Below are 56,189 nucleotides of genomic sequence, written 5' to 3' on the forward strand. Positions count from 1 at the left end.
CCGGCCGAACCCGCGTCCGTACGGGCCGCGCCGGCCGAACCCGCGTCCGTACGGGCCGCGCCGGCCGAACCCGCGTCCGTACGGGCCGATCCGGGCGAGCCGGTCGAGGACGGGCGGGCCACCGGGCTGGTCGACCCTCGGGTACGGTCGCGCGTCCAGGGGCGGATGAGCGGCGGCGCCGGAGTGCTGCGGAGCGAGCGCAGCCTGTCGGAGGTCGCCCGCGGCCTCCTGGACGCCCGCTGGACCCCGGTGGCCGTCGAGCCCTGCACGGAGTCCTGGGAGGCCACGAACCTGCTCACCGTGGCCACCGCGCTCGTCACGGCGGCGCGGGCGCGGGAGGAGACACGCGGATCGCACTGGCGTGAGGACTTCCCCGAGCGAAATGATGCCTGGTGGCTGGGGCACCTCGATGTGACCCTGACCGAGGAGGGACTGTCCATGACCTACCGGCAGCACGACGAGGACCGCACGACCATGCTCCCGCACCAGGTCGAGACCGAGCTCGTCGGAGCGGGCCTCGATCCGGCGGCCGTCATGGCCTTGGTCGGCACCGCGATCGCCGAGGACCTGGCCCAGGAAGGCGACGTGACCACCATCGCCACGATCCCCGAAGCCCAGGTGGCCGCGGGCGACGTCGTGGCGCGTGCCGACGGCGTCGTCTCCGGGCTCGCGGTCGCTGAAGCGGTGTTCTCCTTCTCCTCCCGGGGACGCCTGACCGCCGAGCGCCACGTGAAGGACGGTGAGCGGGTCGCGCGCGGTGATGTGCTGATGACGGTCTCCGGGCCGGCTCGCGACCTCCTCACCGCCGAGCGCACCGCGCTCAACCTGCTCACCCACCTGTCCGGCATCGCCACCCTGACCCACCGCTGGGTCCAGGCGGTGGCGGGGACGAACGCGCGCGTCCGTGACAGCCGCAAGACCCTGCCCGGCCTGCGAGCCCTGGAGAAGTACGCCGTGCGGTGCGGGGGCGGGGTCAATCACCGTATGTCGCTTTCCGACGCGGCCTTGATCAAGGACAATCACGTGGTGGCGGCCGGTGGGGTCGCCGAGGCGTTCCGCGCTGTGCGACAGGCCTATCCCGGGCTGCCGATCGAGGTGGAGGTCGATCGGGTCGACCAGCTCGAACCGGTGCTCGCCGAGGGGGCGGAGGAGATCCTGCTGGACAACTTCACCGTTGAGGAGCTGACGCGCGCCGTCCGGCTGGTGAACGGCAGGGCACGCCTTGAGTCCAGCGGAGGACTCACCCTGGAATCGGCCCGTCAAGTGGCCGAAACCGGTGTTGACTACCTTGCTGTCGGCGCGCTGACCCACTCGGCGCCCGCACTCGACATCGCTCTGGACCTTCGGGGGGCTTGATGCTGCTAACGATCGACGTCGGCAACACCCACACCGTGCTCGGCCTGTTCGAGGGCGAGGAGGTCATCGAGCACTGGCGCCTCGCCACCGACGCGCGGCGCACCGCCGACGAGATCGCGGTCGTCCTCCAGGGGCTGCTCGGCCAGAGCCCCCTGCTCAAGGGCGCGGACATCAGCGGCATAGCCATCTGCTCGACGGTCCCCTCCGTGCTGAACGAGATGCGCGAGATGTGCAGGCGCTACTACGGCGACGTCACCGCCGTCATCGTGGAGCCCGGCGTCCGCACCGGGGTGCCGGTGCGCATGGACAACCCCAAGGAGGTCGGCAGCGACCGCATCGTGAACGCGCTCGCCGCCATCACGCTGTACGGCGGGCCGTGCGTGATCGTCGACTTCGGCACGGCCACGTCGTTCGACGCGGTCTCCGCCAAGGGCGAGTACGTCGGCGCGGTGACCGCCCCGGGCATCGAGATCTCGGTCGACGCCCTGGCGGCGGCGGGAGCGCAACTCCACAAGGTCGAGCTCGTACGGCCGCGCTCGGTGATCGCCAAGAACACCGTCGAGGCACTCCAGGCGGGCATCATCTACGGCTTCGCCGGCCAGGTCGACGGCATCGTCGAGCGCATGGCGCCCGAGCTCGCCGCCGACCCCGACGACGTGACCGTCGTGGCCACGGGCTCCCTCGCCTCGCTGGTGGTCGACGAGGCCCGCTCCATCGACGTGCACGAGCCGTGGCTCACGCTCATCGGCCTGCGCCTCATCTACAACCGCAACACCAGCTGAGCCCCGCGGGCGGCCTCAGGGGCCAGCACCAGCCGTCCACGGGCCCACGACGCCGCGTGGCCTCGAACGCGACGGCATCGTCACCCGCACGGTCACACCGTCGGGGCCCATCCGGGTCGGCCACGAGCTGACGCCACTGGGCACGTCGCTCATGCCGGTAATGATGGCGATCAAGCGGTGGGCGGAGATCCATATCTGGGACGTGGAGGCGGTCCGCGCCGATTACGACGCCCGGACGTGATCGATAGCGACAAATCAGGGCCCGGCGGCATGTCGCGCGCCGTCCAGCCGGAAAAGGTATGAAACGACCCGTATTTCAGAGGCTGAATTAGGCGCTGATCATATATCCGTGCCCGAGGTCCGGAGGCCGGGGCCGGGAACCCGCCACCCACCAGCACCGTGGTCGCGCCTCGCCGGGGCCGTGACCGGGTGCCCACGTGATCTCGGTCGGTGTACGGCAGACCTATAGGTTCGCGGACATGTCATGAGTAGTTCACATATGGACTGGTATGTCAATCACGAACGTAACGCGTATCGAGGCCGGCGCTTGACGACCTTTCAAGATGGCGTTTACCGTTCCTGACGGGCGGGCCGAAGCATTCAGCATGTTGCCGAGTTCGTCGTGGGGGAGGACACCCGATGGCGTATCCGGATCTGGTTTCCCGGGAGAATGACATTCCCCCGGGATCAGACGGTGTGGGATTGAGCGACGATGATCTTCTTTTGCTCGCCGAGTTGGCCAAGGGCGTGACAGTCGACAGGGTGGGTCGCCGGCTGGATGTGAGCGGTCGCACGGTGCGGCGCCGCCTCCGGGGCATCTGCGACCGCATCGGCGTCGCCACCGCCATCGAGGCGGTGGCCTGGGCGGCGCGTCGCCGGCTCATCTAGCCGATGGTGCGGGCCGTGCGGCGAGGAGTGCGCGGCGGGCAGGCCTGAACCACTGCCTGCCCGCGTGTCGCTCTGTGCCGTGCGTGTGGCCTGCCCTGTGCCGTGCGTGTGGCTCCTCTGCGCCGTGCGGGCGCGGGCGGTGCCTTCGGGCGGTCAGTCGGCGATGCGCACGCCGCCGGCGAACGGCCGGTTGCCGAGGGGGGCCACCCGCACGACGTCACCGGTGTGAGGCGCGTGCACCATCATGCCGCCGCCGATGTAGATGCCCACGTGGTGCAGGTCGTTGTAGAAGAAGACCAGGTCGCCTGGCCGAAGATCCTGCCGGGACACGTGGGTTCCCGCGGTCCACTGGTCGCCGGTGTAGTGGGGGAGGCTGATGCCGACCTTCTGGTAGGCCCACATGACCAGGCCGGAACAGTCGAAGGTGGTCGGGCCCGCGGCGCCCCAGACGTACGGCCTGAGCTGCTGCGTCAGCGCCCACTTGGCGGCCTCGGCGGCCTTGCCCTGACCCGGGATCGGGATGTCGATCTTCGTCGCCCTGCCGAACGACTGGCCGGCCTGGGACAGAGCCCGCTTGAACAGGCTGCTCTCGGTCTTGGAGACCAGGGCGCGGATCTTGTCGCGCTGGGACGACAGGTCGGTGACGAGCTTTTTGACCTCGACCTCGCGGGCCTTGGCGCTCGCCTTGGCGCGCTCGGCCATGTCCATGGCCTTGGTGATCTGCGAGACCTCCTCGCCCTGCTGCAGTTGGAGGGCGTAGGTGGTGGCCGCACGGTCGAGGTAGCCGGCGGGGTCGCCGGACATGGCGAGGGCCAGCGAGGAGTCGATGCCGCCGGTCATGTAGGCGTCCTGCGCGTACAGCCCGGCCTTGCGGCGCTTCTCCTCCAGATCGGTCTGGCTCTTGGCCAGCGTCTTCTTGGCGAGATCGGCGGAACGCTGCGCCTGCTTGAGGCGCTCCTTCTGGCCGTTGTACTGCTCGGTGAGTGACTCGATCTGGTTGTAGAGGTGCTCGACCTGGGTCTTCAGCTGGTTCAGGCTGGGCTTGGGATCGGCGGTCGCGGTCATCAGCGGCGACCCGAAGGTCACGGCCGTCAGGGTGACGGTGACGAGCGCGATACGGCGTGGGAGGCGCTTGGGCGCTCCCATGACCGTGCCGAGCCAGGAACGCGGGCTCCGCTCTCGGGAGCGGGCATGCCTGCCTTCGCTCTTTCCGGGCGTGCGCCTAGGCTGCACCAACAAGCTCCTCTCCTCGGCCGCCTACCGGGTTAGCTGACGGGTTCGGGCCGGAGTAGCCCTACCGAGTGCGTGACCATGGAGGATCGCGATGCCTCCCTCTCGGATTCACCCCAGGGGTGGTGGTTCGCCGGGGTGTGCCCCGTGTCTCACCATTGGGTCCCCGGCTCCCCGCCACTTTGGATGTGGCCGGGATTAGGCGGTTTCAGCCACCGCTGCGCGATGACCGACATTGACGCTGGACACTAGTGCAGTCGAGGTTCCTGCTCAACCAGAACTGCGAATTCTGTTGAGGTTTCACAACCGGCGTGTCACGAGAAGATCACGCCCGCTGCGACGACGGGCCCACGTTACCCTGGGTTTACTGGTCTTTGGGGGTCACTTGCCGCAGAAAATCGCAGGTCCGTCACCGCATCGGCTATGAAATGTCGACAAGGCCATGGATTTCGACGCACGGCACTCGCTCGGCTACCCAGCGCGACAGCAGTGGGGACGGAAGGGGTTTTGGGTCCGTCCGTTATGGCGCGCGAACCGGCACAGCCGGAAAAGCCGGGCCGTCGTAGGCCGGATACGCTGGCCGGTCATGGAGCAGGTCGTGGAGCCCGTACGCGCCGGCAGCACGCTCGTCGTCAGGCGAGCCCGCACTCCCGATGTCCGGACCATCAGGCGACTGGTCGACACCTATTCCGGCGACGGCCCCCGCTTGCTGCGCAAGTCGACCGTCACCCTCTACGAGGACGTCCAGGAGTTCTGGGTCGCCGAGAGCGACGGTGTCGTGGTGGGCTGCGGGGCGCTGCACGTGCTCTGGGAGGACCTCGCGGAGATCCGCACCGTCGCCGTCGACGTGAGCTGCCGCGGCCTCGGCATCGGCCACATGATCGTGGCGGCGCTGCTGGACACCGCGCGGGAGCTAGGTTTGCAGAGGGTCTTCTGCCTCACCTTCGAGGTCGGATTCTTCGCCAAGCACGGGTTCGAGGAGGTCCAGGGCACTCCGGTGTCTCCGGAGGTGTACGCCGAGTTGCTCGACTCCTACGATGAGGGCGTGGCCGAGTTCCTCGATCTGGAACACGTAAAGCCGAACACTCTCGGTAACACGCGCATGCTTCTCCATCTGATCCCGCGATCTTGACCTCCAGGATGACGCGATGGAAAGGTGACTGCTGATGCCACTGTCGCTACGTTGGGCAACACCACAGCATGTGTGTCTGACATGCCGCATGCGAAGCCGAAGTGAGGTGACACGGTGAGCACCGGACAGCCGCCGTACCCACGGGACGAGCCGGACGACGATCAATCGTCATCCGGATCTCCGCAATATGGGCAGCAGCACAACGCCGATCGGCCCCTCCCGGGCGCAGATCCGGAGGTGACGGTCGTTCACCGTCCCCAGCCGACATCAGAGAACAGCTACGGCCAGCAGTCCTACGGCCAGCAGTCCTACGGGCAGCAGCCGTACGGCCAGCAGGGGGCTTACGGGCAGCAGAGCGGCACCGGAGCGTACGGCCAGGGCTACCCCCAGCAGCCGTACGGTCAGCAGGGTCAGCAGGCATATGGCCAGCAGGGCCAGCAGGGTCAGCAGGACTCGCAGCCGAGTTCCGGCCAGCAGTACGGCCAGCAAGGAGCCTACGGGGCGCAGGGCGGCACCGGAGCGTACGGCCAGCAGCCGCAGTACGGCCAGCAGGGGCAGCAGGGCTATGGCCAGCAGCCCGGTTATGACCAGCAGCAGGCGTACGGCCAGCAGCAGTATGGCCAGCAGGGCGCCTACGGTCAGCAGTCGCAGTACGGCCAGCAGGGTTACGGCCAGCAGCCCGGCCAGGACCAGCAGCAGGCGTACGGCCAGCAGGCCCCGTACGGTCAGCAGCAGTACGGTCAGCAGCAGTACGGCCAGCAGGGCTACGGCGACCAGCAGTACGGTCAGCCGCAGTACGGGCAGCAGCAGGCCGCCTATGGCCAGCAGCCGCAGTACGGCCAGCAGGGGTACGCCCCGCAGGGCTACGGCCAGCCGGGTTACCCGCAGGGCGGCTACCAGCAGCCGTACGCTCCGGCGGGCGTGCAGCCCCCGGGCGCGCCGGCGCCTCTGGCTGAGTGGTGGCAGCGCCTGGTCGCCCGCATCATCGACGGGGTGATCCTCGGGATCCCGTGGTTGATCATCAACATCGCGCTGACGGCGATCCTCGTGACTTCGGCCAGCTTCGACGTCAACACGGGAGCGGTCACTCCCGGAGGCGGGGCCTTCCTCGCGTTGCTGCTGAACTCGCTGCTCGTCGGCGCCACGTGGATCGCCTACGAGTTCCTGATGCTCAAGCAGCGCGGCCAGACGGTCGGCAAGATCGTGATGGGCATCAAGGTCGTCGCGGTGGGCGGCACGCTGGACGCCGGCGGCCTGAAGACCGACACGGCGATCAAGCGGGCGGCCGTCCTCTGGGGACCGCCGCAGCTTCTCCAGTGGATTCCTCTGGTGAGCTGGGTCGGCTGGATCTTCTACCTGGTGAACGTGCTCTGGCAGTTCTGGGACAAGCCGCTCCAGCAGTGCCTTCACGACAAGGCCGCGAGCACCATCGTCGTCAAGATCAAGTAAGGCCGGCGAAAGGGCCGGGGGATGCCGTCCTCCGGCCCTTTTTCCTGCCCGCGTCCACCCGTGGGGCGTCTGCTCCCGCCGTCGCATTCTGTCCACGACGCCCCTCGCGTACCGTTCGCGAGACCCTTGGCGCGATCCGTGAGACCCTCAGGCAACCCGTCCGTGAAAATCCCGGAAAAACCGCACCTGAACTCCAGCGCAGTGCTCATGGAAGAGGCGAACGGCAGGCTCCGGGGACCCCGGTGACGAAGTCGGCGTACCGGTAACGGACATACACGTACATGCGATAGGACCTTGCACGAACCGCAGCTTCCTACGCCTGTCGCGAAAGGTGCTCTAATGACGGCAGAACCACCCCCCGGTAATCCCTACCAGCCTCCGCCGCCTCCCGGCCAGCCCTACGGCAACCCCCAGGGTGGGGACTACGGCAACCCCTACGGCGCTCCGCCGCCCTATGGCGCTCCGCAGGGCGCGCCGCTTCCCCAGGGAGTGCCCGCCCCGCTCGCCGAGTGGTGGGAGCGCCTCGTCGCCCGGATCATCGACAATGTGATCTTCGGCATCGTCTACGGGATCCTGACCGCCATCCTGTCGGCGATCTTCGTGCCCTCGGCGGCGGACATCCTCGCGAACCCGACGCTGGCGGGGTCATACGTGCTCCCCGGCCTGCTGGCGGGGATCATCGCGTTCGGCGCGTATGCCGCCTATGACTATGTGCTGCATTCCAAGGACGGTCAGACCCTCGGCAAGAAGGTGATGAAGATCCGTCTTGCCGCACTCGGCGGCGGGCCCCTGGATTCGTCCCTGGTGATGAAGCGTTCCGCTATCTTCCCGAGCGTGATGGTTCTCTACGGCATTCCCTTGCTGGGATGGCTCTCGTCCATCTTCGTCCTCGTGCTGGGCGTGCTAATCCTCACCGACAAGCCGCTGCAGCAGGGCCTGCACGACAAGCTGGCGGGCACCGTTGTCGTCAAGGCACCACGCTGAGATCAGCTTTATGGGCGGGGCGGTCGCACTGCGGCCGTCCCGTCCGTGTTTTCAGGGGATCACCTTTCCTGGGGCATCCGGTAAGACGGCTGGAGAGACGGAGAATGCTCTGGAACGGTCCTTCGGCGGGTATGGACCGCCGCCCCGCAACACGCGCTGACCTCCTGTGGGGATAGAGTCGGATCCTGACTCCCCGATCAGGCAACCGTGGTACGGGCTCAGGGAGTCTCGTGTGACAATTAACGTGGGGGACCGGTGAATGCCACCCCCCGCGTGGAGCGAGGATCAATGAACGATGTATTGTCCGCGTTGATACCACCAGCGGTAGTCGCCGCGGTGGTCATCATCGGCGTCGTGAAGCTGATGCGTTCCGAAGCGGAGGGCAGGCGGCGGGAGGCGGAAGCCTCGGCGAAGTCGTCGGAGGCTTCTTCCGACTGACCCGGCAGGTCCGGTGCCGTGTTCCCCGTGAATCCACAGGTTCCTTGAATTGTCAGCCAGGGTTACCGGGTATATGTTTAGCTGGCGAATCGAACAATGCTCTGCGAAAGGATTGCCAGATGGCCACGCAGATCCAGAAGATACTCATCGACGACCTCGATGGTGGCGAGGCCAATGAGACAGTCACCTTCGCGATTGACGGCTCCGCTTACGAGATTGACCTGAGCGGCGACAACGCCAAGAAGCTGCGCGAGGCGCTGTCCTCTTTCGTCTCCGGAGCCCGTAGGGCCGAGGGCGGCTCCACGCGCGGCCGTAAGCGCGGTGGCGGCCAGCGTCCGTCCCGGGAAAAGAGCTCGGAGATCCGCGCGTGGGCCAAGGCCCACGGGATCTCCGTGAGTGAGCGCGGCCGTATTGCCTCCTCCGTGGTGGAGCAGTACGAAGCGGCACACTGACGAGCCCTTTGTGATCACTCGGCTATGGCGGCGTTGGGTCATCAATCGCCGTCATAGCCGCATGATCGTGTTATCCGAGCGTGATCGTCCGGGGTGCGGCCGAGGGGTTCACGTAAATCGGCGAAGTTAAACGTCGTTCGCTTGCGGCGTAGCGGGAACATGTGACCCCCCAACAGTAGTTGGATGGAGCGTGAACGCCCTGCTCTCGGGGAACGTCTCCTGTAATGAGCGGTCACCGGTCGGGGCTAGCATGCGGATGCGGCGGGCCCGGATATCCCGAGCTGCCTGACCGCTCTGTGAGGGAGCGACGAGATGTTCGAAAGGTTCACTGACCGCGCACGGCGGGTTGTCGTCCTGGCCCAAGAAGAGGCCCGGATGCTCAACCACAACTACATCGGCACTGAGCACATTCTTCTTGGCTTGATCCATGAGGGCGAAGGCGTGGCGGCCAAGGCGCTTGAGAGCCTGGGCATCAGTCTTGAGGGTGTGCGCCAGCAGGTCGAGGAGATCATCGGCCAGGGGCAGTCGGCGCCGTCGGGGCACATTCCTTTCACCCCGCGCGCCAAGAAGGTCCTTGAGCTGTCGCTCCGCGAGGCCTTGCAGCTGGGTCACAACTACATCGGCACCGAGCACATCCTCCTCGGCCTCATCCGTGAGGGCGAGGGCGTGGCCGCTCAGGTGCTGGTGAAGCTTGGCGCCGACCTCAACCGCGTCCGGCAGCAGGTCATCCAGTTGCTCCACGGCTACCAGGGCAAGGAGCCCGCGGCCGCCGGTGGCCCGCAGGAGTCGGCTCCGTCGACCTCCCTTGTGCTGGACCAGTTTGGCCGCAACCTGACCCAGGCCGCCCGCGAGGGCAAGCTTGACCCGGTGATCGGGCGCGACAAGGAGATCGAGCGGGTCATGCAGGTCCTGTCCCGCAGGACCAAGAACAACCCCGTCCTGGTCGGCGAGCCCGGCGTCGGCAAGACCGCCGTGGTCGAGGGCCTGTCCCAGAAGATCGTCAAGGGCGAGGTGCCCGAGACCCTCAAGGACAAGCAGCTCTACACCCTCGACCTGGGCGCGCTGGTCGCCGGTTCCCGCTACCGCGGTGACTTCGAGGAGCGCCTCAAGAAGGTGCTCAAGGAGATCCGCACGCGCGGCGACATCATCCTGTTCATCGACGAGCTTCACACGCTGGTCGGTGCGGGTGCCGCCGAGGGCGCGATCGACGCCGCCAGCATCCTGAAGCCGATGCTGGCCCGGGGCGAGCTGCAGACCATCGGCGCGACCACGCTCGATGAGTACCGCAAGCACCTGGAGAAGGACGCCGCGCTAGAGCGCCGTTTCCAGCCGATCCAGGTGGCCGAGCCCTCGCTCAGCCACACGATCGAGATCCTCAAGGGTCTGCGCGACCGTTACGAGGCCCACCACCGCGTGACGATCACCGACGCGGCCCTGGTGGCGGCGGCCCAGCTGGCCGACCGTTACATCAGCGACCGGTTCCTGCCGGACAAGGCGATCGACCTCATCGACGAGGCCGGCTCGCGCATGCGCATCCGCCGCATGACCGCGCCGCCGGACCTCCGCGAGTTCGACGAGAAGATCGCGCAGGTGCGCCGCGACAAGGAGTCCGCGATCGACGCGCAGGACTTCGAGAAGGCGGCGGCCCTCCGTGACCAGGAGAAGCAGCTCCAGCTCAAGCGCGACAGGCGCGAGAAGGAGTGGAAGGCCGGCGACATGGATGTCGTCGCCGAGGTCACCGAGGAGCTCATCGCCGAGGTCCTCGCGACGGCCACCGGCATCCCGGTCTTCAAGCTGACCGAGGAGGAGTCGCAGCGCCTGCTCCGCATGGAGGACGAGCTGCACAAGCGCATCATCGGTCAGGACGACGCCATCAAGGGTCTGTCCCGGGCGATCCGCCGCACGCGCGCCGGTCTGAAGGACCCGCGCCGTCCGGGTGGTTCGTTCATCTTCGCCGGCCCGTCCGGTGTCGGTAAGACCGAGCTGTCCAAGGCGCTGGCCGAGTTCCTCTTCGGGGACGAGGACGCGCTGATCATGCTGGACATGTCCGAGTTCATGGAGAAGCACACCGTCTCCCGGCTGTTCGGCTCCCCTCCCGGCTACGTCGGGTACGAAGAGGGCGGCCAGCTGACCGAGAAGGTGCGGCGCAAGCCGTTCTCCGTGGTCCTGTTCGACGAGATCGAGAAGGCCCACCCGGACATCTTCAACTCGCTGCTGCAGATCCTGGAAGACGGTCGCCTGACCGACGCCCAGGGGCGGGTCGTCGACTTCAAGAACACCGTCATCATCATGACGACCAACCTCGGCACCCGTGACATCTCCAAGGGCATCGGGGTCGGGTTCGCGAAGAACAACGACGTCGAGGGCAACTACGACCGGATGAAGTCGAAGGTCCAGGAGGAGCTCAAGCAGCACTTCCGGCCCGAGTTCCTCAACCGTGTCGATGACACCGTGGTCTTCCACCAGCTCACGCCGGCCGAGATCATCAAGATCGTCGATCTGATGCTCGCGCAGGTGGACGCGCGTCTGAAGGACCGCGACATGAGCATGGAGCTCACGCCGGAGGCCAAGCAGCTTCTGGCCGAGCGTGGTTACGACCCGGTCCTCGGCGCCCGTCCGCTCCGCCGCACCATCCAGCGTGAGCTGGAGGACTCGCTGTCGGAGAAGATCCTGTACGGCGACCTGCGTCCCGGTCAGGTCGTCAAGATCGCGATCGAGGGCGAGGGCGACGAGGCCACGTTCACCTTCAACGGTGAGCAGCGGGCACAGCCGGAGATCCCGGACTCCGCGGCGGCGATCGTGGAGGACGCGAGCACCCGCGCCGGCGCCTCTGCCGGACCGGCCGACCGCACGCGCCCGTAACACGCCGCCGTAAGGCGAGGCGCGGTCGTCTTGACCGCGCCTGCCGACCGGCAGGTTCGAAGGGACCCCTCGTGAGAGCACCTCACGAGGGGTCTTTCGTATTTCGTGAGATCACATTGGTCCGATTCGCTATGACACCACCGAAGGTAGTACTACACTCCGTAGAGCGAATCGGGCCAAGTCTCGACCAGGTGGCTCACAAGATCCACTGAGTACGGTGCACATCGCCGAGATCCACCCGTCGGTGTAGCGGGGCATCCGCTGCCGGAGGGACGCGGGTTCGGTGCCCACCGGGCAGACTCGGGCAGGCCAAGGCCGGATTCCCGGCATGTAGGGGACCCCTGCCTCATGTGGCCATGCCGGCCACGTGAAGCGATGAGGTCCGAAGCGTAGTACGCCTGGGAGGCACCGAATGCGCCTGTGTCATGAGGACGGCACGCTCGTTCACCTGTCCTACAACGCGGGCGTTCACCCCGCGGAGGACCTGGAGAACCTGATCGCCCATCTCACCCGTTACGCCGTTCCCGTGCGGAAACGGCTCGGCGTCGACCGGCTCGGCATCGGCCTCTGGCTGGCGCCCGGCGTCGCCGACCACCTCATCGCCGACCGCATCGAGCTCGTACGGCTGCGCCGCTCCCTGGAGGAGCGCGGCCTGGAGGTCGTCAGCCTGAACGGGGCGGGCGGCCGGGGGATGGGGCAGGAGAGCCCCGGCCCCGACTGGGCCAAGCCCGAGCGATACCGCTACACGATGGCCCTCGCGAAGATCCTCGCCTTCCTGCTCCCCGAGGATGTCCGCTTCGGGAGCATCTCGACGATCCCCATCGGCTGGCGGCGCGACTGGCCCTCAGACCTGCACGCCATCGCGTCCCGGCGGCTCGACCGGCTCTCGCGCGAGCTCCGCGGCCTGCACAGCGTGACCGGCAAGACCATCAGGGTGGGATTCCAGCCGTGGCCGGGGTGCGTGCTCGAGACCACCGAGCAGGCCGTGGAGCGCGTGTGCGGCATCGACTCCGAGTACCTCGGGGTCTGCCTGGACGCCTGCCACCTGACCTGCGGTGTCGAGGAGCCCGGTGCGGCCCTGCGCGGGGTGGCCGCGGCGGGAGCCTCCGTGGTCAAGCTCGGCCACGTGCACAACCACACCGGCGAGGTCCCCGGCACCGAGTCGATCCTGGAGAACACCCTGGCCGCGATCCTGTCGGGCCCCATGATCGGCGGCGCCCACATCGAGGTGGAGGCGCACGGCCTGGCGTCGCCCGCGAAGGGCAAGGGCCCGGCCGCGCTCGTGGCCACGCTCGCCGACGAGCTCGACTGGACCCGCCGCAACCTCACCGCCCTCGGCCTCAAGCTCGCCGCCTGACCGGCCACCCCGCCGCGTCAGGGACGCGCGCGGCGGTTGAGATGACCGTCATACCAAGGCGACCGGCGTGATCACCGAGTCCGCAGCGAGGCGGCCGGCGTGACCACTCGGACCGGCACGCCGTAGTGACCCAGAACGGCACGCCGTAATAGCTCAGACGGGCAGCCGGTAGGTGCCCTCGGCCAGCGCTTCGGCCAGTCCGTCGGCGACAAGGCCGTCCAGAGCCCGCTCCCGTTGCACCGCATCGGCCCAGACGACGTCGAGCGCGGCCTTGGGCACCGCGCCGTGGGCCTCCCTGAGAACCGCCAGCAACCGCCCCCGGCACTGCCGGTCAGTGCCCGCGTACGTCTGGCCGCGCCGCTCGGGGCCGTCGTAGGCCGGACGGCCCGCAAGGCGCCAGGCGCAGAGGCCGGCCACGGGACAGTCGGCACAGCGGGGCGCGCGAGCGGTGCAGACCAGCGCCCCGAGCTCCATGACGGCGACCGCCCAGCGCGGGGCGTCCAGGGCGGGCAGCAGCGACTCGGCCAGCTTGCGCTCGGCCGTCGTGGTGGCCTTCGGGGGATACTCCTCGCCGCGCACCGCGCGTGCCAGCACCCGCCGCACGTTGGTGTCCAGGACGGCGTGGCTGCGGCCGAACGCGAAGCTCGCCACGGCGGCCGCCGTGTAGTCGCCGATGCCGGGGAGCCTGCGCAGCTCGTCGTAGGACGACGGGACCTCCCCGTCGTGCTCCGTGGTGACGGCTCGGGCGCACGCGTGCAGGTTGAGGGCGCGGCGGGGGTATCCGAGGCGCCCCCAGTGGCGTACGGCCTCACCGGGCGGCTCGGCGGCCAGCGTGGCGGGCGTGGGCCAGCGCTCCATCCACTCGGTCCAGATCGGCAGGACGCGGGCCACAGGGGTCTGCTGGAGCATGATCTCGCTGACCAGGATCGACCAGGGGCTCGCGCCCGGTCGTCGCCAGGGAAGGTCTCGGGCCTTCTCGGCGTACCAGTCGAGGATGGGGGCATGCAGTCCGGTTCCCACGACGTCGAGCCTAGATCCTGTGGACCCCGGCCCACGCCCGTTCGCGTCACCTGCCCCCAGGTGCTCATAGGCAGGCAGGGGCGGTGAGGAGAGGCCGCGTCGCGGTCTGGGAAGCCATGTGCGCCACCGTAGACAGCCGCTCGTGTGATGCGGGTCAAAGCCCGGTTATCGCACCCCTTACCTTTCCGCCGTTGCCCTTCGAGTGCCTGATCAGGGGGTGTTAGCGGGGCGCTTACCCGCCTTCTGGGACCCTGTCCGGATGAGGAGTTCCGGAAGTCCGTCCCGATGAGGAGTGTCACGCGGGAGCCTCACAGCACTCCGTTGCGGCGCAGGGTGCTGGTGGCGATCGTGGGCATCGCCGCCCCCGCCGTGGCGCTGTTCGCGGTACCCCTCGCGCTGTCCGTCGAGCGGTTGTACCACGACGAGACGGCGGCGGCCCTCGGGCGCGACGCCGCGTGGATCGCCGCCGCGATCCCCGACGAGGTGATGAGGAGCGGCACGGCATCGGTCACGCTGCCCAAGGGGCTGCCCACCGGGCTCCGCGTCGGCGTCTACGCCACCGATGGCGCCCTGCTGTTCGGCGACGGGCCCAAGAGATCGACTCTGGCCGTCAACTCCCAGGACGGCCACGTGCACGAGGCCGTGGAGAACGGCTTCATGGCGGTCTCCGCGCCCATCCCCTCCGACGAGGTGCGCAAGGGCGTGGTGCGGGTCGCCACGCCGTACGACGAGGTCTCCGACCGGGTACACGAGACGTGGCTGCTCATGGCCGGGCTGGCGGTGATCGTCATCAGCCTGGCGATCGTGTTCGCGCTGCGCGCGTCCAGCCGGCTGGCCGCGCCGCTGGAACACCTGACGCGGGCGGCCCAGGCCCTCGGCGCGGGTGACTTCTCCATCCGCGCCCCCCGCTCGGACGTGCGGGAGGCCGATGTCGCGGGCCTCGCCCTGGAGTCGACCGCGCAGCGGCTCGGGGAGGTGCTCGAACGCGAGCGCGCCTTCAGCGCCGACGTCTCCCACCAGCTCCGTACGCGCCTGACCGGCATGCTCCTGGGCCTGGAGTCCGCCCTGGCCCGCCCGGAGGCCCAGCGCGAGGACGCCATTCGCACGGCTCTCGCCCGGGGCGAGCAGTTGCGTACGGTCATCGAGGATCTCGTACGGCTCACGCGCGAGAGCGGCGCGCAGGACCGGTGCCTGGACGTCGGGGCGCTCCTGGAAGAGGTCCGCGAGACCTGGTACGGAGGGCTGGCCGCGCAGGGGCGGTTCGTGGCGCTGAACCTGCCCGACGAGCTGCCCGCCGTCGCCGCGTCGCCGGCGGCGCTCCGGCAGATCTTGCAGGTGCTGCTGGACAACGCCGTCGCGCACGGGAAGGGCGAGATCACCGTGGACGTGGCCGACCTCGGTGAGGGGGTCGCGATCGAGGTGGCCGATCAGGGGCCGGGGATCCCCGAGGGGGCCGATGTGTTCGCGCGCCGCTCCGGCGACGAGGAGGGACACGGCATCGGCCTGGCGCTGGCGCGGTCGCTCGCCGAGGCGGAAGGCGGGCGGCTGGTCCTTCGCCGGCTCTCACCGCCGGTGTTCAGCCTACTCCTCCCCACCGCCTGACCCGGGCCCGAGCCGGCTAAATGTCGATCTCGTAGCGGTAGCCGCGGCCCCTGAGGGTCGTGATGCGCTGGGGGTCCTCGCCGTGCTCGCTCAGCTTGCGGCGCAGGGCGAAGACGTGCACGTCGAGGGTCTTGGTCGGCCCGAACCAGTTGGCGTCCCATACGTCGTCCATGAGCTGCTCGCGCGTCACGACCTCGCCCGCGCGGGACGCCAGCGCCGCGAGCAGGTCGAACTCCTTGGGCCGCAGGGCCAGCGCCTCGCCGGAGACGTACGCGCGGCGGGCGGGGAGGTCGAGGGTCAGGAGCCCGACGGAAAGGGTGCGTTCCCCCGGTGGCGCGGTCTGGCGGCGCAGGTGCGCGCGGAGCCTGGCGAGCAGCTCGGTCAGCCTGAAGGGCTTGGTGAGGTAGTCGTCGGCGCCGGCGTCCAACGCGACCACCACCTCGAACTCCTGGGTGCGGGCGGTCAGCACGACGATCACGGTGAACGGCAGGGCGCCGCGGAGGCGACGGCAGACGGCCACGCCGTCGACGTCGGGCAGCCCGAGATCAAGCAGGATGAGGTCGGGCGCGCCGTCTCGCACCCGCTCCAGCGCCTGGCCGCCGGAGGTCGCGAGGGTCACCTGGTATCCGTTGCTGCCGAGCGCCTCCAGCAGCTCAGAACCGATGGCCGGATCGTCCTCGACGACCAGCACACGTGTCATACGGTCGATGGTAGGCGAGCCGGCGCCCCGCGAGGCGCTCGCCCGGGGACGCACCGGAGGTTCCCGGCGCCCCGCGAGGCGCTCGCCCGGGGACGCACCGGAGGTTCCCGGCGATCGGCGTGGCGATCACCTGGGGACGCACCGGAGGTTCCCGGCGATCGGCGTGGCGATCATCTGGAAGCACCGCGGGCCACGCGAGAGTCTCACAGACGGATCGTGGAGTCGCCGGGAGTTCGACGAGGCTCGGTTCACGCGGCAATGTCGTCGTATCTGCCCCGGTCTGTCATGCGTCTCCAACCAGCACGTTCTCCGCGATCGGCGGGTCGACACCCTTGATGGTCCACAACTCTCCATACTGTGAGTATGGATCCGGACACGTTCCGTGGTGACGTCGGCGTAGAGGGGCCGGACGTCTACTGGCGCCGCAGGGTGTCGGTGCTCACCGGTGCTCTCGTCGTGGTGGCCGTGGTCGCATGGGCCTGCACGAGCGCGTCCGGCGGCTTGGGGTCGGGCTCGCCGGCTCGGCCCGCGGTCGCGGGGTCGAAGGACCCGGGCCCGGGGGCGAGCGGCGCGGTGGCACCCGCGCCGACCTCCAGTCCGAGCCCCACGGCGACGGCCAAGGCGGCGCCCTCGGCGCGGCCCTCCGTGAAAGCGACGCCCTCGCCCGTCCCGACCCGCACCCGCCACCCCGGCGACCCGTGCCAGAGGCCCGACCTCGTCATCAGCCTGCGCGGCGAGTCCGACGTCTACTCGGGCAAGGGGACGCCGCGTTTCATGCTGACCGTCGTCAACATGGGCCGCCTCGACTGCACGGTGGACGTCGGGCCGCGCGCCGTGGAGGTGCGCATCACCTCGGGTTCCGACCGCGTCTGGTCGACGGCCGACTGCGTGAGCGGCGACGGCAAGGACATGCGCCGTCTGCGGCGCGGGGTGCCCCACGTGCGTATGGTCGACTGGGACCGGCACCGTTCGGCGCCCGACTGCCGCTCCGCCCGTCCGAAGGCCCACGACGGCACCTATGTCGCGACGGCCCGGCTGGAGTCGCTGAAGACCTCGAAAGTGGTCTTCCACCTGCGCTGACTCAGACGTAACGCTCCAAGATGGAGGCCTCGGCGAGGCGCGACAGCCCCTCGCGCACGCTGCGCGCCCGGGACTCGCCGACCCCGCCCACCGACTGGAGGTCCTCGGTGCTGGCCGCCAGGAGCTTCTGCAGGCCCCCGAAATGGTCGACGAGGCGGTCGACGACGCTGCCGGGCAGCCGGGGCACCTTGGCCAGCAAACGGAACCCACGCGGGCTCACCGGCCCGTCGAGGGCCTCGGAGCCCGCGTGGCCGAGCACGCGCGCGACGGCCGTGAGATCGAGCAGGTCGCCGGGGGACAGCCGGTCGAGCTCGGCCAGCGACTCGAAGACCCGGAGCGGGCGGCGTCCGGCCCCGGCGGGGAGGTAGTCGCGCATGATCAGGTCGCGGTCCTCCTCGACGCCGGCGACCAGCTCGGCCAGCTGCAGGGAGAGCAGGCGGCCGTCGGTGCCGAGCTCGACGACGTACCCCTCGATCTCGCCGGCGATGCGGCGGACCATTTCGAGCCGCTGCACCACCGCGGAGACGTCGCGGGCCGTGACCAGGTCTTCGATCTCCAGGGCCGAGAGGGTGCCCGAGACCTCGTCGAGGCGCATCTTGTAGCGCTCGAGGGTCGCCAGGGCCTGGTTGGCCTTGGACAGGATCGCCGCGGACTCCTCCATGACATAGCGGATGCCGTCGAGGTAGAGGGCGATGATGCGCATGGACTTGCTGATGGAGATCACCGGAAAACCGGTCTGCCGCGCCACCCGCTGGGCGGTGCGGTGCCGGGTGCCCGACTCGTTGGTGGGAATGGAGGAGTCGGGGACCAGGTGGACCGCCGCGCGCACGATCTTGTTGCCGGCGCGGTTGAGCACGATGGCGCCGTCCATCTTGGCCAGCTCGCGCAGGCGGGTCGCGGAGAACTCCACGTCGAGCGTGAACCCGCCCGTGCAGACGATCTCGACCGTCTCGTCGTAGCCGAGCACGATGAGGGCACCGGTGTGCCCGCGCAGAATGCGCTCCAGGCCGTCACGCAGCTCGGTGCCCGGAGCGAGCGTGGCAAGGGTGGATCTTCGGCGCTCGTCGATCCCCTTGTTGGTGTGTGCCACATGGCCCCCGCTGGTCGCTGACGTCGCCCAGTTTACCGGCGAAGCGGTGACCGGACCCGGACAGTGCTCAGGTGACGTGCGTGAGCGCGTCCCAGACGTTCTCAGCCTCTGTGACGTCGAACCCGTGGGAAAAGTTCGTCGTGCGGATGGGAGGGCTGCTGACGGGGACCGGATGGAGGGCGTCGCGCCCGTCGGGCCTCGGCAGCGCGGAGGGCTCCTGGTCGAGCGAACCGGCGGGCACCAGGGCGTGGGTGAACCCCAGGCGGGCGGCCTCGGCCACCCGGCGCCTGACGTCTCTGACCGGCCGCAGCTCGCCCGCCAGGCCCACCTCGCCGAGCACGATCAGGCCGGGCGGCAGGGGCCGGTCGCCGGCCGCGCTGGCCACGGCGAGCATCACCGCGAGGTCGACGGCGGGGTCGTTGAGCCGGATGCCGCCCACGGTGGCGGTGAAGACGTCGCAGCCGCTCAGCCGGGCGTTCAACCGGCGCTCGAGCACCGCGAGGATCATCGTCACGCGGAAGGGGTCGAGCCCGGAGGAGGACCGGCGCGGCTGCTGGGCCTCGGTGGGCCCCACGAGGGCCTGCACCTCGGCGGGGAGCGGACGGGTGCCCTCCACCGTGACGGTGACGCAGGTGCCGGGCACCGGCTCGGAGCGCCGCGAGACGAACAGCCCGCTCGGGTCGGGCAGCCCCTGGATGCCGCGCTCGTTGAGGTCGAAGCAGCCGACCTCCTCGGTGGGGCCGAAGCGGTTCTTGATGGACCTGACCATGCGCAGCCGGGAGTGGCGGTCGCCCTCGAAGTGCAGCACCACGTCGACCAGGTGCTCCAGAACGCGCGGGCCGGCGATCGAGCCGTCTTTGGTGACGTGGCCCACCAGCACGGTGGACATGCCGCGCTCCTTGGCCAGGCGGACGAGGTTGCCCGTGACCTCGCGCACCTGCGAGACCCCGCCTGGGACGCCTGAGGCCGCCGAGGAGCCGATGGTCTGCACCGAGTCGACGATGAGCAGCCGGGGCTGGACCTTCTCGACGTGGCTGACCAGCGCGGCGAGGTCGGTCTCGGCCGCCAGGTAGAGCTGGTCCTGGATGGCGCCGATGCGGTCGGCGCGCATGCGCACCTGGGCGGCGGACTCCTCGCCTGTGACGTAGAGCACGGTGTCGTGGCGGGCCGTGCTGGCGGCGGCCTCCAGCAGGAGCGTGGACTTGCCGATGCCGGGCTCGCCGGCCAGCAGGACGACCGCGCCGGGCACGAGGCCGCCCCCGAGCACCCGGTCGAGCTCGCCGATGCCGGTGGTGCGTGCTTGGGCGAACTCGGCCGTGACCTGGCTGATCGGCAGCGCGGGGGCGGACACCGCGCCGCCCTGGACGACGTGGACCCCCGCACGCGCGCCCTCTTCGTCGACCGTGCCCCACGCCTGGCACTCGCCGCAGCGGCCCACCCATTTGGCGGCCCGCCACCCGCACTCGGCACAGCGGTAACCGAGCTTCTGCGTCTTGGTCATGCGGGGCACGCTATCGGCTCGGGCCGACAAACTCGCTCGCGCGGCCCGCGAGGTGGATCAGAACTGGCCGTCCAGCTCGGCGAGCAGCAGGCGCTTGGGCCTGGCGCCGAGGATCTGGCGGACCACCTCGCCGTTCCGGTAGAGGTTCAGCGTGGGGAAGCCCATCACGTCGTAGCGGGCGGCGATCTCGGGGAACTCCTCGGCGTTCAGCTTGGCCACGGTCAGCCGCTCGCCGTACTCGCGGGCGATCTCCTCCAGGATCGGCGCCACCATGCGGCAAGGCGGGCACCACTCGGTCCAGAAGTCCACCAGGACGGGCTTGTCGCTCGCGAGGACCTGCTCGTCGAAGTTCTCGGCGGTCAGTGTGATCATGTGGTTACTCCAGTTTTGAGCACGCATCCGGGGCACGCCTCGGAGAGCTGTGCGGCGACCTCGGCCCTTCGGCCGAGCAGGGTGCGGATCTGCTCGTCGATCTCGGCGAGCTTGCGCCGGTAGACCTCGACGGATTCGGGGCAGGCGTTTCCCGCGTGGTTGCCCGCTCGCAGGCACTCCACGAAGGGACGGGCGTCGTCGAGGGTGAACCCCACCGTGATCAGGGAGCGGATCTCGGTGACGAGCTTCAGGTCGGACTCGTCGTACTCCCGGTAGCCGTTGGACGACCTCCGGGCCGGGAGCAGCCCCTGCTGCTCGTAGTAGCGCAGGGCCCGGGTGCTCACACCCGCTCGCCTGGCCAGCTCTCCGATCCGCATCGGCCCTCCCTGTTACGCACTCACGCTAATCGTTGACGTCAACGTCAAGGTCAAGCCGATGCGTCCCGGGAGATCCGCGAAGGTCAGAAGTGGCGCCAGCGCAGCACGTTGGGGTAGTCGAGATCGAGGCCCGGGGTCGCGGCGATCGCCTCCTCGGCCACGGCGGGGGCGAACTCGATGCGCAGCACCGCCTCCAGGTCGGCCCTGGACGAGAAGGCCATCCGCAGGTCGAGCTCCTGGCGCTGCCATCCGTGGCGCGACCAGAAGGCCTCCACGGCCGCCGCGGAGTAGGACGGCACCGTGCGGCTGAACCAGCCGCCGAACGCGCCCCTGGTGGCGTCGAGGTCGACGACGAATGCGGCCCCGCCCCGCCGTACGACCCTGGACAGCTCGCGCAGGCCGGGCTCGCACCCGGGGCCGAAGAAGTACGCCCACCGGGCCACCGCGACGTCCACGGAGGCGTCGGGGACCGGCAGCGCCTGGGCGGTGGCCGTGTGGACCGAGACGCGGGGCAGCCCGCGGCAGCGCTCCCCGGCGAGCGTGGCGAGGCCCGAATGCGGCTCGACGCCGACGACCTTGCTCGCCGTGGCGGCGAAGGCGGGCAGGTGGAAGCCGGTGCCGCAGCCGATGTCCAGAACGACGCCCCCGGTCCACGGGCGGATGGCGGACATCGCCGCGTCCACGACGCCCTCGGGATCGACGGCGCGGTTCTCGAGCTCGTAAGTTCGAGGGGAGTTCCAGATGTTCGGACTGGGGATGGCCCCGTCCACGATCCGCGCCATGAGAACACGCTAGACCAGCCCGAATGCGGGGCGTTCAATTGTGATCTTGATTGCATCCGGGTTGCGGAGCGCCACCTGGCCGTGACCCGGCTTAGGCTGGCAGATGTGACCGACGTCATCCGAGTCCCGAACGCCAAGATCGCATTGTCCACCGCGTCGGTGTATCCGGAGCGCACTCCGGACGCCTTCGAGCTGGCCGCGCGCCTCGGCTACGACGGCGTCGAGGTCATGGTCGGCGCCGATCCGGTGAGCCAGGACATCGACGTGCTCGAGCGGCTCTCCGACCATTACCAGCTGCCGGTGCTGGCCGTGCACGCCCCCTGCCTCCTCGTCACCCAGCGCGTGTGGGGCCGCGACCCCTGGGCCAAGCTGGTCAAGGCGCAGAAGGCGGCCGAGCGGCTCGGCGCGCGCACCGTCGTGGTCCACCCGCCCTTCCGCTGGCAGCGCGACTACGCCCGTGACTTCGAGACCGGGCTCGCCCGCATGCGCGACGAGACCGATGTGACCTTCGCGGTGGAGAACATGTTCCCCCTGCGGGCCCGCGGCGCCGAGGTGGTGCCGTACGCGCCGGGGTGGGATCCGGTCGACCAGGATTTCCCGCAGGTCACGCTCGACCTGTCGCACACGGCCGTCTCGGGCTCCGACGCGCTCGAAATGGCCGAGAAGCTCGGTGACCGGCTCGCGCACCTGCACCTGGCCGACGGCATCGGCACCACCAACAAGGACGAGCACCTGGTGCCTGGCAGGGGAGGCCAGCCCTGCGCCCGCATCCTCGAACGGCTGGCCACCCAGGGGTACGGCGGCCTCATCGTGCTGGAGATCAACACCCGCAAGGCCGCCGGGCGCACCGAGCGCATCGACGACCTGGCCGAGGGCCTGGCCTTCGCCCGCCTGCACTTCGCCGCGTCGTCGAGCACATGATCCGATCGACGACATGAGCCACGAGGTGTTCAACCGCGTCGCCGAGGCCTACACCGAAGACGGGCGCGTGAGCGCGGGCGATGAGGGCGTGGAAGGCGGAGGGGTGACGACCGAGAGACGGCGTCCGGGGCGGCGGCCGGGGTCGGCGGACACGCGAGGTGAGATCGTCACCGCGGCCCGCAAGATCTTCGCAGCGAAGGGCTTCGACAAGGCGACCATCAGGGGCATCGCCCGCGAGGCCGGGGTCGACCCGGCCCTGGTCCACCACTACTTCGACACCAAGGAGGGCATCTTCGTCGCGGCGCTGCGGCTGCCGGTCAATCCCGCTGAGGTGATCCCCCTGATACTCCAGGGGCCGCGCGAGGAGATCGGCGAGCGTCTGGTCAGGTTCCTGCTGACGATGACGGCCGATCCGCAGGCGCGCGAGCCGATCATCGCCCTGATGCGCAGCGCGATGACCAACGAGCAGATCGTGTCGATGATCCGCGAGTTCCTCACCATGGCCGTGCTGAACCGAGTGGTCGAGGGGCTGGGCATCCCGGCGGTCCGCATGCAGGTGGCGTTCGCCCAGATGTTCGGCGTGGTCCTGATGCGGTATGTGGTGCGCCTGGAGCCGCTGGCATCGGTCGAGATCGATGAGCTGGTGGAGATCCTGGCCCCCACGATCCAGCGTTATCTCGGTGGCTGACTGGTCCGGGCGAGCTTTTCCCAGAGCATTGTTCTAGCATCGGTCCGGCCAATCACGGCCATCCCAGGTCCGCCTTTAAGTTACCGGCGGGTACCATTCGGAGTGGTCTCGCCGTCATCGTGGATGACCGGTGTGTCTACGCTGGGCAGCCAACGCCGTAGTTTGGAGGACCCGTGCTCCTTGTAGCGATCATCGGACTTGTGATGACCGCTGTGGCAGTCGTGCTCGCAGGTCGCCGCGTGCTCTGGCTCCACAGCCTCGCCACAAGCGGCCAACCTGCCCCCGAACGGGTGCAATACGCCAAGGACAACATCGGCGCCGAGCTCAAGGCGCAGCTCGTCGAGGTGTTCGCCCAGAAGAAGCTGCTGAAGTGGACTCCCTCGGGCGTCGCCCACTTCGTGGTGTTCTGGGCCTTTGTGATCCTGGCGACGGTCTACCTGGAGGCGTACGGGGCGCTGATCCAGGGGGCGATCACCGGCAAGCCGGACTTCCACCTCCCTCTCGTCGGCACCTGGCCCCTCCTCGGGTTCCTCCAGGACTTCATCGCGATCGCCTGCGTTCTCGGTCTCGCGGGTTTCGCGGCCATCCGCATCGCGAACTCGCCGAAGAAGCGGGGCCGCGCCTCCCGGTTCGCGGGTTCCCACCTGGGCGGCGCTTGGCTGATCCTGTTCATGATCTTCAACGTGATCTGGTCGCTGTTCCTGTTCCGCGGCGCGGCGATCAACACGGGCAACTTCCCCTACCGCGCCGGCGCCTTCGGGTCCGAGGCCGCCGCCGCGCTACTCCGCCCCCTCGGCCACACCGCCAACGAGGTGCTCGAGAAGGTCGGCCTGCTCCTGCACATCGGGGTCATGCTGGTGTTCCTCGTGATCGTGGTGAATTCCAAGCACCTGCACATCTTCACGGCCCCGCTGAACGTCATGTTCTCGCGCCGCCCCGACGGCCTCGGCGCCGTGCCCGAGATGCGCAGCAACGGCAAGGTGCTCGACTTCGAGGAGGCGGACCCCGACACCGACGTCTTCGGGCGGGGCAAGATCGAGGACACGACCTGGAAGGGCTTCCTCGACTTCTACACCTGCACGGAGTGCGGCCGGTGCCAGTCGCAGTGCCCGGCCTGGAACACCGACAAGCCGCTGTCGCCCAAGATGCTCATCCTCGACCAGCGCGACCACGCCTTCGCGATCGCGCCGTACCTGCTCGCGAGCGAGGAGGAGCGGGCGAACCTTCCCGAGGACGTCCTGGCCCTGGCGGGCAAGCCGCTGGTCGGCGAGGACGGCGTGATCCACCCCGACGTGTTGTGGTCCTGCACCAACTGCGGCGCGTGCGTCGAGCAGTGCCCGGTGGACATCGAGCACATCGACCACATCATGGACATGCGCCGCTACCAGGTCATGATCGAGTCGAACTTCCCGTCCGAGGCGGGCGTCATGCTCAAGAACCTCGAGAACAAGGGCAACCCGTGGGGCGTGTCCGAGATGAAGCGGGCCGAGTGGATCGAGGAGCTGGCCTCCCGGCCGGTCGACCCGATCGAGGTCCTGGTCATCGACGAGAAGGCCCCCGACGACCTCGAATACCTCTTCTGGGTCGGCTGCGCCGGCGCTCTCGAGGACCGCGCCAAGAAGACCACCAAGGCCGTCGCCGAGCTGCTCCACATCGCCGGCGTGAAGTTCGGGGTGCTCGGCCCGATGGAGGCGTGCACCGGTGACCCGGCGCGCCGCCTGGGCATGGAGTTCCTGTTCAACATGCTCGCCCAGCAGAACATCGAGACGCTGAAGGAGGCCGGGATCAAGAAGATCGTGGCCACCTGCCCGCACTGCTTCAACACCCTCGCCAACGAGTATCCCCAGCTCGGCGGCATGTTCGAGGTGGTACACCACACCCAGCTGCTGGCCCATCTGGTCGAGGAGGGCAAGCTCACCCCGATCACGCCGATCGAGGAGAAGATCACCTACCACGACCCGTGCTTCCTCGGCCGCCACAACAAGGTGTACGCCCAGCCGCGCGACATCATGGCGAAGGTGCCCGGGGTCCAGACCCAGGAGATGCACCGCTGCAAGGACCGCGGCTTCTGCTGCGGCGCCGGTGGCGCGCGCATGTGGATGGAAGAGCGCATCGGCAAGCGCATCAACACCGAACGCGTGGACGAGGCGCTGACCACCGATCCCGACACCGTCTCCACCGCCTGCCCGTTCTGCCTGGTCATGCTCGGGGACGCGATCAACGAGAAGAAGAACAGCGGCCAGGCGAAGGAGTCGCTGGAGGTCGTGGACGTGGCACAGCTCCTCATCACCTCGGTGAAGGGCCAGCCCGTGAAGGCCTGACACCCGTGGCGGACGGGCGTGCCGGCGACCGTACGAAGATCGTCGGCACGCCCGTCCGCGTACGTGGCCGGAGGAACGTCTCCGCCTGTGGAGCGGCTGGGACGGCCCCGTCCAACGGGCGAAAGACGGGGACCGAAAACCTTTCTCCACATATCGGGAAAGTCACGGTAACCTCAACGTCGCGGGGCTCGATCGACGGGGAGGGAGCGCCGGTGCGCGTTGTCGTAACCGATGCCGAGGTCACCATGGCCGATGTCCTCTCGCTTCGCCTTGCCATCGAGGTGCCGCTGGCGGACGGCGCGCAGCTCATCCTGCGGCAGCGGGGCACCGGCGTCGAGACCAAGGTCATGCTCGGCACCTCGGGGGCGGAGGTGCGCGAGGCCTCCGTCGCGGTGTCGCTGGCGCCGCTCGGGCTGAGTCCGGGCCGCTGGGACGCCTACCTGCAGCACGAGCCGCCCGCCGAGGAGCGCACCCGCACCCGCATCCAGTCCGTCGATCCGGGCTTCTCCCTCGACCGGCTGGACGCCTACGCGCTGAGCAGGCGCACGCTCGCCTACCGCGCCTATCGCACGCTCAACGGCTACCTCGCCGTCAAGATCACCCAGGCCGAGCCCGTGGCCGACGTCCGCGCGGTGTGGTTCCGCGAGGGCCGTTTCGAGGTCACCGGGCTGCTGGCCTACACCGGATTCGAGGACGACGACGCCCACCACACCGCCCGCCTCGCCCTGCGCCGCGCGGCCGGGCCGGAGACGGCGGTCACGGCCGCCGCGACCGTGAAGGGGGTGCGGTTCCACGCCGCGCTGTCCCTGTGCGACGTCATCGCGGCCACGCCCGAGTACGAGGGGCTGTGGGAGCCGTCACTGGAGGTGGACGGCATCGACGTGCCGCTGGCCCTGGGAGGGCGCATCGACGACGTCGACGGCAAGCGCCGCCGGGTGCACTACCCCGACACCAAGGTCGACGGCGTGCCGGTACGCCCCTGCTACACCGTGGACGACGAGCTCCGTCTCGAGGTGGGCGGATGAAGATCTGCTTCCTGATCCCCTCGGCGTACGGCATGCGGGGCGACACCCGGGCCGTGCTCAACCTCGCGACCGAGCTGGTGTCCCGGCACGAGGTGGAGATCGTCAGCGTCAGGAGGGTCCGCGAGACCCCGTTCTTCCCGGTCGACCCGCGGATCGCGCTTCGATGGCTCATCGACGCCCGGCCGGGCGTCCGCCACCTGCTGCCCCGGGGGCAGATGCGCACGGAGGTGGCGCTCTGGCGCACCCTGCGCGGCCTGCGCTGCGACGTGCTGGTGACCACGCGCCCGGGTCTCAGCGTGCAGGCCGCCCGGCACGTTCCACGCGAGACCGTGCGCATCGCACGCGACTGGAGCCGCCCGGCCGTCCCCGGGCCGGTCCGCAGGTTCTATCCCAAGCTGGACGCGGTCGTCACCTCCACAGAGACGGCCAAGGACGAGTTCGCCCGGATCCTCGAAGGCGCGGAAGGGCCGCCCGTCCACGTCATCCCCGACGCGCTTCCCCAGGGGCCGTGGCCGCGCTCGCGCATGGACAACCGCGTCGTGTCGGCGGGCGGCCGGTGGCTGCCCGGCAAGGCGTTCGACCGGCTCATCGAGGCCTTCGCGATCGTGACCGACAAGCGGCCCGACTGGCGGCTGCGCCTGTACGGCGGCGGTCCCGAGGAGAAGCGGCTCCGGGCGCTGGTCGGCCGGCTCGACCTGCACAACAACGTCTACTTCATGGGCACCACCCCGGACCTGCAGGGGGAGTTCGCCAAGGCGTCGATCGTGGCCGTCACCTCGCACGCCGAGACGCCGGGCATGACGGTGATCGAGGCGCTCGGGTGCGGCGTTCCGGTGGTCGGGTTCGAGGGCACGCGCGGGCCCGGAGAGTTCGTGACGCCCGGTCGCGACAGCGTGCTGGTGCCACGGAGCGAGGGGGAGATCGAGGCGTACGCCTCGGCGCTGCTGGCCCTGATCGACGACGAGCGCCGCCGTATGGTGCTGGCGGCCGGAGCGCTGGAGTCGGCCGCGGGCCACGCCGCCCCGGTCATCGCGAACCGGTGGGAGACGCTGGTGGACAGCCTCCGGCCCTGAGGTGCGGCGTCCCATCGCCAATACCCCGAAGAGGTATTCTGGGCATTATGCATGGGTACAGCGGAGACAAGCAGGCATATCTCACCAGGCTCCGGCGGATCGAGGGGCAGATCCGCGGGCTCCAACGCATGGTCGAGGAAGATTCCTACTGCATCGACATCCTCACCCAGGTGTCGGCCGCCACGCGCGCCTTGCAGGCCGTGGCGCTCGGGCTCCTGGAGGACCATATCGGCCACTGCGTGACGGATGCCATCAACGCTGGTGGGCCTGAGGCCGAGGAGAAGGTCAAGGAGGCCTCCGCGGCCATCGCGAGGCTAGTGCGCTCGTAGCGGTTTCGGGGGTTTCCCGGCCTGGCCGGACTAGTCCGGCAGAGTGGTCATGGATCCTTTCGCAAAACCGTCCCGAACCCTTGAGGAGTCCGGGACCGGTTCCGCGAGCATCTTCAGCGACTCACCGGAGTCCGCAATCCAAGCGCGTTGTCGAGCTCATCCAAGGTCAGCTCTCGCTCGCTGACAGCGACGGCGCTGAGCACCTCCGCGTAGAGCGCGATCTCGTCCAACGCGACACGGTCATGGACCCGTGAGTCCAGGTAGTCGTGCCCCACCGCGTCGTCCTTCCTTCCGCAGCCCACACCCACTTCGAGGTTACGACCGGGTGGCTTTCGACGACATGGCCCATCGGGACCATTCGTCAGGGCGACCCGAGTCCCTGTGGAACCATTTCCCGGATCCGAGATCACAATTCAGCCAAATCCCCAGATGGCTGGACGGGGAATGATATACGCGAAGTAAGTACGAAATAACCTGTTAAAGCGTTTAGATCATGGCACCCAGGTCATGTGTGGCGAATCCATTCGGATGAGGTTCCTGGGACTCCAGGAAGCGGATCATCGCGCTCGTGGATCAGGCAGTCGGCCGTCGCCGCGGACGTGGGGAAGCCGCGCGGGGGAGGCTCCGTACCTGTCAGCCGGCACCAGGCGAGCCCGGTCGCGTACCCGGCCCCCAGCAGAGCCGCCGCCGCTCCCCTGCCGGGCGGCCGGAGGGCAGGCGGAGGCTCGCCCGCCCGGGGCCAGCAGCCACGCAGAGGGTGGCGGGGCTCGGAGAGCGTCACGTAGTACGTCTGCCGCAGCTCGGAGTCCAGCCACGGGTACAGCCGGGTCGCGACCTCCGGCGCCACGGCCTTGACGTCGGCGGCCAGCAGCGACGCCGCCACCGCGCGCGGGTCGGCGCCGTGGGCGCTCACGAACGACAGCGCCCGCACCATGTCGTACAGCGTGTGCCGGAAATGCTCACCCGGCGAGGTCTCGGCGAGTACCGCGCCCTCCAGGTGCGCCGGGCAGCGCGCGAGCCAGGCCTGCCGGATGGTCGCCGCGTCCCAGGCCGGGTGGTCGAGCCAGGGCTGGGCCCGCAGGGGCTCCACCATCGCCAGCAGGGCGGCGGCGCGGGGGCCGAACCGGGGATCGGCGAGCAGGACGCGGGCCGTGTCGGCCACCAGCCCGGCGAGGCGCAGCGCCGCGCCCTGGGCCCCGCCGCCCAGCCGCTCGGCGTAGAGCGCCACCAGCGCGTCCAGCGGCGTCGGGGGCAGCCACCGCACCCAGTCGTCCCCCGGCAGCGGTCGCGCGAGGAACTCCCCGAACATGGACAGCACCACCTCGTTGCCGTCGAACGCCGGGGCGTAGGCGCACCACATGATGGTGCCCCACATCGTGGCAACCGTCGCGGGGACGTCCGCGTAGAACATCGAGCGGAGCGGCCCCACGACGAACGAGGCGTCCTGCTTCATCCCCCGGTTGGCGTCGAGCAGCGCCCGTAGCCGCTGGGTCACCTCGTGGGGCACGTCAGGGCCGACGAAGGCCTGGGTGGACCCCCGGTCGAAGGCCAGGTCGGCGGCCCTGGGCAGGAGATGCTCGGGGATGAGCGGCGCCGGATGCGGAGCACGCGCGGAAGCGCGGGCGCGGGGGTCGGCGGGAGGCGCGGACAGGTGCCACTGCCCGTCGGCCGGGTCGTGGCGGTACCAGCGGGCGTGGCGGCCGAACAGCCAGCAGCCGTCGTCGGGGGTGAGCAGCAGGCGGGCCGCCATCGCCTGGGCCTGGGTGTGTGCGGGGACGTCGGCCCAGCGCGGGTCCGCGATCATGACGCGGACATCCCGCTCGATCGCGTCGAAAGGGTCCCACTGCACGGCGGCCATGCTACTGGGGGCGGATCACGGAGTCCGAGGTGTTCACCTCCGCCACACATCCGTTACTTCACGCCACGCGGTCTCATCCGACACGTCGCCACACATCCGGTACTCCCGGGTCACAGGCGCGTACCAGGGTCGGACGTCACCGGCCGGGCGGCGCGGTGGCGCGCGGCCTTGGCCACGTAGGTTTCCGGCGTGCGGGCGAACGTGGCACGGTCGCGGTCCGTCAGCTCGCGGACGACCGTGCCGGGAACCCCCGCGACCAGCACCCCGCTGGGGATCTTCTTGCCGGGGGTCACCACGCATCCGGCCGCGACCAGCGAGCCCGCGCCGATCCTCGCGCCGTTCAGCACGACGGCGCCGATGCCCACCAGCGCGCCGGTCTCGACGTGCGCGCCGTGCACCACGGCGCGGTGGCCGAGGCTCACCCGGCTCTCCAGAACGGCGGGCAGGCCGGGGTCGGCGTGCAGGCAGCACAGATCCTGGATGTTGCACTCCTCGCCCACCTCGATCGCCTCGTCCTCGCCGCGCAGCACCGCGCCGTACCAGACGTTCGCGGCGCGCGCGAGCCGTACCCGGCCCACCACGACGGCGGTGGGCGCCACGTAGGCTTCGGGATGGATGGACGGCACACCCGTGTCGAGCGCCGCGATGTACGGCGAGGCCACAGGCGCCGCCGGGCCCGGGAAAGTCGGCTCGCTCATGAGATCGATGATCTCATGAGGGCCTCGGCCGGTTTCTCGGTCTTGCCACCGGAAGGCACTCATACGACCGGAAGAGGTCAGGCGTTCGGGTTGCGGACTTGGGCAGATGGCAGGAAAGTCGTGTCCTGACGTGTCGTTACCGGGAAGCCGCCGAAGGCCCTGTCCCTTCAGGGCGGGGATGGATGCGGTCCCCTTCCTTTAGGGGATGGCCCGCCGTCAGGCGAAACAACCCGTAGCGCGTGGCGGGGATCTGTGATGTCAGGTGGGGCGACGCTGGTGTTCGATGTACTGCTTGATGATCGTGAGAGGTGCGCCGCCGCAGGAGGCGGCGAAATAGGACGGCGACCAGAAGGGGCCGTGCATGATGGCATGGTTGACCCGTCCGGTGAACTCTTTGCGCAGGTAGTGCGAGGACACGCCCTTCAGTGAGTTGACCAGCTTGGAGATCGCGACTTTGGGTGGGTAGTGGACGAGCAGGTGGACGTGGTCGTGCTCGCCGTTGAACTCGCGCAGTTCGGTCTCGAAGCTGTCGCAGACCTCGATCATGATTTCTTCGCAGCGGCGCAGCATCGCTTCGTCGAACACGTTGTGCCGGTACTTGGTGACGAAGACCAGATGAACATGCATCGCGGAAACTACGTGTCGTCCGCGTCGATATTCGGCTTCGAGGGTCATAGACCTGATGTTAATGTGTTCGATTAGTGGGTGGGGTGTCGCTGCTGGTCTGGTTGGGGATGGGTCGAGGTGAAGCTGCGTTACAACTACCGGCTCTACCCTGACGCGCCTCAGCGGGAGATGCTGGCCAAGACGTTCGGGTGTGCCCGGGTGGTCTGGAACGATGCTGTGGCGGCGCGGAAGGCAGCCCGAAGGGCCGGGCTGGGGTTCATCGGGGACGCCGAGATCCAGCGTCTGGTGCTCACCGCCGCGAAGAAGACCCCCGGGCGGGCGTGGCTGGGCGAGGTGTCCTCGGTCGTGCTGCAGCAGTCGGTCCGCGATGTGAACACCGCGTACAAGAACTTCTTCGACTCGGTGTCGGGTAAGCGTAAGGGCCCGAAGATGGGCTTGCCGGTTTTCAAGTCCCGCCACGACCACCGGCAGGCAGTCAGGTTCACCACCAACGCCTTCTCAGTGACCGGCGAGGGCCGCCTGTATCTGGCGAAGATCGGGCAGGTGGAGGTTCGCTGGTCACGTGAGCTGCCCGCGGCTCCCTCCTCGGTCACGGTCATCAAGGACGCCGCCGGACGGTATTTCGCCTCGTTTGTCATCGAGGCCGACGACAGCGGTCAGGTTCTGCCCGTGGCCGATACCGAGAGCGGGATCGATCTGGGGCTCACCCATTATGCGATCCTCAGTAACGGGGAGAAGATCGCGAACCCGAAATGGTTGCGGCGCAGGGAGAAGAAGCTCGCCCGGCTGCAGCGGTCGCTGTCACGCAAGAAGAAGGGATCGAGCAACCGGGACAAAGCGCGGGCGCGGGTCGCCCGCCAGCATGCCAAGGTCGCCGACGCCCGCCGTGATTTCCTGCATCAGACCAGCACCTCGATCATCCGCGAGAACCAAGTGGTGCATGTCGAGGCGCTGTCGGTGCGGGGTCTGGCGCGGGGCCGGTTGGCCAAGTCCGTGAACGACGCGAGTTGGGGGGCGTTCCTCACCCTGGTGGGAGGCAAGGCCGCCCGGTACGGGCGTGCCCTGGTGAAGATCGACCGCTGGTATCCGTCCTCCCAGCTGTGCCCCTGCTGCGGGTGGGGGGTCGGCAAACTCCCTTTGGATGTGCGAGATTGGGACTGCCGGTCCTGCGGTGAGCACCACGACCGCGACATCGCCGCGGCGATCAACATTCTGCTTGAGGGGCAGCGCCTCACCGGTACGACCGTGGCCGCCGGGCTGGCTGGACACGGCATAAACGACTGTGGAGGGCAGGTAAGACCAGGTGAGGCAACTCCGACCCTGGCCCCGCCCGGAACCTACGACGCGCAAGCGGCGTAGCAGAAGCAGTAAGAACCCCACGGCGACGTGGGGGAGTCCCCGGCGTTCACGCCGGGGAGGATGTCAACAAAGCACGACCCCCACTCGATTCAAGACCCCCAGGGCTCAGCCATGACGAACCAGCACGACAGCTTTCCCGACATGATGCACGAGGACCTCGGCTTCGAGGTGGTGATGCGTGGATACAGCCGCCGGCAGGTCCACGATCACATGGTCAGAACGCGCAACCAGATCCGTGATCTCGAGGAACGGCTGGCGCGGGCCATCGATCAGGCCGAGCAGGGCCGCATCGAGCTCGGAGAGGCCCGCCGCCGCCTGGCCGAGGCCCCTCAGGACTACGACGAGCTCGGTCAGCGGCTGAGCCAGATTCTGAAGCTCGCGGAGGAGGAGGCGATCTCCAAGCGCGAGACCGCCGACGCCGACGCCACCAAGACGCGTGAGGACGCCGCGGCCGAGTCCGAGCGCATCCTCACGGCCGCCCAGACCGAGGCCGAGCGCCGCGTGGACGAGGCGACGACCGCCGCCGAGCGCCTGCTCGCGCAGGCGGGCTCGGATGCCGAGGAGACGCTCGGCGCCGCGCGTGCCGAGTCCGAGGAGACCCTGCGCAGCGCCCGCGCCGAGGCCGACCGGTCGCTCACCGCCGCGCGCCACGACGCCGAGCGGCTGGTGTCCGAGGCGAACAACCAGGCCGAGGCGACCCTCGCGTCCGCCAAGGCCGACGCCGAGGCGACGCTGAAGGCGGCACGGGCCGAGGCCGCCGACACGCTGGCCGCCGCGCGCGAGCGCGCCGACTCGCTCGACGAGCACACCGGCCGCCGGGTGACTTTCCTCACCGACACCCACACTGAGGTCATGCGCCGGCTCAACGAGATGGGCTCCGTGCTGACCGACCTGCTGCACCGCGAGGGCACCGCGGGCGCGCTGATCGACGAGTCCGCCGTGCTACCGCCCCGGCCCACCGTGGGCTCCGTCGACGACCTGCGCCACGACGACGGGCCCGCCGCCGAGGAGCTGGAGTCCGTACGGGTCGTCCTCGGCGACTCAGACGGGGACGACGACCGTCTCGGCCGCGACGGAGCGGCGTTCGGCCCCGCCGACGTGCCGGACGTGCCCGACGCCGACCACGCCGGCGACGCGCAGGGGTTCGCCGACGGCGGCTACGCGGGCGATGCCGGCCGGCCCGCCGTCGGCGGCTACGCGGACGCCTATGACGAGGACGACGCCCGCGACCCCCGCGCGGCGAACGTGCACGCGGCGAACGACGTGCATGCCGCGAATGATGTGCACGCGGCGAACGACGTCCACAAGGACGACGACGAGGACGGGCACGTGCACGTGCTGCAGGACGCCCACGAGCTGGGTGATTCCAGCGAGCCGGTCGAGGTCGGCGGGCGTGGCGACGCGCACGCGATCGACGGCTCGCATCACGGCAACGATCACGATGGTCCCGGCAAGGGGCGGATCCGCGGTTTTTTCGAGGGGACCGACGTCCACCTGAGCCGGGTGCCCGACCAGTCCGGCGGTGACGGGCTTCCAGCTCACCGGCAGTAGCGGGCCGCGTCTCGCGCGCCCCGGGCCGTGGCGCCCGGCGGAAACCTCCGCCCCCGATCGGGTCGGAGGTTTCCGCGCTTTCCCGTCGCGGGCGTGGCCCGCGATCAGGTCTCGCGATCGATTGAGGACATGCACTCCTGCTGCTCCAGCAGCCTCTCGCGCAGGCCCTCCGGATCATCGGCGTCGATCGTCATGGCACATCCCGCGTCACGTTCCTCTTCGGTGAGCGGGTGGTGCCGGGTGGCCCACCACCGGCCGGCGTCGCTCCTCCAGATCGTCCAATCGGGGAACTCCCGGGCGATTTCGGCGAGGTGCCGGTCAAACGACATCCCGTCCACCCTTCCCGCGGTGAGGGCCAGGTTTGTACCGTTCCCCCTCACGTTGAGGGACATCTCTAGAGAAATCAATGTTCGGGGTGGACAGGTCAACCTAACGCTTGACGGCAGCTCTTGACTCAGGCGTCGAAGTCGTACTGAAGTACATACGACGCGCCGTCCATGATCATCTTGTTGAGCTCGACCGCCATGCCTCCGGAGGCGTACGCCGACCTGCACACCTCGATCACCGGGGTTCCGGCGGGCAGCCCCAGCTTGGCGGCCTCCTCGGGCGTGGGCATCCTGGCGCGGACCTCCTCGGTGAAGTGCGCGGGCGCGTGCCCGAGGTCGCGCAGCCGGGCGTAGACGCCGCCCGGGCCGGTGTCCTCCGCCGTGATCGGGGATTGCGTGACGAGTTCGGCCGGAAAGTGGGATGCCGCGAGCTGCACCGCCCGTCCGTCCACGGAGTAGCGGCGCCGCCGTACCCACACTTCGTCGCAGCCCAGCACCCGCGCGGCGTCGTCGGCCGCCGCCTCGCGGGTGATGGTGAGGTCGTCGACCGTGTACGGGCGGCCGGTCGTGTCGGAGTCCCAGATGGCCTTGCCCGCGCCCCACTGCTCGCGCGAGAGGCGGCGAGACCCGTGCCGCCTGATCGGCCGGAACTGCCGTACGTAGACCCCCGAGCCGCGCCTCGGCACGGCCATGCCTTCGTTGATGAGGACGGCGAGCGCCTGCCTCGCCGTGGCCCGGGCTATGCCGTACTCGGACATGAGGGCGTTCTCGCCCGGCAGCCGGTCCCCATCGCGGAACTCGCCGGTCGCGATCGCCTGGCGTAGGCGATCGGCGATCCGGCGATAGATCGGGGGTTCGTGAGGTACCGGGGATTCCATCACGCTCTATCACCCTCAGTCACCAAAGCGGTCTGCGTCTCCAGAGAACTTGCCCCGCCTTGTCCACGATCGCACAGATACGAAGGTTGGTCCCGTGCTTCTTTTGTGCGAATCGTGCCCGTGTGGTGATCTTCGGGCCTTTTCCGGGGCCGTTACTGTGGACCGGTCCCAACCGTGGCCGGCGCCGCGTGCCATGGCCGCGTGGCGAGGCCCGCGAGTACGGCTCCCGCCGCGTTGAGGAGGACGTCGTCCACCGACGACACGCGGCCGAGCCGCAGGCCGTACTGCAGCGCCTCCACGGTGACCGACAGGGCCCCGGCGAGGAGGGCGAGGCGCCACAGGCGGGTGAAGTAGGGCGAGCGGATCGGCAGGAGCGCGCCGAGTGCGGCGAAGACCAGGAGATTGCCTCCCACCTGCGCGAACGCCGCTCCGAACGGGCCGCTCGCCAGCTCGGCGAGATCGCGCAGCGGCACGAGGCTGACCCCCGGGGTCCGGCCGGGAGTGAGGATCATCCACAGCCAGGGAAGGGTGCCGGCGACCGCGAAGACGTCCGCGTAAGCCGTACGGGCGGGGTGCGGATGGCCGCCGCGGGCGCGCCGCCGGGCCAGCAGGTGCGCCACGAGGACCACGACAGGCAGCCACAAAACTGTAGCTAAGACGACATATCCCCAGAGGTGCCATTCAAGCCGCATGGCGGACATCTTTCCGGATGGCGGCTCGGTGCCGGGAAGAAGTCCCGGCGTGCGCCCGGGACGCATCGAGTAACAGGAAGCTGGCTTCGGAGGAAGGCCATCTCCACGCCGTCCGCCCCCGCAGGTGTATTGACAGGCGGCTCACCTGGGACGCAATCTGTTGCGCATAGCGAGTCCCGTTCCGCGATTCACAACTGAGGGGTATCCACGTGATCCCAGCGTGTCCCCTCGCGGCTCTGCCGCGGGGCGAGGCCCACCGGCTCGACATCGATCCGCCCGTGGCCGTATTCCACACCGATGACGGCGAGATCTACGCCGTCGACGACACCTGCACGCACCAGGACGCCTCCCTCGCCGATGGGTGGCTGGAAGGCTGCGAGATTGAGTGCCCGCTCCACTCCAGCCGTTTCGACCTGCGGACCGGCCAGGTGGACAGCCCGCCCGCCAAGCTCGCCGTTCGCACCCACGGGGTCGTGGTCGAGGACGGGATGATCTACGTGGTGCCGTCCGAAGCGGCCCCCAACCTCCCGCCGGGCGTGACGGCGGGGCGACCGAGGAGTGACTCGTGAGCACGTCGAGCCTGCTCGCCACCCTTGCCGGCGGCCTGTACACCGACGAGAACGTCTTCGCCCTCGAACAGCAGCGCATCTTCGAGTCGATGTGGTTCTGCGTGGCCAGGTCGGACGACCTCGGAAAGCCGGGCACGTTCCGCACCGTCCAGGTGGGGCGCGAGAACATCATCGTCAGCCGCGCCAGGGACGGCTCGATCCGCGCGTTCCTCAACGTCTGCCGGCACCGGGGCGCCCGCATCTGCACGGAGGAGTCCGGCGAGGTCCGGCGGGCCTTCCAGTGCGCGTACCACGCGTGGACGTACGACCTCGAAGGCAAGCTCATCGCGGCGCCGAACCTCACCAAGATGCCCGACATCGACCGGGTCGAGTACGGCCTGGTGAACGTGCACGTGCGCGAGTGGATCGGGTACGTCTGGGTGTGCCTCGCCGACGAGCCCCCCTCGTTCGAGGAGGACGTGCTCGGCGCGGTCGTGACCCGCCTGGGCGACCTCGCCTCGATCGAGAACTACGGCATCGAGAACCTCAAGGTCGGCCGCAGGATCGTCTACGACGTCAAGGCGAACTGGAAGCTGATCGTCGAGAACTTCATGGAGTGCTACCACTGCGCGACGATCCATCCCGAGCTGACCGAGGTGCTGCCCGAGTTCGCCGACGGGTACGCGGCGCAGTACTTCGTCGGCCACGGCGCCGCCTTCGGTTCCGGCATCGAGGGGTTCACGGTCGACGGCTCGCCGGGGGTCGACCGCATCCCGGGCGTGCGCGACGACCAGGACCGCCGCTACTACGCGATCACCATCAAGCCGCAGGTCTTCGTCAACCTCGTGCCCGACCACGCGATCGTGCACAGGATGTTCCCGCTCGCGGCCGGCCGCACGGTCGTGGAGTGCGACTGGCTGTTCCTTCCCGAGGTCGTTGACGGCGGCAAGGACCTCGGCCCGTCCGTCGAGCTCTTCCACAAGGTCAACGTGCAGGACTTCGACGCGTGCGAGCGCTGCCAGCCGGCGATGAGCTCCCGCGCGTACGCGAACGGCGGCGTGCTCGTGCCGAGCGAGCACCACATCGCGGGCTTCCATGACTGGGTCGCGGGAAAGCTCGGCATCGGCGGCTGAACCCCCGGCGCTCAGCCGGGAAGCTCGGCATCGGCCACTGACCGCCCGGCACTCAGCCGGAGAACCCCAGGCGGTGGCTGATGTCGGCGGCGCCGTCGATCAGCACGGGCGCGAGCTCGTGCATGCGCTTGTCGCTGAAGCGGTAGGCGGGCCCGGAGGCGCTGACGGCCGCCACCACCTCTCCGTCGTAGGAGCGGACGGCGGCGGCCATGGCGTTCAGCCCGATCTCGTACTCCTCCAGGGTCACGGCGTACCCGCGCGCCCTGGCCTCGTCGAGCTGGGGCGCCAGCTCGGCGGCCGAGGTGACGGTCGCGGGGGTGAAGCGCTGAAGGCCCGCGGTGGAGAGAAGCTGGTCGCGGTGGCGCTCGTCCAGGTGGGCCAGCAGGACCTTGCCGCTGGAGGTGGCGTGGAGCGGGGTGAGCTGCCCGACCCAGTTGTACGCCGTGACCGCCGACGGGCCGCGCACCTGGTCGAGGTTGACGGCGTAGTGGGAGCGCACGACGGCGATGTTGACGGTCTCGCCGATCTCCTCGGCCAGGCGCCGGCAGACCGGACGGCCCTGCTGGGTGAGGTCGAGGCGGGAGGCAACCCCGCCCGCGAGGCGGATGACGCCGAAGCTCAGCCGGTATTTGCCGCGGTCCTCGGCCTGCTCGACGAGGCTTCTCGCCTCCAGGGCGCCGAGGAGCCGGAAGGCCGTCGACTTGTGGACTCCGATCTCCGCCGCGATCTCGCTGACACCGGCCTCGCCGCGCTGGGAGAGGATCTCCAGCACGCTGATGGCGCGGTCGACCGACTGCACGCCGGCCGAGGAATCGTTGCCCATAGCTGGGGACTGTAGGCGGGAGGGCAGGGTGACGTCCATTTCCGCGATTCGGTCGGGATGGTTGCGCAGAATGCAACGTTGTGCGTCAATCGCTACGAACGAAGTGCAAGCTACCCGTGAGCGAGACGAGGCAGGAATGTACGACTTCGTCATCGTCGGTGGTGGATCGGCCGGAAGCGCGCTGGCGAACCGGCTGTCCGCCGATCCCTCCGTCCGGGTGCTGGTCCTTGAGGCCGGCCGCTCGGACTTCCCCTGGGATGTCTTCATCCACATGCCCGCCGCGCTGATGTTCCCGATCGGCAGCCGGTTCTACGACTGGAAGTACGAGTCCGAGCCCGAGCCCCACATGAACGGCCGCCGCATCTACCACGCGCGCGGCAAGGTGCTGGGCGGGTCGAGCAGCATCAACGGCATGATCTTCCAGCGGGGCAACCCGCTCGACTACGAGCGCTGGGGCGCCGACTCGGGCATGGAGACCTGGGACTACGCGCACTGCCTGCCGTACTTCAAGCGCATGGAGAACGCCACGGCCGACCCGGGCACCGCCTTCCGCGGGCATGACGGGCCGCTCGTGCTCGAACGCGGACCTGCCTCCGGCCCGCTGTTCGACGCCTTCTTCGAGGCCGTGCGGCAGGCGGGGTACCCGCTCACCGACGACGTGAACGGCTTCCGCCAGGAGGGCTTCGCGGCCTTCGACCGGAACATCCGCAAGGGCCGCCGCCTGTCGGCCGCCCGCGCGTACCTGCACCCGGTCAAGCGGCGCCCCAACCTGGAGATCAGGACGCGGGCCTTCGTCACGAAGATCCTCTTCGAGGGGAAGCGTGCCGTCGGCGTCGAGTACAACGGCCAGACCGTACGGGCCGGCGAGGTCATCCTGTGCGGTGGGGCGATCAACTCGCCGCAGCTCCTCCAGCTCTCCGGAGTGGGCGACGCCGCCGAGCTGAAGGCCGTCGGCGTGCGGCCCGTCCACGACCTGCCGGGGGTGGGCATGAACCTCCAGGACCACCTGGAGGTCTACGTCCAGTACGGATGCAAGCAGCCCGTGTCCATGCAGCCCGCGATGAAGTGGCGCAACCGCCCCTGGGTCGGGGCGCGGTGGCTGTTCCTGCGCACGGGCCCCGGGGCGACCAACCACTTCGAGGCGGGCGGCTTCACCCGGAGCAACGAGGACGTCGCCTACCCGAACCTGATGTTCCACTTCCTGCCCGTCGCCGTGCGGTACGACGGCTCGGCTCCGGCGGGCGGGCACGGCTACCAGGTGCACATCGGCCCCATGTACTCCGACGCGCGCGGCTCGGTGAAGATCCGTAGCGCCGACCCCCGGGTGCATCCCGCGCTGCGCTTCAACTACCTGTCGACCGAGCAGGACCGGCGCGAGTGGGTGGAGGCGATCCGCGTCGCGCGGGACATCCTCAACCAGCACGCCATGGACGACTTCAACGCGGGCGAGCTGTCGCCCGGACCCTCGGTCCAGACCGACCAGGAGATCCTCGACTGGGTGGCGCGGGACGGCGAGACCGCCCTGCACCCCTCCTGCACGGCACGTATGGGCGTGGGGGAGGACGCCGTGGTGGACCCGGAGACCATGCGGGTGCACGGCCTGGAAGGGCTGCGCGTGGTCGACGCCTCGGTCATGCCGTACGTCACCAACGGCAACATCTACGCCCCCGTGATGATGGTGGCCGAGAAGTCCGCCGACCTGATCCTCGGCAACACCCCTCTGCCGCCTGAGCACGTCGAGTTCTACCGCCATCCCGGCCGGGCCGGTGCGCCTTCTGAATAGGGTTGTGCCATGGGCAACGATGAACGCGACAGCGCCGGCGTGCAGTCCGTCGACCGCGCGCTGTCGGTTCTGAAACTGCTGGCCCAGCACGGCGAGCTCGGCGTCAGCGAGCTCGCCGCCGAGCTCGGCGTGCACCGCTCGACGGCCTTCCGGCTGCTGGCCACGCTGGAGAACCACGACCTGGTCCACCAGAACGACGAGCGCGGGCGCTACCGGCTCGGCGTCGGCGTCCTGCGGCTCGCGGGCGCGACCACCGCGCGGCTCGACGTCGTGCGGGAGGGACGGCCCGTCGGCACCCGGCTCGCGGCGCAGGTCGGCGAGACCGTCAACATCGCCATTCTCGACCGTGACGAGGCGCTGTACCTCGACCAGATGACCGGCACCTCGGCGCTGCAGGCGCACAACTGGACCGGCCGGCGCATCGCGCTGCACGCCACCTCCAACGGCAAGGTGCTGCTCGCCCACGCCCCCGAGGGGCGGTTCGAGGAGGTCACGGCCGTGGCGCTCGCGCGGTTCACCGAGCGGACCGTCACCGACGCCGCCCGTCTGCGCGAGGAGCTCGACGCGGTGCGCGAGCACGGCTTCGCGACCGCCGTCGACGAGCTGGAGCTGGGCCTGACCGCCGTCGCGGCCCCGGTGTTCGGCGCCGACGGGGCGGTCGTCGCCTCGCTCAGCGCCTCGGGGCCCACCTTCCGGCTGCCCGCCGAGCGGCTCCCGGCCGTCACCGCCCAGGTAGTGGCCGCCGCCACCGAGATCTCTTCACGTCTCGGGTGGTACGGCCGTGCGGGTTTCGGCCAATAAGGGAAACGCGGCAAGCCTTGACGGGGCTGACGCCAGGGTCGATTCTGTTCCTCGTTAAGCATTCCGGTGCGTGATACGCAACCAGAATGCAAATGAGAGGTCCGTGGCAGATCTCTGTCGCGGTGGCAGCTGGAGGGCGTGACCGGCCTCCACCCCCCTCGAACCGCGAGGTGACCATGACCGCGACGTCGCCGGCCGAACTCTCGCAACCCTCCACGGACGAGGAGCCGGTGATCCTCGACGTGCGCGGCTTGTGGAAGGTCTTCGGCCCCCGGGCCGACCGGGTGGCGGGAACGCCGCTCGCGGAGCTCTCACGTGCCGAGCTGAAGGAGCGCACGGGCTGCGTCGCGGCGGTGCGCGACGCCTCGTTCGCTGTACGGAGCGGCGAGGTCTTCGTGGTGATGGGCCTGTCGGGGTCCGGCAAGTCCACGCTCGTACGCTGCCTGACCCGGCTGGTCGAGCCCACCGCCGGCGAGGTGCTGCTGGACGGGACCGACATCCGCAAGGCCGGTGACAAGGAGCTCCGCGAGCTGCGCCGCCGCCGGTTCGCGATGGTCTTCCAGCACTTCGGCCTGCTGCCGCACCGGCGGGTGCTGGACAACATCTCCTACGGCCTTGAGATCCAGGGCATGAAGAAGGACTCCCGCCACCGGCGGGCGACCGAGATGCTCGACCTGGTCGGGCTGGACGGATACGCCGAGTCCTATCCCGACCAGCTCTCGGGCGGCATGCAGCAGCGAGTGGGCCTGGCCCGCGCCCTGGCGGTCGACCCCGAGGTGCTGTTCTTCGACGAGCCGTTCTCGGCCCTCGACCCGCTGATCCGCCGTGACATGCAGAACGAGGTCATCCGCCTGCACCGCGAGGTGGGCAAGACGATGATCTTCATCACGCACGACCTGAGTGAGGCGCTGAAGCTCGGTGACCGCATCCTGGTCATGCGCGACGGCCGGATCGTCCAGACCGGAACGCCGGACGAGGTGGTGGGCGCCCCCGCCGACGACTATGTGCGGGACTTCGTGAGCGAGGTGTCCCGCTCGCACGTGCTGACCCTCAAGTGGATCATGAGGCCGCCCGGCGACGGCGACGCGCTGGACGGCCCCGAGCTGGGTCCCGACGTCGTCATCAGGGACGCCGTCCACACCATCCTGCACGCCGACCGCCCGGTGCGGGTGGTGTCGGACGGTGAGCTGCTCGGCGTCGTCGGAAGCGCCGAGATCCTCGAGGTGATCGCCGAATGAGCGTGCCCGGACGTCGAGGGGTGAGCGCCAGGTGACGGCGACGGTGGCGGTGCGCCGGCCGGTGTGGTCACGCCCGTACCTGCTGGTGGGGATCCTCGCGGCCTGGATCCTGCTGTGGGCCTTCTTCCGGGGGCAGGCCACGCTGCCGCTCGGCGGCGCCGAGCTGACCCCTCTGCACGAGCGGATCAGCGAGGCCGCGAACGCCATCGACGACAGCCGTAACGAGAACCCGTTCTTCCTGTACTTCGTGAACTACATCAGGCTCTTCATCGATGAGTTCGTGAGGTTCGTCCAGGCGCTGATCAGCCAGCAGTCCTTCGGCCGTCCGGTCCCGGTGATCGGGTGGCTCGGCGTCGTCGGCATCGCCACGGCGGTCGCGTGGCTGTACGGGAACCTCAGGGTCGCGCTGCTGACCGTGGCCGGCTTCGTCTCCTTCGGGCTGCTCGGCCTGTGGCGGGAGAGCATGGACACGCTGGCGCTGACGCTGGCCGCCGTCGTGCTGTCGCTGGCCATCGGCATCCCGCTCGGGATCTGGGCGGGGCTGAACGACCGGTTCAACCGCCTCGTCGGCCCGGTGCTCGACTTCATGCAGACGATGCCGACCTTCGTGTACCTCGCGCCGCTCACCCTCTTCTTCCTCATCGGCCCGGCCAGCGCCACCGTCGCGACGATGATCTACGCGATTCCGCCCGCGATCCGCATCACCGCGCACGCGATCAGGGAGGTGCCCGCGACCACCGTGGAGGCGGGCACGTCGCTGGGGTCGACCCCGTGGCAGCTCCTCAGCAAGGTGCGGCTCCCGCTGGCCAAGCGGACCATCATCGTCGGGGTCAACCAGACCATCATGGCCGCGCTGTCCATGGCGACGATCGCCGCGCTCATCGACGCGCCGGGGCTCGGCAAGACCGTGCTCAAGGCGCTGGAGACGCTCGACGTCGGCACGTCGTTCAACGCAGGTCTCGCCATCGTGATCATGGCGATCGTGCTCGACCGGGTGACCTCGGCGGCCGGCCGCCGCGTCGAGACCGCCCACCGCGCGGGCCGCGCCCGCGGGCCGCTCTGGCGCCGCGTCCAGGTGGCCGTGGTGGTGGCCCTCACCGCCGTGCTCGTCTACCTGTCGCACATCTACGTGTGGGCCGCGGAGTTCCCCGACGAGACCGACGTCGGCTCGTACGTCCGCAGGGCCGCCGACGCGGCGAGCCAGTGGGCGCAGGTCAACCTGTACCCCTACACCAACGGCTTCAAGAACCTCGTCACGTACGGCCTGCTCAACCCGTTCGAGGCGGTGCTGACCGGGTCGCCGTGGTGGCTCGTGCTGCTCGTGGTGACCGTGACCGCGCTGGTCCTCGCCACCGTACGGGTCGCGGTCGTCTGCGCCGCCTGCCTCGCCCTGCTGGTGGTGCTCGGGCTGTGGCAGGACAGCATGGTGACGCTGGCCGCGACGCTCGTGGCCACCGTGCTGGTGATGGCGCTGGGCATCGTGGTCGGGGTCTGGATGGGCCGCGACGACCGTGCCGACCGGGTGATACGCCCGGTGCTGGACGCCGGCCAGACCATGCCCGCCTTCGTGTACCTCGTACCGATCCTCGGCCTGTTCGGCGCCACCCGGTTCACGGCGATCATCGCGGCCGTCTTCTACGCGGCGCCCGTCGCGACCAAGCTGGTCGCCGACGGGATCAAGGGCGTCTCCGCGAGCGCGGTCGAGGCCGCGACGGCCGCCGGGTCGAGCACGTGGCAGATCATCTCCAAGGTGCAGGTGCCGATGGCGCGCAGCGCCGTCACCCTCGCCGCGAGCCAGGGGCTCTGCTACGTGCTCGCCATGGTGGTGGTCGGCGGCCTGGTGGGCGCCGGCGCGCTCGGCTACGACGTGGTGTCGGGGTTCTCCCAGCTCCAACTGCGCGGCAAGGGTCTTGCGGCGGGTCTCGCGATCGTCGTGCTCGGCACCATGCTGGCCGCGATCACCAAGACCGCGGCCCGGCGTGCCGACGCCGCCGCCCACGGGCGGCACTAGCGGAATGTTCGGAAAAGGCCCGTCACGGGTGGACATCGGCCGTCGCAGGCGGCTTTCGATACAGGAGGACCCTGGTGAAAGTGGTGAGAGTTTCGAGGATCGCACGGCCGCGGGCGGTGGTGCTCGTGGCGGCCGCCGGCCTCCTCGTCTCCGCGTGCGGTGGCGCGAAGGTGGGAGAGACCCCGTCCGCCTCGGGGGCGGCGGCGCCGTCGGCGAAGGCGTGCGGGGCCGTGAACATCGCGATCAACCCCTGGGTCGGGTACGAGGCCAACGCGGCGGTGATCGCGTACGTGGCCGAGAAGGAGCTCGGCTGCCAGGTCACGAAGAAGGACCTCAAGGAGGAGGTCGCCTGGCAGGGGTTCGCGACCGGCGAGGTCGACGCGGTCGTGGAGAACTGGGGCCACGACGACCTGAAGAAGAAGTACATCGAGGACCAGAAGGTCGCGGTCGAGGCGGGCCCGACCGGGAACAAGGGCATCATCGGCTGGTACGTGCCGCCGTGGATGGCCGAGAAGTACCCCGACATCACCGACTGGAAGAACCTCGACAAGTACGCCGACCTGTTCAAGACCTCCGAGTCCGGTGGCAAGGGACAACTGCTCGACGGCGACCCGTCGTTCGTCACCAACGACGCGGCCCTGGTCAAGAACCTCGATCTCAACTACAAGGTGGTCTACGCCGGCAGCGAGGCGGCACTGATCACAGGGTTCCGCCAGGCCGAGGCCCAGAAGAAGCCGATGATCGGGTACTTCTACGAGCCGCAGTGGTTCCTGTCGGAGGTCAAGCTGGTCAAGGTCAACCTCCCCGAGTACACCGACGGGTGTGACGCCGACGCCGCGAAGGTCGCGTGCGACTACCCGCCGTACGAGCTGGACAAGATCGTGAGCAAGAAGTTCGCCGACGCGGCCGGCCCGGCGTACCAGCTGGTCAAGAACTTCACCTGGACCAACGACGACCAGAACCTCGTGGCGAAGTACATCTCCGAGGACAAGATGTCGCCCGAGGACGCCGCCAAGAAGTGGGTCACCGACAACCCCGACAAGGTGAAGGCCTGGCTCCCCGCGAGCTGACCGTCTCCCCCGCGCCGTCCGCACCGGGCCGATTGTTCCGTGCCGTTTCCTTGACGCCGCGCCCGCACCCCTTCGGCGGGCGCGGCGTTCGCATGTCCTTGTCGCTTCGCGGTCTTGACACCCCTTTCCCGGCGGGTCACGCTTGTTGCGGCAAGCGCACCACGGTTCATCATGCGCAACGGAGGTGGCTATGACGGGCCCCCGGGTCGTCGTCATCGGAGCGGGTGTGGTGGGCGCGGCGCTCGCCGAGGAGCTCTCGGCCAGAGGCTGGGACGACATCACCGTGGTGGACCAGGGCGAGGTCCCCGCGCCCGGCGGTTCGTCCACACACGCGCCTGGCCTGGTCTTCCAGACGAACCCGTCCAAGACCATGACCGAGATGGCGCGCTACACCGTCGAGAAGCTCATGCGGCTCGAATGCTTCCTCCAGGTCGGCGGCCTTGAGGTGGCCACGACGCCGGAGCGGTTCGCGGAGCTGCGCAGGCGGCACGGCTGGGCGACGGCGTGGGGTGTCGAGGCGCGACTCCTGACCACAGAGGAGTGCGTGGAGCGCCACTCGCTCCTCGACCCCGGCCGCGTGCTCGGCGGCCTGTACGTCCCGACCGACGGCATCGCCAAGGCCGTACGCGCCGTCGAGGCGCAGCTCCGGCTCGCCCGTGACCGGGGCGTGCGCGTCCTGGACCGGCACGAGGTGCTGGACATCCGCGTCGAGGACGACCAGGTGACCGCCGTGGTCACCGACAAGGGGGAGATCCCCGCCGACCTCGTCGTCTGCTGCGCGGGCATCTGGGGACCGAAGGTCGCCGGCATGGTCGGGATGACGCTCCCGCTGACCCCGCTCGCTCACCAGCTCGCCTGGACCGGCCCGGTGCCCGCGCTGAGCGGGCAGACCGAGGAGGCGACGCGCCCGATCCTGCGCCACCAGGACGCCGACCTGTATTACCGGGAGCGGTACGACCGGCTGGCCGTCGGCTACTACGGTCACCGCCCGATGCCTGTGCGGCCCGAGGCGATCGTCTCGGTGGGGGAGGCCGAGGTGATGCCGTCGGTGACCCCGTTCACCCCCGACGACTTCGCCGACGCGTGGAACGAGACCCGGTCCCTGCTGCCCCCCGCCAGGGACGCCAAGGTCGAGGAGGGCATCAACGGGCTCTTCTCCTTCACCACCGACAACATGCCACTGCTCGGGCAGTCCGCCGAGGTCAAGGGGTTCTGGGTGGCCGAGGCCGTGTGGGTGACCCACTCGGCGGGCGTGGCCAAGGCGATGGCCGAGTGGCTGGTCGACGGGCACTGCTCCTCGTTCGACCTGCACGAGTGCGACGTGAACCGCTTCGAGCCGCACCAGCTCGCCCCCGAGTACGTCCTGACCCGCGACTGCCAGAACTTCGTCGAGGTCTACGACATCATCCATCCGCTCCAGCCGCCGGAGAACCTCCGCCCGCTGCGCGTGAGCCCCTTCCACCCGCGCCAGCGGGAGCTCGGCGCCTTCTCCCTGGAGGCCTCGGGCTGGGAGCGCCCCCAGTGGTACGGGGCCAACGCCGGGCTGGCCGAAGGCCGGGACATCCCCGTGCCCGGCGACTGGGCGGCGCGCTACTGGTCGCCCATCGTGGGCGCGGAGGCGCAGGCGTCGCGGGAGGGCGTCGCGCTGTACGACATGACAGCGTTGAAGCGGCTGGAGGTCAGCGGGCCGGGCGCGGCGGCGTTCCTCTCCCGCGTCTCCACCGGAGACGTGGAGAAGTCCATCGGTTCCGTGACGTACTGCCTGCTGCTGGACGAGGACGGCGGCATCCGCAGCGACATCACCGTGGCCCGGCTGGGCCGGGACCTTTTCCAGGTCGGGGCCAACGGCAACCTGGACCTCGACTGGCTCACCCGGCACCGGCCCCCGTCGGTGTCCATCCGGGACATCACGCCCGGCACCTGCTGCGTCGGCGTCTGGGGCCCGCGCGCCCGTGACCTGGTCGCCCCGCTCACCGAGGACGACTTCTCGGCCGAGGGGTTCCGCTACTTCCGCGCCAAGCGGGCTTACATCGGCTCCGTGCCGGTGACGGCCCTGCGCCTGTCCTACATCGGCGAGCTGGGCTGGGAGTTCTACACGACCGCCGACATGGGCCTCAAGCTGTGGGACACGCTGTGGGAGGCCGGGCAGGCGTACGACGTGGTCGCGGGCGGGCGCGGGGCGTTCAACAGCCTGCGCCTGGAGAAGGGCTACCGCTCCTTCGGCACCGACATGACCTACGAGCACGATCCGTACGAGGCGGGGCTGGGCTTCGCCGTGAAGATGGACAAGGGCGACTTCGTCGGCAGGGCGGCGCTGGAGGAGCGCAGGGCCTCGGTGAGCCGCCGCCTGACCTGCCTGACCATCGACGACCCCGCGAGCGTGGTGATGGGCAAGGAGCCCGTCTACGACGGTGACGACTGCGTCGGGTACGTCACCAGCGCTGCGTACGGCTACACGATCGGCAAGGGCATCGCCTACGCCTGGCTGTCGGCTGGGCTGTCGACCCCCGGACAGGTGGTCCACATCGGCTACTTCGGCGAGCGCGTCGCCGCCGTCGTGGCGGAGGAACCGCTGTTCGACCCCGCCATGAAGCGGCTGCGCGCATGACCCACGGATCGGGGAGAGCGATGACCGGGCAGGACCGGCTCTGGGACAGCCCCGAGCCCGAGAGCTCCTACGACGTCGTGATCGTCGGCGGCGGCGGGCACGGCATCGCCACGGCCTACTACCTGGCGAAGAACCACGGGATCACCAACGTCGCCGTGCTGGAGAAGGGCTGGCTGGCCGGCGGCAACATGGCGCGCAACACGACCATCATCCGGTCGAACTACCTGTGGGACGAGAGCGCGGGCATCTACGAGCACGCGCTGAAGCTCTGGGAAGGGCTGGAGGAGGACCTCGGCTACGACGTCCAGTTCAGCCAGCGTGGCGTGCTGAACCTCGCCCACGGCCTCCAGGACGTGCGTGACGGCGTGCGCCGCGTCAACGCCAACCGGCTGAACGGCGTCGACGCCGAGTGGCTCGACCCGGCGCAGGTCAAGGAGGTCTGCCCGATCGTCGATATCAGGCAGGACGCCCGGTACCCGGTGCTCGGCGCGACCTACCAGCCCCGGGCGGGCATCGCCAAGCACGATTATGTCGCCTGGGGATACGCGAGGGCCGCCTCCGCGATGGGCGTCCACTTCATCGAGCACTGCGAGGTCACGGGAATCGAGGTCGTGGACGGCCGCGCGCTGGCTGTGCACACTACACGCGGACGCATCGCGGCGGGCCGTGTGGCGATGTCGGCCGCCGGCCACTCGTCGGTCGTGGCGGGGATGGCCGGGCTGCGGTTGCCGGTGCAGAGCCACCCCCTCCAGGCGCTGGTCTCCGAGCTCCTCGAACCCGTGCACCCGACCGTCGTCATGTCGAACGCGGTGCACGTCTACGTCAGCCAGGCGCACAAGGGCGAGCTGGTCATGGGCGCGGGCATCGACACCTACAACTCCTACCGTCAGCGAGGGGCCTTCCACATCATCGAGCGGCAGATGGCGGCGGCGCTGGAGCTGTTCCCCGTCTTCGCCCGCGCGCACGTCCTGCGTACGTGGGGCGGGGTGGTCGACGTCACGCCGGACGCCTCGCCGATCGTCGGGCTCACCCCGGTCGAGGGCCTGTACGTCAACTGCGGCTGGGGCACCGGTGGTTTCAAGGCCACGCCGGGCGTCGGCTGGTGCTACGCGCACACGATCGCGAACGACGAGCCGCACCCGCTCAACGCGCCCTTCACCCTCGAACGATTCACCACGGGCGCGCTCGTCGACGAGCACGGCGCCGCCGCCGTGGCCCACTGAAGGAGCCCGACCGATGTTGCTGATCCCCTGTCCGTGGTGCGGGCCGCGCGACGAGGCCGAGTTCCGGTACGGCGGGCAGGCGCACGTCGCGTACCCCCTGGACCCGGGCGCCCTCACCGACGAGGAGTGGGCGCACTACCTGTTCTTCCGCGACAACCCCAAGGGCGCGTTCGACGAACGGTGGAACCACGCGGCCGGCTGCCGACGCTGGTTCAACCTCACCAGGGACACCGTGACCAACGAGATCGAAGGTTCGCGATGACGCGCCGCCGGGCCGGTCACGAGGGCGAGGTGCTGCGGTTCACCTTCGACGGCAGGCCCTACGAGGGGTACCGGGGGGACACGCTGGCCGCCGCCCTGCTCGCCAATGGCGTGCGGAAGGTCGGGAGCAGCGTCACGCTCGGCCGCCCTCGCGGGATCTTCGGCGCGTGGACCGAGGAGCCGAACGCCGTGGTCCAGATCGAAAAGCCCTTCCCCGAGCCCATGGTGCAGGCCACCACGATCCCGCTGTACGAGGCGCTGGCCGCCACCGGCCTGGCCGGACGGGGAAGGCTGTCCCCCGAGCCCGACCCGGCGCGCTACGACGCCACGCACGCGCACTGCGACGTCCTGGTGGTCGGAGCGGGTCCCGCGGGGCTGATGGCGGCGCTGACCGCCGCCCGCACCGGGGCCCGGGTGATCCTCGCCGACGACCGTTTCCAGCCCGGGGGCAGCCTGCCGGACACCGCCGAGACGGTGGACGGCCGGCCCGGCGCCGAATGGGCACGCGACACGGCCGCCCATCTCACGACTTTTCCTGATGTGCGTGTTCTGTTCCGTACGAGCGTCGTCGGGTACTACGACCACAACTATCTGGTGGCCGTGGAGCGCCGCGGCGAGGACGCCGTGACGCGGGAGCGGGTCTGGCGGATCCGCGCCCGCAGGGTCGTCCTCGCGACGGGCGCGCACGAGCGGCCGATCGCCTTCAGCGGCAACGACCTGCCGGGCGTCATGCTGGCCTCGGCCGCGCGCGCGTACGTGAACCGGTACGGCGTGCTGCCGGGGCGACGGGCGGTGGTCTTCACCACGGGCGACAGCGCGTACGACGCGGCCCGCGACCTGGCGGAGGCGGGCGTGGAGATCGCGGAGATCGCCGACGCCCGGGAGGGCCGGCTCGTCACCGGTGTCGTCGGCGGCCCGGACGACCAGGGCGTACGGGCCGTCCACGTCGGGGGGCGTGAGGTCGAGGCCGACCTGCTGCTCGTCTCCGGCGGCTGGAACCCCGTGGTCCACCTGTTCAGCCAGTCCGGTGGCGAACTCCGCTACGACGAGGCGCTGACAACGTTCGTCCCGGCGCTCACCACCCCGCCCGGACAGGCCGGTCGGGCCGTCCCGGCCGGCCGGTTCTCGCAGGCCGTGGAGGTGGTGGGTTCGGCCCGGGGGGTTTTCACGCCGGCCGGATGCCTGGCCGACGGCGAGGCGGCCGGATCCGGCTCCCCGCTGCCCTCCTATCCCCTACGGGTGGTGGGGGCGGAGCACCTGTGGCTGGTCCCCTCCGGTGACTACTCCGGCCACTTCGTGGACCTGCAACGAGACGTCACCGTGGCCGACCTCCAGCGGGCCACCGGCGCGGGGCTGCGATCGGCCGAGCACGTCAAGCGCTACACGACCGCCGGCACGGCGCACGATCAGGGCAAGACCTCCGGCACGCTGACCAGCGCGGTCATCGCCGGGATGCTCGGGGTCGGCGTCGCGGAGCTCGGCACGACCACGTTCCGCGCGCCGTACGTCCCGGTGTCCTTCGCGACCCTCGCGGGACGCGACCGGGGCGCGCTGCACGATCCCGTACGGGTCACCGCCATCCACGACTGGCACGTGTCCCACGGCGCCCTCTTCGAGAACGTAGGGCAGTGGAAACGGGCCTGGTACTACCCGCGGCCCGGCGAGGACATGACGGCCGCGGTGCTGCGCGAGTGCCGGGCCGTACGGCAGGCCACGGGCGCCATGGACGCCTCCACCCTCGGGAAGATCGACGTCCAGGGCCCCGACTCGGCCGAGCTGCTCGACCGGCTCTACACGAACATGATGAGCACGCTCAAGGTGGGCGCGATCCGGTACGGGGTGATGTGCCGGCCGGACGGCATGGTGTTCGACGACGGCACCGTCATCCGCCTCGCCCCCGACCGCTTCCTGGTGACCACCACCACGGGCAACGCGGCGGCCGTACTCGACTGGATGGAGGAATGGCTGCAGACCGAGTGGCCCGGCCTGCGGGTCCGTTGCACCTCGGTCACCGAGCAGTGGGCGACCGTCGCGCTGGCCGGGCCCGGCTCGCGTGACGTGCTGGCCGGGCTCGCCCCGGACCTCGCGGTGGACACAGAAAGCTTCCCGTTCATGACCTGGCGGGACACCGAGGTCGCGGGCATCGAGGCACGCGTCTGCCGGATCAGCTTCTCCGGCGAGCTGGCCTACGAGATCAACGTCAGCTGGTGGTACGGCCCGGCGCTGTGGGAGGCGATCCAAGCGACCGGCGCGGTCACGCCGTACGGCACCGAGACCATGCACGTCCTGCGGGCCGAGAAGGGGTATCCCATCGTCGGCCAGGACACCGACGGCACGGTGACGCCCGCCGACCTCGGCATGGACTGGGTCGTGTCCAAGAAGAAGGCGGACTTCATCGGCAGGCGGTCGTTCGCCCGTCCCGACGCCGTACGGCCCGACCGCCGGCACCTGGTGGGGCTGGTGCCCGAGGATCCCGGCACGCTCCTCCCCGAGGGCACGCAGCTCGTCGCCTTCGACCGGCTTCCTGAGCCCCCTGTGCCCATGCTCGGCCATGTGACCTCCAGCTACCGCAGCGCGGCGCTGGGCCGCACCTTCGCGCTCGCCCTCGTGAGCGGCGGCAGGGACCGGATCGGCGAGCGCCTGTACGCGCCGGTCGGCGACCGCCTGATCCCGGTGACGGTCACCCACCACGTCCTCTACGACCCCGAGGGAGCCCGCCGCGATGGCTGACCCAGCGACCCCTGACGCAGCGACCCCTGACCGGGTGAACCCACGTGCCGGGCATCGGGAGATGGTCGAGCGCGTGAGTCCGCTGGCCGGGTTCCAGGGCGTGTCGGACGCTCGGGTCCGCGTGCGGGAGATCCCGTTCCTGCGGCAGACCAACGTGCGCGTCGACCCCGCCCGGGTCCCGCCCTCCTTCGGGCTGCGGCTGCCGGTCGAGCCGGGGACGTGGCTGCGTTCGGGGGAGACCGACGTGCTGTGGCTCGGCCCCGACGAGTGGCTGGCCATCGGAGATCTCGACCTTCCCCGCTCGGAGGACGTGGCCGTGACCGACGTCTCGGCACAGCGGACGACCCTCCTGGTGGCAGGGCCGGGCGCGCGTGATCTGCTGGCGCACGGATGCTCCCTCGACCTGCACCCGTCGGTGTTCAGGCCGGGCAGCTGTGCCCAGACCATGCTGGCGCGGGCACAGGTCGTACTGGTCGCCCGCGAGGACGACGAGTTCTGGGTGCTGGTGCGCGCGTCCTTCGCCCGCTATCTCGCCGACTGGATCATCGACGCGGCCGTCGACTACTGAACCCGCTGTCCACAGGTCGAGTACCTCGCGGGCGACCTCGTCCACAGGACGGCCGTCGTTGTGGACGACGGCGTTCGCCGGCGCCGCGCTGCTCCTCCACCCAGTCGCACGCCAGGACGGCGTCCGGCACGTCGTCGGAGAACGGGACCGTGACCCACCCTGCCCTGCCGAGGCCGTGCCCCGTGGGGGTGGCACCCGGCAGGTTGAGCGCGTGCCCGTTCGACTCGCGCAGCTTCACGGAGAACCTGGGCTCCCACTTGTCGGTCTCCTCGTCCGGCCCCAGGAAGACGAAGATCTTCTTGTTGACCTTGACGACGCTCTCGCCCCACGGGAAGTCCTCGTAGGCCCCCGGGAGGCCGAGGGCGAACTCGCGCACCCGCTCACGAGTCTCCTGCCATTGGCTCATGACCCAATTGTGGTGGCCGAGGGTGCCGTCGGACCGCTCAGGTCGCGCGTTCCCTGCCTTCCGCGAAGAAGGCCTGAAGGTCAGGAAGGTCGCTGAGGGGGCGCGCCGCGCCGAAGGGCGCGTTCCAGAAGTCACCGCTCCCCGGCTCCCACGGGCTGACATAGGCATAGGGGACATCGAGGTAGCCGTCACCCGGCGAGACGCCATAGCCGACCTTGTCGAGCGTTATGCCGAGGTCGAAATGCTCGGGCCACAGCACTGGCGTGGCCTCGGGGGCGAACGCGCGCAACGCCTGATCGCCCAGGGCCAGGCTCTTCTCCAGGTGCTCGGCGGCGGCGGCGTCCACGGTCAGGATGTCGTCCAGCGAAGCCCCCGAGCCGTCGGTGTACAGATTCTCCGGGGCGCCGGCACCCGCACCGGTCTCCCTGCCCAGATCATCGAAGGATCTCCCGTCCAGCGGCAGGCGTTCGCTTCCCACCACCAGCTCGTTCCCATCGACGCGCAGGTCCGGATCGGTGACCGTCGCGAACCCTCCCGGCGTGACCCGGAGACGGATTGTCCCGCTCTGCCGGTACTGCGGCCCCGCCATGATCAACTCTGCGACCGCGTGGAGGGACCTCCGCGTCGCCGTCAGCTCGTTCGCGTTCATGCGTACAGCGTGATCGAGCGACGACCGGCCCGCCACATCGGGGTGTGGAAACCTCGCTCGCATTGGCCACTCACGGCCGTAACTACTAGCTGTAATTGAATGACCACGTCAAGTTCCCTAACCTTGGCGTGTGGCCATCCCCCCGAGCCGATCGTCGGCTTTAGCCGCCTGGAATGGGCGGCTTCCGGTATTCCCGTCAACTGTCCGCGTGGGTGACAGACCATGCCGGTGACGCTGGCGGAGCTGCGGGCGAAGTACGGCAGGCACTGGCTGGTCTCCGACGCGGTCGGCGGCGGGTGGTACGCCGTGCGCCGTCACGGCATCTCTCGCGAACTCCTCCAACGCGGGCTCTGCAACGTGCGGTGCGCGGCCACGCTGGACGGGCTCGCGGCCCGCATGGCGGCCGAGACGCAACTGGAGGACCGCCTACTGCGAGGCTCCGAGGCCTCCGGCCGCCTCCCGGAGGCCTTTCCCCCGGGAACATGACAGCCCGTCCATCAGCACTGCTGATCTCTGTCAACCACCCGGGGCCGTCTCCAGATGACCGCCACGCCGAAGCTCATCGATGAACGGCTTCAGCGGGCCGTCTTCGAGGTCTTCGTCGTTGATGTCGTCGTTTGGTCCTTGTCGATGATGACCGCGTTCTCCCGCAGTTCGGTCGTCGTGATGCCCCGAGGCTCCCGCGCCTCGGAACCACTCCGGTTCACGGACGCCGCCTCAGCTCTGTGCGACCAGCCGGTAGGACTGGGCGGCCGTGCCGTTGCACGTGTACTGGACGAGTTGGACCCCATTGGCGGTCGAGGCGGCGGGGACGTCGAGGCACTTGCCGCTGTTGCGGTTGACGAAGTGGTAGTAGCCACCACCCTCGGACACCGGCTGCCACTGCTGGTTGTTGCCGCCACCGTACGTCCAGGTCTGGATCGGGGCGTTGTCGGCGGTCGACACGTTGGTCACGTCGAGCGCCTGGGCGCTGTTGCCGCGGTTGTTGACGCGGACGAAACTCCCGCTCGTCGGCGCGAACTGGTACTGCTGAGCGTTGGTCACGTTGCAGGTGTACTGCTGGATCGCGGTTCCGTTGGTCGTGCCAGCCGCGCGGGCGTCGACGCACTTGCCGCTGCCCTTGTTGACGACGGAGTACCACGTCGTCGGGGAGATCGGTTCTGTCGTGGGAGGTGTGGTGCCGCCCGCGTCGGCCAGCCAGAGCAGGCCGTTGATCAGCCACTGGTTCTGCTGGGCGCTCGCGAAGGTCGACGACGTACGTGTGTTCGTGGAGTAGTTCATCCCGTTGTGGCCGAAGTTGGCGTACAGCATCTTGTACTTGGTGTTCGTCCACATGACCGGGTAGAAGCCGCTGCGCCACTGCTGGTTCGGGTCGGTGCCGACCGGGAAGCTGGAGGCGTCGATCGACGCCAGGATGTCGATGTCGGGGTTCTGTCGCAGGTCGCGGCTCCACGAGTACCACTCGCTCACCGAGGACTGGATGGTCGCCGGCAGTCCCGCCGTGGACGGGTGGCCGCGATCCTCGATCTTCAGGGTCTCGGCGGTCGGTCCCCAGGTGTTCGTCTGGAACGCGCCCGAGCCCAGGAGGGTGTTGTAGTACCAGCTCCATGAGTTGGGGTCAGTGGTGAACGCGCTGACATGGAAGCCCATCCAGGCTCCGCCGTTCTGCATGTACGTCTGGAACGCGGCGCGCTGGCTCGCGGGCGGGGCGTCGTCCAGGAACATGATGACCTTGTACTGCGACAGGCCCGCGGCGCTGAGGCGGCTCCAGTCGGTCGTCGCCTCCCAGGTGAAGCCGTACTGGGCGCCGGCCGTGGGGAACCATTCCCTGGCCTCTTTGTCGAAGTCGATGTGCGCGGCGTCCCAGGTGCCGTTGTAGAAGGCGAGAACCTTGAACGGGGCGGCGGCGGCCTGCTTGGTGACGGCGCCGCCGGCAGGGCTGACGGCGAAGCCGATGGAGGCCGCGACGGTGACGCCGAAGAGTACGGCGAGGGAGCGTTTCACGAAATGTCTGGGCACAGGGATCCTTCAGCGGTGGGGGTGACTGGTGCCGAGAGTGGTGATGGCCGCCGGTGCCGTGGCCTGCCATGCGTACGTGCCGACGGGCGACCCGCCTCCTTGCCATGGTGGGACGGGCCACCGAAAGGTCCTTTCTTTAAGAAAGTTTACTAACAGTAGGCTCGCGCTGAGGTTACGATCAGCCGGTCCCGCTGTCAATGGCGGGGTCAGAATGGCGTGACGGAGCGGCAGGGACTCGGCACGCCGCGAGGGTGAAAGGACGCTCGCGTTCACGACGCCCGACGGCCGCGAGGCTGCTCCTGCTCGGCTGAGAGGGGTGAGACAACGGCGTGGAAGCGGTTTCGCGTCGCTCTTCCCGGGAGTCCGCGTTGCCAATTTCCTTGCCTGTCATTTTCCGTCCCTGTGGCACCGCATTGAAACCCGCAGGGAAGTGCCATCCAAGCTGCCGTCGGCGGTACGACTCTTCGGCTCGAAGGCCCGCAGCGGCTAGCTGGGATACAATGCCGCATTTATATGAT

The 56,189-nt window shown here is 69.5% G+C and carries 52 protein-coding genes, 1 pseudogene and 1 riboswitch; of the genes and pseudogenes, 34 read left to right on the plus strand and 19 right to left on the minus strand.

Annotated elements, in window-relative coordinates; all coding sequences use genetic code 11:
- The 4 genes and pseudogenes from nadC to AB0O34_RS12060 all read left to right on the plus strand — a co-directional run.
- A partial coding sequence (nadC, locus tag AB0O34_RS12045) for a carboxylating nicotinate-nucleotide diphosphorylase (RefSeq protein ID WP_363915353.1) occupies positions 1-1,356 on the plus strand: 1,356 nt, incomplete at its 5' end.
- On the plus strand, positions 1,356-2,138 hold the full coding sequence (locus AB0O34_RS12050; RefSeq protein ID WP_344932927.1) for a type III pantothenate kinase: 783 nt from the start codon (positions 1,356-1,358) through the stop codon (positions 2,136-2,138). The genes nadC and AB0O34_RS12050, both read left to right, overlap by 1 nt.
- A 67-nt stretch (positions 2,139-2,205) precedes the next feature.
- A pseudogene (locus AB0O34_RS12055) lies at positions 2,206-2,379 on the plus strand (winged helix-turn-helix transcriptional regulator); the annotation flags it as partial.
- A 398-nt stretch (positions 2,380-2,777) separates the two neighbouring features.
- A complete protein-coding gene (locus AB0O34_RS12060) occupies positions 2,778-3,026 on the plus strand; it encodes a LuxR C-terminal-related transcriptional regulator (RefSeq protein WP_363915354.1) in 249 nt (82 codons plus the stop codon).
- Between the two features lie 153 nt (positions 3,027-3,179).
- Here the strand turns inward: AB0O34_RS12060 and AB0O34_RS12065 are convergent, their stop codons facing one another.
- Positions 3,180-4,259, minus strand: coding sequence for an NlpC/P60 family protein (locus AB0O34_RS12065; RefSeq protein WP_363915415.1), 1,080 nt, complete (start codon positions 4,257-4,259; stop codon positions 3,180-3,182).
- A gap of 5 nt (positions 4,260-4,264) precedes the next feature.
- Positions 4,265-4,471, minus strand: a riboswitch (cyclic di-AMP (ydaO/yuaA leader).
- 383 nt (positions 4,472-4,854) lie between these two features.
- Here AB0O34_RS12065 and AB0O34_RS12070 point away from each other — a divergent pair.
- The 7 genes from AB0O34_RS12070 (at position 4,855) to AB0O34_RS12100 (ending at position 12,930) form a co-directional block, all read left to right on the plus strand.
- Positions 4,855-5,388, plus strand: coding sequence for an amino-acid N-acetyltransferase (locus tag AB0O34_RS12070; protein ID WP_363915355.1), 534 nt, complete (start codon positions 4,855-4,857; stop codon positions 5,386-5,388).
- A gap of 237 nt (positions 5,389-5,625) precedes the next feature.
- Positions 5,626-6,837 carry an RDD family protein gene (locus AB0O34_RS12075; RefSeq protein ID WP_363915356.1) on the plus strand — a complete coding sequence of 404 codons (1,212 nt, stop codon included), beginning with the start codon at positions 5,626-5,628 and terminating at the stop codon, positions 6,835-6,837.
- Between the two features lie 339 nt (positions 6,838-7,176).
- Positions 7,177-7,821, plus strand: coding sequence for an RDD family protein (locus AB0O34_RS12080; RefSeq protein WP_363915357.1), 645 nt, complete (start codon positions 7,177-7,179; stop codon positions 7,819-7,821).
- Positions 7,822-8,109: 288 nt separating this feature from the next.
- Positions 8,110-8,259 (plus strand): hypothetical protein, encoded by a 150-nt coding sequence (locus tag AB0O34_RS12085; protein WP_363915358.1) that lies wholly within the window; start codon positions 8,110-8,112, stop codon positions 8,257-8,259.
- A gap of 119 nt (positions 8,260-8,378) precedes the next feature.
- On the plus strand, positions 8,379-8,711 hold the full coding sequence (locus tag AB0O34_RS12090) for an Lsr2 family protein (RefSeq protein ID WP_363915359.1): 333 nt from the start codon (positions 8,379-8,381) through the stop codon (positions 8,709-8,711).
- A gap of 312 nt (positions 8,712-9,023) precedes the next feature.
- The gene (locus AB0O34_RS12095) at positions 9,024-11,573 is read left to right on the plus strand and encodes an ATP-dependent Clp protease ATP-binding subunit (RefSeq protein WP_363915360.1); all 2,550 of its coding nucleotides are present in this window, start codon (positions 9,024-9,026) and stop codon (positions 11,571-11,573) included.
- Between the two features lie 412 nt (positions 11,574-11,985).
- Positions 11,986-12,930 carry a TIM barrel protein gene (locus tag AB0O34_RS12100; RefSeq protein WP_363915361.1) on the plus strand — a complete coding sequence of 315 codons (945 nt, stop codon included), beginning with the start codon at positions 11,986-11,988 and terminating at the stop codon, positions 12,928-12,930.
- A gap of 153 nt (positions 12,931-13,083) precedes the next feature.
- Here AB0O34_RS12100 and AB0O34_RS12105 read toward each other — a convergent pair whose 3' ends face one another.
- Entirely contained in the window at positions 13,084-13,950 is an 867-nt protein-coding gene (locus AB0O34_RS12105; RefSeq protein ID WP_363915362.1) for an A/G-specific adenine glycosylase, read from the minus strand.
- A gap of 285 nt (positions 13,951-14,235) precedes the next feature.
- Between AB0O34_RS12105 and AB0O34_RS12110 the strand changes: the two genes are divergently transcribed.
- A complete protein-coding gene (locus AB0O34_RS12110) occupies positions 14,236-15,552 on the plus strand; it encodes a HAMP domain-containing sensor histidine kinase (protein WP_363915363.1) in 1,317 nt (438 codons plus the stop codon).
- A 16-nt stretch (positions 15,553-15,568) separates the two neighbouring features.
- Here AB0O34_RS12110 and AB0O34_RS12115 read toward each other — a convergent pair whose 3' ends face one another.
- On the minus strand, positions 15,569-16,252 hold the full coding sequence (locus AB0O34_RS12115) for a response regulator transcription factor (RefSeq protein ID WP_363915364.1): 684 nt from the start codon (positions 16,250-16,252) through the stop codon (positions 15,569-15,571).
- Between the two features lie 363 nt (positions 16,253-16,615).
- Here AB0O34_RS12115 and AB0O34_RS12120 point away from each other — a divergent pair, with 363 nt between their 5' ends.
- The gene (locus AB0O34_RS12120; RefSeq protein WP_363915365.1) at positions 16,616-17,332 is read left to right on the plus strand and encodes a hypothetical protein; all 717 of its coding nucleotides are present in this window, start codon (positions 16,616-16,618) and stop codon (positions 17,330-17,332) included.
- A gap of 1 nt (position 17,333) precedes the next feature.
- On the opposite strand, the gene disA is transcribed toward AB0O34_RS12120, so the two are convergent.
- The 5 genes from disA to AB0O34_RS12145 form a co-directional block, all read right to left on the minus strand.
- Complete coding sequence (gene disA / locus AB0O34_RS12125) at positions 17,334-18,422, minus strand: DNA integrity scanning diadenylate cyclase DisA (RefSeq protein ID WP_363915366.1); 1,089 nt, start codon at positions 18,420-18,422, stop codon at positions 17,334-17,336.
- A 67-nt stretch (positions 18,423-18,489) separates the two neighbouring features.
- Complete coding sequence (gene radA, locus AB0O34_RS12130; protein ID WP_363915367.1) at positions 18,490-19,923, minus strand: DNA repair protein RadA; 1,434 nt, start codon at positions 19,921-19,923, stop codon at positions 18,490-18,492.
- Positions 19,924-19,980: 57 nt separating this feature from the next.
- Complete coding sequence (gene trxA / locus AB0O34_RS12135; RefSeq protein WP_363915368.1) at positions 19,981-20,295, minus strand: thioredoxin; 315 nt, start codon at positions 20,293-20,295, stop codon at positions 19,981-19,983.
- Complete coding sequence (locus AB0O34_RS12140) at positions 20,292-20,672, minus strand: MerR family transcriptional regulator (protein ID WP_363915369.1); 381 nt, start codon at positions 20,670-20,672, stop codon at positions 20,292-20,294. The genes trxA and AB0O34_RS12140 overlap by 4 nt, the downstream gene beginning before the upstream one ends.
- 83 nt (positions 20,673-20,755) lie before the next feature.
- A complete protein-coding gene (locus AB0O34_RS12145; RefSeq protein WP_363915370.1) occupies positions 20,756-21,454 on the minus strand; it encodes a class I SAM-dependent methyltransferase in 699 nt (232 codons plus the stop codon).
- Between the two features lie 105 nt (positions 21,455-21,559).
- Here AB0O34_RS12145 and AB0O34_RS12150 point away from each other — a divergent pair, with 105 nt between their 5' ends.
- The 6 genes from AB0O34_RS12150 to AB0O34_RS12175 all read left to right on the plus strand — a co-directional run bounded on the left by AB0O34_RS12150 (position 21,560) and on the right by AB0O34_RS12175 (position 27,811).
- Entirely contained in the window at positions 21,560-22,375 is an 816-nt protein-coding gene (locus AB0O34_RS12150; protein ID WP_363915371.1) for a sugar phosphate isomerase/epimerase, read from the plus strand.
- Positions 22,376-22,388: 13 nt separating this feature from the next.
- Complete coding sequence (locus tag AB0O34_RS12155; protein WP_363915372.1) at positions 22,389-23,063, plus strand: TetR family transcriptional regulator; 675 nt, start codon at positions 22,389-22,391, stop codon at positions 23,061-23,063.
- Between the two features lie 203 nt (positions 23,064-23,266).
- The gene (locus AB0O34_RS12160) at positions 23,267-25,384 is read left to right on the plus strand and encodes a (Fe-S)-binding protein (RefSeq protein WP_363915373.1); all 2,118 of its coding nucleotides are present in this window, start codon (positions 23,267-23,269) and stop codon (positions 25,382-25,384) included.
- Between the two features lie 212 nt (positions 25,385-25,596).
- Positions 25,597-26,409 (plus strand): hypothetical protein, encoded by an 813-nt coding sequence (locus tag AB0O34_RS12165; protein WP_363915374.1) that lies wholly within the window; start codon positions 25,597-25,599, stop codon positions 26,407-26,409.
- Entirely contained in the window at positions 26,406-27,482 is a 1,077-nt protein-coding gene (locus AB0O34_RS12170) for a glycosyltransferase (protein ID WP_363915375.1), read from the plus strand. Before AB0O34_RS12165 ends, AB0O34_RS12170 begins: the two co-directional genes overlap by 4 nt.
- Positions 27,483-27,529: 47 nt before the next feature.
- Entirely contained in the window at positions 27,530-27,811 is a 282-nt protein-coding gene (locus AB0O34_RS12175; protein ID WP_262844753.1) for a metal-sensitive transcriptional regulator, read from the plus strand.
- 113 nt (positions 27,812-27,924) lie between these two features.
- Here the strand turns inward: AB0O34_RS12175 and AB0O34_RS12180 are convergent, their stop codons facing one another.
- The 4 genes from AB0O34_RS12180 to tnpA form a co-directional block, all read right to left on the minus strand.
- On the minus strand, positions 27,925-28,086 hold the full coding sequence (locus AB0O34_RS12180) for a hypothetical protein (RefSeq protein WP_363915377.1): 162 nt from the start codon (positions 28,084-28,086) through the stop codon (positions 27,925-27,927).
- 230 nt (positions 28,087-28,316) lie between these two features.
- Positions 28,317-29,669, minus strand: coding sequence for a hypothetical protein (locus AB0O34_RS12185; RefSeq protein ID WP_363915378.1), 1,353 nt, complete (start codon positions 29,667-29,669; stop codon positions 28,317-28,319).
- Positions 29,670-29,779: 110 nt separating this feature from the next.
- Entirely contained in the window at positions 29,780-30,367 is a 588-nt protein-coding gene (locus tag AB0O34_RS12190; RefSeq protein WP_363915379.1) for a gamma carbonic anhydrase family protein, read from the minus strand.
- Positions 30,368-30,625: 258 nt separating this feature from the next.
- Positions 30,626-31,042, minus strand: a complete 417-nt coding sequence (tnpA, locus tag AB0O34_RS12195) for an IS200/IS605 family transposase (RefSeq protein ID WP_363915380.1) — start codon at positions 31,040-31,042, stop codon at positions 30,626-30,628.
- Between the two features lie 69 nt (positions 31,043-31,111).
- Here tnpA and AB0O34_RS12200 point away from each other — a divergent pair, with 69 nt between their 5' ends.
- Both AB0O34_RS12200 and AB0O34_RS12205 read left to right on the plus strand, forming a co-directional pair.
- Entirely contained in the window at positions 31,112-32,353 is a 1,242-nt protein-coding gene (locus AB0O34_RS12200; RefSeq protein WP_363915381.1) for an RNA-guided endonuclease TnpB family protein, read from the plus strand.
- A gap of 111 nt (positions 32,354-32,464) precedes the next feature.
- On the plus strand, positions 32,465-33,904 hold the full coding sequence (locus AB0O34_RS12205; RefSeq protein WP_363915382.1) for a hypothetical protein: 1,440 nt from the start codon (positions 32,465-32,467) through the stop codon (positions 33,902-33,904).
- 104 nt (positions 33,905-34,008) lie between these two features.
- Here the strand turns inward: AB0O34_RS12205 and AB0O34_RS12210 are convergent, their stop codons facing one another.
- The 3 genes from AB0O34_RS12210 to AB0O34_RS12220 all read right to left on the minus strand — a co-directional run bounded on the left by AB0O34_RS12210 (position 34,009) and on the right by AB0O34_RS12220 (position 35,737).
- Positions 34,009-34,296: a hypothetical protein gene (locus AB0O34_RS12210; protein ID WP_363915383.1), complete on the minus strand. Its 288-nt coding sequence runs from the start codon at positions 34,294-34,296 to the stop codon at positions 34,009-34,011.
- 62 nt (positions 34,297-34,358) lie between these two features.
- The gene (locus AB0O34_RS12215; protein WP_363915384.1) at positions 34,359-35,108 is read right to left on the minus strand and encodes a GntR family transcriptional regulator; all 750 of its coding nucleotides are present in this window, start codon (positions 35,106-35,108) and stop codon (positions 34,359-34,361) included.
- Between the two features lie 152 nt (positions 35,109-35,260).
- A complete protein-coding gene (locus tag AB0O34_RS12220) occupies positions 35,261-35,737 on the minus strand; it encodes a VanZ family protein (RefSeq protein ID WP_363915385.1) in 477 nt (158 codons plus the stop codon).
- 272 nt (positions 35,738-36,009) lie between these two features.
- Between AB0O34_RS12220 and AB0O34_RS12225 the strand changes: the two genes are divergently transcribed.
- The gene (locus AB0O34_RS12225; RefSeq protein WP_363915386.1) at positions 36,010-36,369 is read left to right on the plus strand and encodes a bifunctional 3-phenylpropionate/cinnamic acid dioxygenase ferredoxin subunit; all 360 of its coding nucleotides are present in this window, start codon (positions 36,010-36,012) and stop codon (positions 36,367-36,369) included.
- On the plus strand, positions 36,366-37,481 hold the full coding sequence (locus AB0O34_RS12230; RefSeq protein ID WP_363915387.1) for an aromatic ring-hydroxylating dioxygenase subunit alpha: 1,116 nt from the start codon (positions 36,366-36,368) through the stop codon (positions 37,479-37,481). Before AB0O34_RS12225 ends, AB0O34_RS12230 begins: the two co-directional genes overlap by 4 nt.
- A 52-nt stretch (positions 37,482-37,533) precedes the next feature.
- On the opposite strand, the gene AB0O34_RS12235 is transcribed toward AB0O34_RS12230, so the two are convergent.
- Positions 37,534-38,304: an IclR family transcriptional regulator gene (locus AB0O34_RS12235; RefSeq protein ID WP_363915388.1), complete on the minus strand. Its 771-nt coding sequence runs from the start codon at positions 38,302-38,304 to the stop codon at positions 37,534-37,536.
- A 136-nt stretch (positions 38,305-38,440) separates the two neighbouring features.
- Between AB0O34_RS12235 and betA the strand changes: the two genes are divergently transcribed.
- The 10 genes from betA (at position 38,441) to AB0O34_RS12285 (ending at position 52,597) form a co-directional block, all read left to right on the plus strand.
- Positions 38,441-40,087, plus strand: a complete 1,647-nt coding sequence (gene betA, locus AB0O34_RS12240; RefSeq protein ID WP_363915389.1) for a choline dehydrogenase — start codon at positions 38,441-38,443, stop codon at positions 40,085-40,087.
- 9 nt (positions 40,088-40,096) lie between these two features.
- A complete protein-coding gene (locus AB0O34_RS12245) occupies positions 40,097-40,888 on the plus strand; it encodes an IclR family transcriptional regulator (protein ID WP_363915390.1) in 792 nt (263 codons plus the stop codon).
- Between the two features lie 176 nt (positions 40,889-41,064).
- Positions 41,065-42,126, plus strand: a complete 1,062-nt coding sequence (locus AB0O34_RS12250; RefSeq protein ID WP_363915391.1) for a glycine betaine/L-proline ABC transporter ATP-binding protein — start codon at positions 41,065-41,067, stop codon at positions 42,124-42,126.
- Between the two features lie 31 nt (positions 42,127-42,157).
- Positions 42,158-44,137, plus strand: coding sequence for an ABC transporter permease subunit (locus AB0O34_RS12255; protein WP_363915392.1), 1,980 nt, complete (start codon positions 42,158-42,160; stop codon positions 44,135-44,137).
- A 74-nt stretch (positions 44,138-44,211) separates the two neighbouring features.
- Positions 44,212-45,207 (plus strand): ABC transporter substrate-binding protein, encoded by a 996-nt coding sequence (locus AB0O34_RS12260; RefSeq protein ID WP_363915393.1) that lies wholly within the window; start codon positions 44,212-44,214, stop codon positions 45,205-45,207.
- A gap of 190 nt (positions 45,208-45,397) precedes the next feature.
- Positions 45,398-47,815 (plus strand): FAD-dependent oxidoreductase, encoded by a 2,418-nt coding sequence (locus tag AB0O34_RS12265; protein WP_363915394.1) that lies wholly within the window; start codon positions 45,398-45,400, stop codon positions 47,813-47,815.
- 20 nt (positions 47,816-47,835) lie between these two features.
- Positions 47,836-49,038, plus strand: coding sequence for a sarcosine oxidase subunit beta family protein (locus AB0O34_RS12270; RefSeq protein ID WP_363915395.1), 1,203 nt, complete (start codon positions 47,836-47,838; stop codon positions 49,036-49,038).
- Positions 49,039-49,051: 13 nt separating this feature from the next.
- On the plus strand, positions 49,052-49,300 hold the full coding sequence (locus AB0O34_RS12275; RefSeq protein WP_363915396.1) for a sarcosine oxidase subunit delta: 249 nt from the start codon (positions 49,052-49,054) through the stop codon (positions 49,298-49,300).
- A complete protein-coding gene (locus AB0O34_RS12280) occupies positions 49,297-52,029 on the plus strand; it encodes a 2Fe-2S iron-sulfur cluster-binding protein (protein ID WP_363915397.1) in 2,733 nt (910 codons plus the stop codon). Before AB0O34_RS12275 ends, AB0O34_RS12280 begins: the two co-directional genes overlap by 4 nt.
- The gene (locus AB0O34_RS12285; protein WP_363915398.1) at positions 52,022-52,597 is read left to right on the plus strand and encodes a sarcosine oxidase subunit gamma family protein; all 576 of its coding nucleotides are present in this window, start codon (positions 52,022-52,024) and stop codon (positions 52,595-52,597) included. The genes AB0O34_RS12280 and AB0O34_RS12285 overlap by 8 nt, the downstream gene beginning before the upstream one ends.
- Here AB0O34_RS12285 and AB0O34_RS12290 read toward each other — a convergent pair.
- Positions 52,572-53,003 carry an MmcQ/YjbR family DNA-binding protein gene (locus AB0O34_RS12290; protein WP_363915399.1) on the minus strand — a complete coding sequence of 144 codons (432 nt, stop codon included), beginning with the start codon at positions 53,001-53,003 and terminating at the stop codon, positions 52,572-52,574. The genes AB0O34_RS12285 and AB0O34_RS12290 overlap by 26 nt on opposite strands.
- Positions 53,004-53,040: 37 nt before the next feature.
- Positions 53,041-53,652 carry a hypothetical protein gene (locus AB0O34_RS12295; RefSeq protein ID WP_363915400.1) on the minus strand — a complete coding sequence of 204 codons (612 nt, stop codon included), beginning with the start codon at positions 53,650-53,652 and terminating at the stop codon, positions 53,041-53,043.
- Between the two features lie 222 nt (positions 53,653-53,874).
- Between AB0O34_RS12295 and AB0O34_RS12300 the strand changes: the two genes are divergently transcribed.
- A complete protein-coding gene (locus tag AB0O34_RS12300) occupies positions 53,875-54,138 on the plus strand; it encodes a hypothetical protein (RefSeq protein ID WP_363915401.1) in 264 nt (87 codons plus the stop codon).
- Between the two features lie 231 nt (positions 54,139-54,369).
- On the opposite strand, the gene AB0O34_RS12305 is transcribed toward AB0O34_RS12300, so the two are convergent.
- The gene (locus AB0O34_RS12305; RefSeq protein ID WP_363915402.1) at positions 54,370-55,671 is read right to left on the minus strand and encodes a ThuA domain-containing protein; all 1,302 of its coding nucleotides are present in this window, start codon (positions 55,669-55,671) and stop codon (positions 54,370-54,372) included.
- Between the last annotated feature and the right edge of the window lie 518 nt (positions 55,672-56,189).

This window comes from Sphaerisporangium sp. NPDC088356, assembly GCF_040685555.1.
Classification (GTDB): domain Bacteria; phylum Actinomycetota; class Actinomycetes; order Streptosporangiales; family Streptosporangiaceae; genus Sphaerisporangium.

What these genes read in the sequence shown, in the direction of transcription:
- AB0O34_RS12050 (WP_344932927.1), top strand. Translation starts at nt 1,356, where the DNA reads ATGCTGCTAACGATCGACGTCGGCAACACCCACACCGTGCTCGGCCTG.
- AB0O34_RS12060 (WP_363915354.1), top strand. Translation starts at nt 2,778, where the DNA reads ATGGCGTATCCGGATCTGGTTTCCCGGGAGAATGACATTCCCCCGGGA.
- AB0O34_RS12080 (WP_363915357.1), top strand. Translation starts at nt 7,177, where the DNA reads ATGACGGCAGAACCACCCCCCGGTAATCCCTACCAGCCTCCGCCGCCT.
- AB0O34_RS12085 (WP_363915358.1), top strand. Translation starts at nt 8,110, where the DNA reads ATGAACGATGTATTGTCCGCGTTGATACCACCAGCGGTAGTCGCCGCG.
- AB0O34_RS12090 (WP_363915359.1), top strand. Translation starts at nt 8,379, where the DNA reads ATGGCCACGCAGATCCAGAAGATACTCATCGACGACCTCGATGGTGGC.
- AB0O34_RS12095 (WP_363915360.1), top strand. Translation starts at nt 9,024, where the DNA reads ATGTTCGAAAGGTTCACTGACCGCGCACGGCGGGTTGTCGTCCTGGCC.
- AB0O34_RS12100 (WP_363915361.1), top strand. Translation starts at nt 11,986, where the DNA reads ATGCGCCTGTGTCATGAGGACGGCACGCTCGTTCACCTGTCCTACAAC.
- AB0O34_RS12110 (WP_363915363.1), top strand. Translation starts at nt 14,236, where the DNA reads ATGAGGAGTGTCACGCGGGAGCCTCACAGCACTCCGTTGCGGCGCAGG.
- AB0O34_RS12115 (WP_363915364.1), bottom strand. Translation starts at nt 16,252, where the DNA reads ATGACACGTGTGCTGGTCGTCGAGGACGATCCGGCCATCGGTTCTGAG.
- AB0O34_RS12120 (WP_363915365.1), top strand. Translation starts at nt 16,616, where the DNA reads ATGGATCCGGACACGTTCCGTGGTGACGTCGGCGTAGAGGGGCCGGAC.
- radA (WP_363915367.1), bottom strand. Translation starts at nt 19,923, where the DNA reads ATGACCAAGACGCAGAAGCTCGGTTACCGCTGTGCCGAGTGCGGGTGG.
- trxA (WP_363915368.1), bottom strand. Translation starts at nt 20,295, where the DNA reads ATGATCACACTGACCGCCGAGAACTTCGACGAGCAGGTCCTCGCGAGC.
- AB0O34_RS12140 (WP_363915369.1), bottom strand. Translation starts at nt 20,672, where the DNA reads ATGCGGATCGGAGAGCTGGCCAGGCGAGCGGGTGTGAGCACCCGGGCC.
- AB0O34_RS12145 (WP_363915370.1), bottom strand. Translation starts at nt 21,454, where the DNA reads ATGGCGCGGATCGTGGACGGGGCCATCCCCAGTCCGAACATCTGGAAC.
- AB0O34_RS12155 (WP_363915372.1), top strand. Translation starts at nt 22,389, where the DNA reads ATGAGCCACGAGGTGTTCAACCGCGTCGCCGAGGCCTACACCGAAGAC.
- AB0O34_RS12160 (WP_363915373.1), top strand. Translation starts at nt 23,267, where the DNA reads ATGACCGCTGTGGCAGTCGTGCTCGCAGGTCGCCGCGTGCTCTGGCTC.
- AB0O34_RS12170 (WP_363915375.1), top strand. Translation starts at nt 26,406, where the DNA reads ATGAAGATCTGCTTCCTGATCCCCTCGGCGTACGGCATGCGGGGCGAC.
- AB0O34_RS12175 (WP_262844753.1), top strand. Translation starts at nt 27,530, where the DNA reads ATGCATGGGTACAGCGGAGACAAGCAGGCATATCTCACCAGGCTCCGG.
- AB0O34_RS12185 (WP_363915378.1), bottom strand. Translation starts at nt 29,669, where the DNA reads ATGGCCGCCGTGCAGTGGGACCCTTTCGACGCGATCGAGCGGGATGTC.
- AB0O34_RS12190 (WP_363915379.1), bottom strand. Translation starts at nt 30,367, where the DNA reads ATGAGCGAGCCGACTTTCCCGGGCCCGGCGGCGCCTGTGGCCTCGCCG.
- tnpA (WP_363915380.1), bottom strand. Translation starts at nt 31,042, where the DNA reads ATGACCCTCGAAGCCGAATATCGACGCGGACGACACGTAGTTTCCGCG.
- AB0O34_RS12205 (WP_363915382.1), top strand. Translation starts at nt 32,465, where the DNA reads ATGACGAACCAGCACGACAGCTTTCCCGACATGATGCACGAGGACCTC.
- AB0O34_RS12210 (WP_363915383.1), bottom strand. Translation starts at nt 34,296, where the DNA reads ATGTCCCTCAACGTGAGGGGGAACGGTACAAACCTGGCCCTCACCGCG.
- AB0O34_RS12215 (WP_363915384.1), bottom strand. Translation starts at nt 35,108, where the DNA reads ATGGAATCCCCGGTACCTCACGAACCCCCGATCTATCGCCGGATCGCC.
- AB0O34_RS12235 (WP_363915388.1), bottom strand. Translation starts at nt 38,304, where the DNA reads ATGGGCAACGATTCCTCGGCCGGCGTGCAGTCGGTCGACCGCGCCATC.
- betA (WP_363915389.1), top strand. Translation starts at nt 38,441, where the DNA reads ATGTACGACTTCGTCATCGTCGGTGGTGGATCGGCCGGAAGCGCGCTG.
- AB0O34_RS12245 (WP_363915390.1), top strand. Translation starts at nt 40,097, where the DNA reads ATGGGCAACGATGAACGCGACAGCGCCGGCGTGCAGTCCGTCGACCGC.
- AB0O34_RS12250 (WP_363915391.1), top strand. Translation starts at nt 41,065, where the DNA reads ATGACCGCGACGTCGCCGGCCGAACTCTCGCAACCCTCCACGGACGAG.
- AB0O34_RS12265 (WP_363915394.1), top strand. Translation starts at nt 45,398, where the DNA reads ATGACGGGCCCCCGGGTCGTCGTCATCGGAGCGGGTGTGGTGGGCGCG.
- AB0O34_RS12270 (WP_363915395.1), top strand. Translation starts at nt 47,836, where the DNA reads ATGACCGGGCAGGACCGGCTCTGGGACAGCCCCGAGCCCGAGAGCTCC.
- AB0O34_RS12275 (WP_363915396.1), top strand. Translation starts at nt 49,052, where the DNA reads ATGTTGCTGATCCCCTGTCCGTGGTGCGGGCCGCGCGACGAGGCCGAG.
- AB0O34_RS12280 (WP_363915397.1), top strand. Translation starts at nt 49,297, where the DNA reads ATGACGCGCCGCCGGGCCGGTCACGAGGGCGAGGTGCTGCGGTTCACC.
- AB0O34_RS12285 (WP_363915398.1), top strand. Translation starts at nt 52,022, where the DNA reads ATGGCTGACCCAGCGACCCCTGACGCAGCGACCCCTGACCGGGTGAAC.
- AB0O34_RS12290 (WP_363915399.1), bottom strand. Translation starts at nt 53,003, where the DNA reads ATGAGCCAATGGCAGGAGACTCGTGAGCGGGTGCGCGAGTTCGCCCTC.
- AB0O34_RS12295 (WP_363915400.1), bottom strand. Translation starts at nt 53,652, where the DNA reads ATGAACGCGAACGAGCTGACGGCGACGCGGAGGTCCCTCCACGCGGTC.
- AB0O34_RS12300 (WP_363915401.1), top strand. Translation starts at nt 53,875, where the DNA reads ATGCCGGTGACGCTGGCGGAGCTGCGGGCGAAGTACGGCAGGCACTGG.